The sequence below is a fragment of the Methanoregula sp. genome, assembly GCF_035543475.1.
GTDB lineage: Archaea > Halobacteriota > Methanomicrobia > Methanomicrobiales > Methanospirillaceae > Methanoregula.
Window position 1 is genome coordinate 1 of the sequence record NZ_DATKKA010000028.1, and the last position, 40,458, is coordinate 40,458.

Annotated in this window: 37 protein-coding genes and 1 riboswitch; of the genes, 17 read left to right on the forward strand and 20 right to left on the reverse strand. The window is 58.2% G+C overall.

Features of this window, described 5'->3' with window-relative positions:
• Window positions 1–698, forward strand: a 698-nt coding sequence (locus VMS83_RS09835; RefSeq protein ID WP_325412304.1) for a DUF4118 domain-containing protein, incomplete at its 5' end; no start/stop codon positions are given.
• A 70-nt stretch (window positions 699–768) separates the two neighbouring features.
• On the opposite strand, the gene VMS83_RS09840 is transcribed toward VMS83_RS09835, so the two are convergent.
• The 3 genes from VMS83_RS09840 to VMS83_RS09850 all read right to left on the reverse strand — a co-directional run bounded on the left by VMS83_RS09840 (window position 769) and on the right by VMS83_RS09850 (window position 2,868).
• On the reverse strand, window positions 769–987 hold the full coding sequence (locus tag VMS83_RS09840; protein ID WP_325412306.1) for a hypothetical protein: 219 nt from the start codon (window positions 985–987) through the stop codon (window positions 769–771).
• A 9-nt stretch (window positions 988–996) separates the two neighbouring features.
• On the reverse strand, window positions 997–2,085 hold the full coding sequence (locus VMS83_RS09845; RefSeq protein ID WP_325412307.1) for a glycosyltransferase: 1,089 nt from the start codon (window positions 2,083–2,085) through the stop codon (window positions 997–999).
• A gap of 93 nt (window positions 2,086–2,178) precedes the next feature.
• Window positions 2,179–2,868 carry a SprT family zinc-dependent metalloprotease gene (locus VMS83_RS09850; protein ID WP_325412310.1) on the reverse strand — a complete coding sequence of 230 codons (690 nt, stop codon included), beginning with the start codon at window positions 2,866–2,868 and terminating at the stop codon, window positions 2,179–2,181.
• A 494-nt stretch (window positions 2,869–3,362) separates the two neighbouring features.
• Here VMS83_RS09850 and pth2 point away from each other — a divergent pair, with 494 nt between their 5' ends.
• Together pth2 and truD are read left to right on the forward strand one after the other, a co-directional pair.
• Window positions 3,363–3,725: a peptidyl-tRNA hydrolase Pth2 gene (pth2, locus tag VMS83_RS09855; protein WP_325412312.1), complete on the forward strand. Its 363-nt coding sequence runs from the start codon at window positions 3,363–3,365 to the stop codon at window positions 3,723–3,725.
• Entirely contained in the window at window positions 3,722–4,993 is a 1,272-nt protein-coding gene (gene truD, locus VMS83_RS09860; protein ID WP_325412314.1) for a tRNA pseudouridine(13) synthase TruD, read from the forward strand. Before pth2 ends, truD begins: the two co-directional genes overlap by 4 nt.
• A gap of 138 nt (window positions 4,994–5,131) precedes the next feature.
• On the opposite strand, the gene sppA is transcribed toward truD, so the two are convergent.
• The gene (gene sppA / locus VMS83_RS09865) at window positions 5,132–5,932 is read right to left on the reverse strand and encodes a signal peptide peptidase SppA (protein WP_325412316.1); all 801 of its coding nucleotides are present in this window, start codon (window positions 5,930–5,932) and stop codon (window positions 5,132–5,134) included.
• A 15-nt stretch (window positions 5,933–5,947) separates the two neighbouring features.
• Window positions 5,948–6,628, reverse strand: a complete 681-nt coding sequence (locus VMS83_RS09870) for a dihydrofolate reductase family protein (protein WP_325412318.1) — start codon at window positions 6,626–6,628, stop codon at window positions 5,948–5,950.
• 147 nt (window positions 6,629–6,775) lie between these two features.
• Here VMS83_RS09870 and VMS83_RS09875 point away from each other — a divergent pair, with 147 nt between their 5' ends.
• On the forward strand, window positions 6,776–7,408 hold the full coding sequence (locus tag VMS83_RS09875; protein ID WP_325412320.1) for a CDP-alcohol phosphatidyltransferase family protein: 633 nt from the start codon (window positions 6,776–6,778) through the stop codon (window positions 7,406–7,408).
• 170 nt (window positions 7,409–7,578) lie between these two features.
• Here the strand turns inward: VMS83_RS09875 and artA are convergent, their stop codons facing one another.
• Complete coding sequence (gene artA, locus VMS83_RS09880) at window positions 7,579–8,478, reverse strand: archaeosortase A (protein WP_325412322.1); 900 nt, start codon at window positions 8,476–8,478, stop codon at window positions 7,579–7,581.
• Between the two features lie 172 nt (window positions 8,479–8,650).
• Between artA and VMS83_RS09885 the strand changes: the two genes are divergently transcribed.
• Complete coding sequence (locus VMS83_RS09885; protein ID WP_325412324.1) at window positions 8,651–8,965, forward strand: transcription factor S; 315 nt, start codon at window positions 8,651–8,653, stop codon at window positions 8,963–8,965.
• A 325-nt stretch (window positions 8,966–9,290) separates the two neighbouring features.
• Here VMS83_RS09885 and VMS83_RS09890 read toward each other — a convergent pair whose 3' ends face one another.
• Window positions 9,291–9,665: a response regulator gene (locus VMS83_RS09890; protein ID WP_325412326.1), complete on the reverse strand. Its 375-nt coding sequence runs from the start codon at window positions 9,663–9,665 to the stop codon at window positions 9,291–9,293.
• Between the two features lie 140 nt (window positions 9,666–9,805).
• Window positions 9,806–11,869, reverse strand: coding sequence for an acetate--CoA ligase family protein (locus VMS83_RS09895; RefSeq protein ID WP_325412374.1), 2,064 nt, complete (start codon window positions 11,867–11,869; stop codon window positions 9,806–9,808).
• 280 nt (window positions 11,870–12,149) lie between these two features.
• Here VMS83_RS09895 and acs point away from each other — a divergent pair, with 280 nt between their 5' ends.
• The 3 genes from acs to VMS83_RS09910 all read left to right on the forward strand — a co-directional run bounded on the left by acs (window position 12,150) and on the right by VMS83_RS09910 (window position 15,352).
• Window positions 12,150–14,048: an acetate--CoA ligase gene (gene acs / locus VMS83_RS09900; RefSeq protein WP_325412328.1), complete on the forward strand. Its 1,899-nt coding sequence runs from the start codon at window positions 12,150–12,152 to the stop codon at window positions 14,046–14,048.
• 167 nt (window positions 14,049–14,215) lie between these two features.
• Window positions 14,216–14,776 (forward strand): TATA-box-binding protein, encoded by a 561-nt coding sequence (locus VMS83_RS09905; RefSeq protein WP_325412330.1) that lies wholly within the window; start codon window positions 14,216–14,218, stop codon window positions 14,774–14,776.
• A 201-nt stretch (window positions 14,777–14,977) separates the two neighbouring features.
• Window positions 14,978–15,352, forward strand: a complete 375-nt coding sequence (locus VMS83_RS09910; RefSeq protein WP_325412332.1) for an ArsR family transcriptional regulator — start codon at window positions 14,978–14,980, stop codon at window positions 15,350–15,352.
• Here the strand turns inward: VMS83_RS09910 and rpiA are convergent.
• Entirely contained in the window at window positions 15,332–16,045 is a 714-nt protein-coding gene (gene rpiA / locus VMS83_RS09915; RefSeq protein ID WP_325412334.1) for a ribose-5-phosphate isomerase RpiA, read from the reverse strand. The genes VMS83_RS09910 and rpiA overlap by 21 nt on opposite strands.
• Before the next feature lie 396 nt (window positions 16,046–16,441).
• Complete coding sequence (gene surE / locus VMS83_RS09920; RefSeq protein ID WP_325412336.1) at window positions 16,442–17,224, reverse strand: 5'/3'-nucleotidase SurE; 783 nt, start codon at window positions 17,222–17,224, stop codon at window positions 16,442–16,444.
• A 116-nt stretch (window positions 17,225–17,340) separates the two neighbouring features.
• Between surE and VMS83_RS09925 the strand changes: the two genes are divergently transcribed.
• Both VMS83_RS09925 and VMS83_RS09930 read left to right on the forward strand, forming a co-directional pair.
• Window positions 17,341–18,228: an ATP-grasp domain-containing protein gene (locus VMS83_RS09925; protein WP_325412338.1), complete on the forward strand. Its 888-nt coding sequence runs from the start codon at window positions 17,341–17,343 to the stop codon at window positions 18,226–18,228.
• Window positions 18,225–19,160: a hydantoinase/oxoprolinase family protein gene (locus VMS83_RS09930; protein ID WP_325412340.1), complete on the forward strand. Its 936-nt coding sequence runs from the start codon at window positions 18,225–18,227 to the stop codon at window positions 19,158–19,160. Before VMS83_RS09925 ends, VMS83_RS09930 begins: the two co-directional genes overlap by 4 nt.
• Before the next feature lie 41 nt (window positions 19,161–19,201).
• Here the strand turns inward: VMS83_RS09930 and VMS83_RS09935 are convergent, their stop codons facing one another.
• Window positions 19,202–19,837, reverse strand: a complete 636-nt coding sequence (locus VMS83_RS09935; RefSeq protein WP_325412341.1) for a hypothetical protein — start codon at window positions 19,835–19,837, stop codon at window positions 19,202–19,204.
• Between the two features lie 155 nt (window positions 19,838–19,992).
• On the opposite strand from VMS83_RS09935, the gene VMS83_RS09940 reads away from it, so the two are divergent.
• Window positions 19,993–21,849, forward strand: coding sequence for a molybdopterin oxidoreductase family protein (locus tag VMS83_RS09940; RefSeq protein ID WP_325412343.1), 1,857 nt, complete (start codon window positions 19,993–19,995; stop codon window positions 21,847–21,849).
• A 2-nt stretch (window positions 21,850–21,851) separates the two neighbouring features.
• Window positions 21,852–23,105, forward strand: a complete 1,254-nt coding sequence (locus VMS83_RS09945; RefSeq protein WP_325412345.1) for a Coenzyme F420 hydrogenase/dehydrogenase, beta subunit C-terminal domain — start codon at window positions 21,852–21,854, stop codon at window positions 23,103–23,105.
• Between the two features lie 490 nt (window positions 23,106–23,595).
• Here the strand turns inward: VMS83_RS09945 and VMS83_RS09950 are convergent, their stop codons facing one another.
• Complete coding sequence (locus VMS83_RS09950; RefSeq protein WP_325412347.1) at window positions 23,596–24,612, reverse strand: histone deacetylase; 1,017 nt, start codon at window positions 24,610–24,612, stop codon at window positions 23,596–23,598.
• A 151-nt stretch (window positions 24,613–24,763) separates the two neighbouring features.
• Here VMS83_RS09950 and VMS83_RS09955 point away from each other — a divergent pair, with 151 nt between their 5' ends.
• Window positions 24,764–25,795 carry a HAMP domain-containing sensor histidine kinase gene (locus tag VMS83_RS09955; RefSeq protein ID WP_325412349.1) on the forward strand — a complete coding sequence of 344 codons (1,032 nt, stop codon included), beginning with the start codon at window positions 24,764–24,766 and terminating at the stop codon, window positions 25,793–25,795.
• A gap of 100 nt (window positions 25,796–25,895) precedes the next feature.
• Here the strand turns inward: VMS83_RS09955 and VMS83_RS09960 are convergent, their stop codons facing one another.
• The gene (locus VMS83_RS09960; protein ID WP_325412351.1) at window positions 25,896–26,252 is read right to left on the reverse strand and encodes a hypothetical protein; all 357 of its coding nucleotides are present in this window, start codon (window positions 26,250–26,252) and stop codon (window positions 25,896–25,898) included.
• A gap of 383 nt (window positions 26,253–26,635) precedes the next feature.
• Here VMS83_RS09960 and VMS83_RS09965 point away from each other — a divergent pair, with 383 nt between their 5' ends.
• The 4 genes from VMS83_RS09965 (at window position 26,636) to VMS83_RS09980 (ending at window position 32,492) form a co-directional block, all read left to right on the forward strand.
• Window positions 26,636–29,047: a plasma-membrane proton-efflux P-type ATPase gene (locus tag VMS83_RS09965; protein ID WP_325412353.1), complete on the forward strand. Its 2,412-nt coding sequence runs from the start codon at window positions 26,636–26,638 to the stop codon at window positions 29,045–29,047.
• A gap of 108 nt (window positions 29,048–29,155) precedes the next feature.
• Entirely contained in the window at window positions 29,156–29,479 is a 324-nt protein-coding gene (locus VMS83_RS09970) for a hypothetical protein (protein ID WP_325412355.1), read from the forward strand.
• 298 nt (window positions 29,480–29,777) lie between these two features.
• A complete protein-coding gene (locus tag VMS83_RS09975) occupies window positions 29,778–31,616 on the forward strand; it encodes a chloride channel protein (RefSeq protein ID WP_325412357.1) in 1,839 nt (612 codons plus the stop codon).
• Between the two features lie 150 nt (window positions 31,617–31,766).
• Complete coding sequence (locus VMS83_RS09980; RefSeq protein WP_325412360.1) at window positions 31,767–32,492, forward strand: tetratricopeptide repeat protein; 726 nt, start codon at window positions 31,767–31,769, stop codon at window positions 32,490–32,492.
• 35 nt (window positions 32,493–32,527) lie between these two features.
• Here the strand turns inward: VMS83_RS09980 and VMS83_RS09985 are convergent, their stop codons facing one another.
• From VMS83_RS09985 to VMS83_RS10015, 7 genes are all read right to left on the reverse strand, one after another.
• Entirely contained in the window at window positions 32,528–32,848 is a 321-nt protein-coding gene (locus VMS83_RS09985) for a DUF190 domain-containing protein (protein ID WP_325412362.1), read from the reverse strand.
• 26 nt (window positions 32,849–32,874) lie between these two features.
• Entirely contained in the window at window positions 32,875–33,237 is a 363-nt protein-coding gene (locus VMS83_RS09990; protein WP_325412363.1) for a CrcB family protein, read from the reverse strand.
• A 1-nt stretch (window position 33,238) separates the two neighbouring features.
• Window positions 33,239–33,613: a CrcB family protein gene (locus tag VMS83_RS09995; protein WP_325412364.1), complete on the reverse strand. Its 375-nt coding sequence runs from the start codon at window positions 33,611–33,613 to the stop codon at window positions 33,239–33,241.
• A gap of 135 nt (window positions 33,614–33,748) precedes the next feature.
• Window positions 33,749–33,813: riboswitch (Fluoride riboswitch) on the reverse strand.
• Between the two features lie 112 nt (window positions 33,814–33,925).
• Window positions 33,926–35,548 (reverse strand): ATP-binding protein, encoded by a 1,623-nt coding sequence (locus tag VMS83_RS10000; RefSeq protein WP_325412366.1) that lies wholly within the window; start codon window positions 35,546–35,548, stop codon window positions 33,926–33,928.
• Window positions 35,526–36,554, reverse strand: coding sequence for a DNA double-strand break repair nuclease NurA (locus VMS83_RS10005; RefSeq protein WP_325412368.1), 1,029 nt, complete (start codon window positions 36,552–36,554; stop codon window positions 35,526–35,528). Before VMS83_RS10005 ends, VMS83_RS10000 begins: the two co-directional genes overlap by 23 nt.
• The gene (locus VMS83_RS10010; protein ID WP_325412370.1) at window positions 36,555–38,990 is read right to left on the reverse strand and encodes an SMC family ATPase; all 2,436 of its coding nucleotides are present in this window, start codon (window positions 38,988–38,990) and stop codon (window positions 36,555–36,557) included.
• 238 nt (window positions 38,991–39,228) lie between these two features.
• Window positions 39,229–40,371 carry a DNA repair exonuclease gene (locus tag VMS83_RS10015; RefSeq protein WP_325412372.1) on the reverse strand — a complete coding sequence of 381 codons (1,143 nt, stop codon included), beginning with the start codon at window positions 40,369–40,371 and terminating at the stop codon, window positions 39,229–39,231.
• Window positions 40,372–40,458: the final 87 nt, after the last annotated feature.

The following is a 40,458-nucleotide window of genomic DNA, read 5'->3' on the forward strand; positions in this document are numbered from 1 at the left end:
CCCTCATTTCCCCGGTCAACCAGCTGATGTTTTATCTCCTTGCCGTCGTGGTGATCGCATTCAAGCGGGGCCTTAAGCCCGCAATTTTCACTTCAGTGGTCGGTGTCATCGCGTTTGACTTCTTTTTCGTGCCCCCGTACCTGACATTCCGGATCTCCGACACCCAGTACCTGGTCACGTTCCTCGGGATGATCATTGTAGGAACGGTCATCAGTATGCTCGTGACCCGTGCCCGCCGGCATGCCGATGCTGCACAGAGCCGGGAGAAGGAGACCAGCACGCTCTATGGACTCTCGCAGGACCTCGCGGTAGCCATGGACGCAGAAGCGATCATGAAGGCCGTGGGCCAGCACATCAGGGAGATCTTCCAGTGGGAGAGCGTCTTTTTCCTCCCGGAAAACGGCCACCTTGCGGCCCATGCCGGGAGCCCGGGCCTTGCAATAGACGGGGACGATATCGCAGTCGCGACCTGGGCGTTCCAGCACGGAACCATTGCCGGTTATGACACCGACACCCTGCACGGTTCAAAACTCCGGTACATCCCCCTCCAGAGCTCGCGGGGGGCCCTTGGGATCCTGGCAGTCCGGCCGACCGAGCCAAACGGCGTGATCGCCTATGAGCAGGCCCGTATCCTGGCTGCATTTGCCAACCAGACCGCACTCGCGCTCGAGCGGGTAAACCTGCAAAAAGCCGGATAAGGGCAGACAGGGAGTCCTTCCCTGAAATACGCTTTTTTCGTAGCGCTCCCGCAAATGCCAGGTACTTCAATCAGATGATCTCGATCCGGCGCAGCCACAGGCCCACTATGATGTAGGCAATGACCGCACATACGATGCCGGCCAGAATTACGGAAAAGAGCAGGTAGTTGCCGCTCAGGAACGCCGACGCGATCCAGAGCAGGACCCGGATGATCCCGTACGCGACGACCACGATGCCGGCGTAGAAGACGATCAGGGCAATGGTCCCGGGGACCAGCAGTTCATCCATGGATATACCTCATTCAAGATACCCCGCCAGCAGATCTTCGTACAGCCTTTTTGTGTTTTCCGCGGTCCGGGGCATGGCAGGGAACCCCGCATAGTGTTTTGTCTCTGCCACGTCCTCCACGAGGTCCAGCTTGTCCTGCTCTTCCGAGTAGAACCAGTCCTTTTCACGGTAATACCACGATAGATACTCCTGTTCGGTCTGGCCCGGTGTCGGTATGAGGAGGGCCCGGGTCTTTCCCAGTTCAGCAAGTTCCATCAGGGTGGTGTACCCCGAGCGGCAGATCACGCACTTTGCCCGGTTCATCAGCTCGGTTTTTACCTCGGTCGGAACATAGGGGACGCAGGTCCAGTTCCCGTGCCGGACCGGGGCAGGTTTTGCCTGCGGGCTGCCAAGCAGCACGACACCGGGACCTTCGAGTTCGCCGATCCTTGAAAGGACGATCTTCTCGAGGATGGTCCGCTGGGGTTCGGGCCCGGAGATGATGATGAGGTACTCGAGGTCCTGCCGGCAGGCGAGTTGTCGGGTACCGGAAAGGATCCCCGAGAAATAGGCGCGCTCGCGGGCCACGTCTGTCTGCGGCCGGGAGAGCTTGCCGGCAAGAGAGAGCGGCCCCGGGGGATTGTCAGGAACGATGATCCGGGCATACTGGTCGTGGAGGAACATGTTTGCCGGGATGGCGAGCAGTTCTGCCGGCCAGTACAGGAGCGGGAGGTGGTAGTGCAGCTGGTGGGAGATGAAGATCGAGGGTACGTGGGAGGAGAAGACACCCAGCCGGTTGTCGCTGATGACCAGGTCAAAGTGCTCTTTTGCGAGAATCGATTCAAGGGTTGCGTGCTCGCGGGCCACTGCCGCCAGCATAAACGGCATGGATGCGCAGAACTTCGGGACAAACAGGTGCCCGGCGCTGAAGGGGACCGGGTAATCCGGGTACTCGATAAAGGGTGCATCCGGGAACTCCTGCCGGAGCACCGCAAGGGCATTGCCACAGGCGGCAACGGTAACTTCATGGCCATGATCACGCAGGGTCCGGATCACGGGGATGTCGCGCGTGGCGTGACCCAGGCCCCAGTTCAGCGGAGATACCAGCACGTGCGCCATCAGAACCTTCCCTGAATTATCATTGCCCCCATAAAGTATATTGAGGTGACGTGCCAGGATGCAGGGAAAAACCCGGATCCACCATGCCTGCGGTCAGAGCGTGAGCATCCTCTCGTTTGTGCGGAGCCACTCCCGGTGCTCCCGGTAATCCGGCATCGCTTTTTCCACTTTTGCCCAGAACCGGTCCGAGTGGTCCGGCTGGCGCAGGTGGACCAGTTCGTGGACGACCACGTAGTCGATCACCTCGGGCGGGGCAAGAACCAGGCGCCACGAGAACGAGAGAGTACCGGTGCTGCTGCACGAGGCCCAGCGCCGCCGGGCATCCGTGATCCGGATCTTTTTTGGTACATAATCGAGGATAGCAGCGACCCCGGCAACCCGGACCGGGAGGATCTCCGCCGCTTTCCGGGTGTACCATGCCTGGAGCAGTTTTTTGCATTCCGGTAACTGCAACTCCCCGATATAGAGCCGGTCCGCGAGCGTGATCCCGGCATCGCTTCCCGCGAGCACGGCAAGAGCGAACGGTTTTCCCAGAAAGAGAAACTGTTCGCCGGCAGCAAAGGACCGAGTCCCGGGATCGGGCCGGCTTTTCATCTCGGCCACCTTTTTTTCAATCCAGGTCCGTTTCTCTTCAATGATCTCCTGGATCCAGGTCTCCGGTGCCCGGAGCGGGGCACGCACCACGAGCCCTGCATCGGGCGTGATCTCAAGGGAGACCGTCCGGCGATGGGAGCGGATAATCCGATCGGGGCGGAGAGGAGTCATGACAGTTTCATTCCTCATGTTTGCTCTCCCGCATGATGATATTTCGGGCGGGAGGGGAGAAAGTAAACACCCCCTGAAGACCACCTCCCAACCGGGCTCGATCTGGGCCCGGATAGGCCTGTTTTGGACCCCATCGGAGCCCGTAACGGGCTCCGATTTAAAACAAAGCCCAAATAAGCCTTATTTTGGCAAACGGACAAAAAATAACGCTCTCATAAAGGCATTTTGCAGGCCGATTTTGGGGCCGGACAGGTTTTCGCATTATCCGGGAAAAAGATGCCGCTAAAAACACGTCCATGAGCCGTTAAAGGGCATTATATGAGGCTCAATTCTGGCGTATTTTGGCAAATAATAAGATATATGAGCCCGGATTTTCGGGCAGGGTAATCGGACGGTTTTACGGGCGTATTTTATGGGGAGTCCTGGCATCAGAAAAGCGAAAACCCCTGACACGTTATGGAACGTTTACCTTTCCATACCTATATCGCCTGAACCTGCAAAGAATAGTGCAGATGGTACCGGAGCCCGAATTCAGGTACAAGCAGTGCCTTATTGTGCGAAACGACATCAAGATGAGCTGCGGCAAGAAATGCGCACAGGCAGCGCATGCCTCTATCGGGGCATTCGAGAGTGCCGATAAAACCATGCGCAAGGCCTGGCAGGCAGAAGGGCAGAAGAAGGTGGTGCTTCGGGCAGACTCCGAACGGGCGCTCTATGAGATCAAGGTGATCGCCGAACGCGCCGGTATCTCCACCTCGCTTATCCAGGACGCCGGCATGACCGAGATCCCGCCCGGCACGATCACCGCGCTCGGGCTTGGGCCGGCAAAGACCGAAGACCTCGACAAGATCACCGGGTCACTGTCATTGTTATGAGAGAGAGTCCGTATCCGCTCGAACGCGAGCTCGGGATGCAGTTCTATGCCACCGATACGGCCGGGATCGGCGGGACGCTGCGTACGGTGCCGGATGATTTTATTGTCGAAGAGATCCCGCTGGACAAAAAAGGCGGCTCCTCCGGCCCGTACCTGATCTGCCGGCTCACCAAGACCAACTGGGAGCTCCAGCACGCGGTAAAGGAGATCGCAAAACGGCTCAATATCAGCCACCGGCGGATCGGATGGGGCGGGACCAAGGACCGGAACGCCCGGACAACGCAACTGCTCTCTCTCTACAAGATCACCCCCGAGCAGGTCGCCGCGCTCCATATAAAAGATATCACCCTTGAGGTGATCGGCGAGGCAAACGAGCAGCTCTCTCTGGGCGATCTTGCCGGCAACCGGTTCGATATCCTCATCCGTGACGTGGACACGACCGATCCCGCGAGCCAGGTGTCAGCGGTCACCGATGCTGCGGCCGTTGCCCTTCCCAACTACTTCGGGCTCCAGCGCTTCGGGGTGATCCGCCCGCTGACACACCGGATCGGCGAACTGATCCTCCGCGGCGAGTACGAGCAGGCAGTGGCCTCCTACGTGGGCCAGGCCTTCCCGCTCGAAAGAGAGGAGGCACGGAGGGCGAGGACACTCTACTGGGAGACCCGGGACCCGGCACTTGCCCTCCGCGAACTCCCGGTTCCGATGTCCTTTGAGCGCTCCATGCTGTCGCACCTCCAGGCGCACCCCGGAGATTATTCCGGGGCACTCCGGCAGCTGCCCCCCAAGCTCCTCTCCATGTTTGTCTCCGCGTTCCAGTCGTACCTCTTCAACTGCGCTCTCTCGCACCGGCTTGCTACGGGCCACGCTCTCGCCGAGGCAGTACCGGGCGACCGGCTCATCTTTGCAAACGGGCGCACTGATACGGCAACCGCTGCCAGCCGTGCGGCGGTCTCGATCCACCTTTCCCGGGGCCGGTGCTCGATCGGGCTCTTTATGCCCGGCCGGGACGACACGGGCGCCCAGGCCGGTGACGAGTCCACGCGGGCGATGCTGGCCGATCTTGGGATCACGGCGGACCATTTCCGCCGGGCATCGGAGTTCGTGCAGACAAAGTTCGACGGGGCATGGCGCCCGATCGCGCTGCACACGGCGATCGAAGCCGCAGTACAGGACACCGGCGTGCGCCTGAAATTTACATTGCCCCCGGGCCATTATGCTACCACAGTCTGCCGGGAATACATGAAGGCCGACCCGGTCCGGATGGTCTGAATATCCCGGGAGGGATACCGTTCCCCCTATTACGCCGTCAGTCTCGGGGATTTTTTTTCACGGACCATTAAAAATACGGTTTGCCCCGGGCCGTTTATTCCGGAAGTAACAAAAAAGGAGACCGGGAGAGCCGGTTGTTTATTTTCGTGCATCCGCCAAGGCCTGCGCCCCGTCAATTGCATCGTTGAGGTTGCCGAGCCGGTCGACAAGGTTGATCTTCAATGCGTCGGCCCCCCGGATCACCCGGCCATCCGCAATATCCGAGCGGGAGATCATCCGCTGGGTGGTCACGTCGTCAATGAACCGCTCGAAGCTCTCGTTGACGATCTGCTGGGCATAGGCCTCTTCGGCAGGAGAGAGCGCCCGCGAGGTCGACCCCATATCCTTGAATGCCCCGGACTTGACAACTGTGACATTGTAGCCTTCCTGGTTCATCCAGCCGCTGATATCGGAGAAGGTCCAGATGACACCGACCGCACCGGTCAGCGTGTCGGGATCCGCATAGATCAGGTTGGCGTGAGCGCTCACGTAATAAGCGGCGGAGGTGGCCATATCACCCATGGAAACGACCACCGGTTTCTTGCTTTTTGCGTAATTGAGATCGCTGATGATCTCCTCGGCTGCTGCCGGCGATCCTCCCGGGCTGTCCACCCGGAGCACAATGGCATCGACCGTGGGATCGTCGGCCGCAGCGCGGAGCTGGTTACCCACGTACTCGCTGCCGACACTGTCATCGCTGGTAAAATCCCCTGTCGCAAGCGTGCCCTCCATCCGGATGACCTTTACTCCGGGGTGCTGGGTCTCCGAGATAACGAACACGACCGAAAAGATGCAGATCACCAGGAAGAGGACGCCGATGATGATCAACAGCCATTTCAGGGTGGACCGGGGACCTTGGCCCGGTGTAATCATTGCAGGGTAGATGGAAGGAATATCCATAGGGTAAACTCGTCCTTACGGGTACAGCACGTCAAACTCGGAGACAAGGTTGCTGCCGCACAGGTAGTATTTCTTGAGGTTTAACCGGATCATCTCGTCCTCGGTGTTGATATGCATGCCGCCCACGAGGGAGGGGGTGTCCGATCCCCCGACAATGAACGGGAGGTGGATGAGCCGGATCTCGTCCACGAGCTTCTCGTGGAGCATGTGCCAGTTGAGGGTAGGGCCGCCCTCGATCATCAGCTTCTTTACCCCGTACTTGTCATGCAGGATCTGCATGAGGAGGGGGAGCTCGACATGGTCTTTTCCGGCAACGGCCACGTTCACGCCCTTTGCCCGGATCGCCTCGACCCGGTCCTTCGGGGCCCGCTCCGAGACCGCGATAAGGCTGGGGGCATCGGGGCCGAGCACGTTTGCATCCAGGGGAATGTCGGCCATGCTGCAGGGGATTACCCGCAGCGGGCTCTTGCCGGGGACGAGCCGGACGGTCAAAAAGGAGTTATCGATCCGGATCGTGTTTGCACCGACCATGATCGCATCGTAGGCAGCCCGGGTCTCGTGGAGCAAAATTTCTGTCTCGTGAGCCATGTACTTCATGAGGATCTTGCTGGAGGCACCCTTTTTCAGGGTGAGCTTGCCGTCAGCGGTGATCTCGGACATCATCAACACATGAGGGCGGGCCGGTGCTGCTGCCATTCCAATCAACTCTCTTGTTCTGTTATACGCGTTATGTAAATAATATGGTGACGCCTGAGGCCAGTCATTACCGATAGGATGCTGAGGCACTTTGTTTATCCTGATCATCCCGTAACTTTTAATGGTTCGCAGACGTATGATGAAGATATGAATATTACCGCCCTCCGGCCCAGGTTCAAGCAGTACCTGGAGCCGGTTGCCGGTCTCTTTGTCCGGTGCGGCGTTACGCCCAACCAGTGTTCGTTTCTGGCCCTTGTTGCCGGGATCGCTGCGGCCGTGCTCTTCATGGAGCGCTGGTTTCTCGTAGGGAGCCTGCTCCTGCTCCTCTCTGCGCTCTTCGATCTCATTGACGGCAGCATTGCCCGGCAGACCAACTCCCACACGAACTTTGGTGCGGTCTTTGACTGGATCGTTGACAAGTACGTGGACGCACTGGTGATCCTCGGCGTCGGGCTCTCCGGCATTGCGATCGTGAGCGGGATCCTGCCGGTCTCGCAGACCGCAGACCTTGCCCTTGTCGGCCTTGCGATCACCGGTTCGCTGATGAACACATTCATCAAGCCGGTGGTATACGCGGAGATCGGGTACCGGGAGAAAGTGGAGGGCAAGATCGACGATCCCCTCGAAGGTGTAGGGTTCTTTGGCCGGCCCGAGACTTTCCTTGTGCTGATCCTCGGGGGCGTTACCGGCTTTATCTGGATCTCGATTATCCTGATCGCGGTCTGCACCAACCTCTCGGCCATCCAGCGGATCCTCTACCTGTACCGGACCCTGTCCTGATACAGGAAGTTCGGAATCTTCTTTTTTCGTGAGTGAACATTCCACAATTCCCGGGCAACCGGAGGTATCTTTTCACGGGACTGCGTGGGCAAGAAGAGAGGTTACGCGTGTCCCCATAACAGCCGGCGATTGGGCCATGTGCCGGAAAAAAAGAGATGAAATTCCGCCCGCTAGGTCTGCGGGGGTTCAGTATCCCCTGATGATTCTGCCACGGGTACCGGTTCCGGGGCAGGTGAAGCGGCCGGTTTCTGCGGGCCCTTCCCCCGGATCCGTTCCAGGTCATGGACAATCTCCCCGTAATAGAGCTGGTACAGTTCATCAGCAAAGTTTCCGAGCTGGGGGATGAGGACGAAGAGGCCGTACGCGATCAGGATCAGGGCCACGAGGGCAAGCATCTCCGCGATCACGTTATGGGCCCAGAAGAAACTCTCGTACCCGTACTCGCCGTTTCCCGCGATGTCGGACCAGTACGGGAACCACTGGCCGGTGTAGGCCATGATCACAAAGACGTTCCGGAAGAGGTTGAGGATATAGATAGTTGGGCCAACCAGGAGAAACGCCAGGATCTTCTGCCGGAGCGTGGTCGGGACTGCGGCGGCAACACCCAGCATGATCGCGATGCTCTGGATACCGGTGCAGGCGAGGATGATCTCCACCCGGAAGCTGTTCCGGGCAATGATGTTCCAGGCATCGAGGTTAACCGGGTAGTTGAAGACCTGGAGCAGCCAGACAACCTCGCCTACCACCGCCGAGATCAGCCAGTTGCCGGCCTCGGGAATGTAGGTGAACGGTGCATAGATCAGGAATGCTACCGCTGCCGCACGGGAGAGGTGGAGGACTGCGGTATTCTCCTCGAGCAGGTACCGTATGGTGATGAGCAGGAACGGGACCGAGAGGATTGCCATGACAGGGTAGAGAAAGTTATTCTCGGAGAAGTACTCGGGCAGGTCGGCAAAGAGGAAAGCAACGATAAAGACCCAGCCGATGATCGCGGCATATTTCCGGTGGCGACCGGGTATCAGGGATGCCAGAAATCCCAGGCAGGAGATCAGGACAAGATACTCGATCATCGTATTTCTCTTAGCCTTCTCATCAAAAAAAGGATTCTCCCTTGACATCCCGGTTTTCAGGAGGGCGGGGTCACATCATCCCCCTAAATCGCGGCGGGTTTTAAGTCACCGCCGTGCTGAACCGGCCGGGATACTCACCTTAATCTTGTAGCATGACCTATACTGTTATCCGATGTTTTGCCCGGAATGTAAAACGATGTTAATCTCATCTGCCGGCCAGCTTAAATGCCGCAAGTGTGGGTATATCAGGAAGATCGAGTCCACCGAACATATGACCCGCAAGAAGGAGCGCACGGAAAACGAGATCACCATCGTTGACGACGAGGACGACAAAGTAAAAACAATGCCTACGATCCAGATCAAGTGCCCCAAGTGCGAGAACAACCTCGCTTTCTGGTGGCTCCGTCAGCTCCGGGCCGCTGATGAGAGCGAGGTCAGGTTCTTCCGGTGCACCGAATGCGGCCATACCTGGCGCCAATACGATTAAATAAAAAATAATTACCAGATTTTTTTTGGATTTTTCACTCCGGGAATTTTTGGAGAATTGCATTTTTCCCTTTATTCTTCACCGGTTCAAGCTCCTGATAGAGAACTGTTCATCAGAATACATCGATCAACAGCTCATGAGAAAACAAGGGAACGGCAGGGCACATGCAGTTCTCATACCACTTGCTCCGTCCACATCGCGGTCTCATCTGCCAAACCTCAGCAGGATCAGGGACCCCTTTACTCAGTATAAAGCGGGAGTCCCTTATCGTACACAAACGGGGGACCCTGTTGTCTAACGGTCGCGGGCAAAAAAGTAAAGCAAATCAGCCCCGTCGCATGGCCATCTCGACCGCGACCCGGAGCTGACGGTCATCAAACGGCTTGAGGAGGTACCCGTCCGGCACGGTCCTGCGTGCCATCTCGAGGATCTTGGCCTCATCATGACCGGTCATGTACACGAACGGGATATCGGTATTGTTGAGCAGGTAGTCTCCGATGGCAAGCCCGTCGTTCTGTCCCTGGAGCTCTATATCGATCAGGGCGATGTCGGGCTTGCATTCCTGAATGGAGCTCACCGCGGCTTCAACATTGTTCGCTTTGCCGCAGACATGGTATCCCATCTGTTTCAGCCGTAAGTCCAGGAGCTCGGCCATCTGCTGGTCATCTTCGAGAAAAAATACCTTCAGCGGTGCAATCATACTCGTTTATACATAATGATATCAAGTATAAAATTCTTTTTTATGATGAAATCAGAGGACTCTGGAGAATCCGGTCATGCAAAGAACCCGGACACGTGTCATGAGACACAGGATGAAAGCGGCCGGTAAAAAGATGGTGATCAGAGGAGGCCCGGCGCCTTGACACGGAACATCTGCCAGAGCACGCGGCCCATGACACGGTAGGTGAAGTCCAGCTCGTCGAAACTGGGGATGCCGTGTTCCTTGAGCATCTCGCGGCCCACGTTCATCGAATCGCCGCCAAGGAGGGTGGCGATCAGCCGGTTCTCGGTCCGTTCCGAGAATTTGAGGATCTGTTTTGCCATCTGTTCCGAGGTGAGCACGAGGTTGGGGAAGCCGATCACAAAGGCCATGTCCCAGAGATCGCCGTGCTTTGCGAGCACCTCGAAGGTCTTCTCGAAACGCTTCTCGGTCGCATCGCCCAGCAGGTCAATCGGGTTGCCCTTGTTCCAGAACTCGGGAAGGAAATCGTTGAGCTCTTCAAGGACATCCGCCGGGAGGTCGATGAGCTCGATACCGTACCGCTCCGCGTAGTCCGAGGAGAGCACGGCAAAGCCGCCGGCGTTGGTGATGACCACCGCACGCTTCCCCTTGGGGTAGCGCTTGGGGTGGGCGAGCACTTGTGCGGCAAGGAATGCACCAGTCAGGGTGTGGACGGCGATGACGCCGGATTTCCTGAACGCTTCCATGTACACCTCGTACGAACCGGAGAGCGACCCGGTGTGGGAGGCAGAAGCGGCCTGGCCCTTCTTTGAGGAGCCTGACTTGATGGCAATGACCGGCTTGGACTTGGCCACCTCGGAGACGACCTCCATGAAGGCCTTACCGTCCGTGATCTGCTCGATGTACATGATGATGGCTTTTGTCTTGGGATCTTTTTCCACGTACCTGAGATAGTCGAGGAAATCGAGGTCGCACTGGTTACCGACCGAGATGACGTTGGAGAAACCAATGTTCTTTGCCAGGCTCCAGTCAACGACCGTGTTGATGATGGCACCGCTCTGGGAGATGAACGCGATGTTACCGGGCTTGGGCGACTGGTGGACATACGTGGTGTCGATGCCCCGCGGCGGTACGATAAGACCCAGGCAGTTTGGACCGATGATCCGCATGCCATGGCCTTTTGCTATGGCCACAACACGTTCTTCGAGTGCCTTGCCATCGGGCCCCATCTCCTTGAACCCGGCCGTAATGATGACCGCAAGGGATACACCCTTTGCCCCGCATTCCTCGATTACTGCGGGGACGTGGATGGCCGGGACGGTGATGACTGCCATATCGACCGGCGCCTGGATGGCCGTGATGGTGGGGTAGGCCTTGAGTCCCTGGATCTCTGCACGCTTGTTGTTGACCGGGTAGAGCTGACCGGGGAAGTGCAGGAGGTTATGCATGACCGCGTATCCCATCTTGGAGGAGTCCTGGGATGCGCCAATCACCGCGATCGACCGCGGGGTGAAGTACTCGATCGGGACCGGGACGCGTTCCGGTGCCTCCACCTTGTGGACGGAATCGCTCACGATCACGCGGGCATCTACCGCACAGGCACCCGACTCGTACAACCGGAGGGGGTTGACATCGAACTCCACGATATTCTCGTTCTCCAGGAAGAACCGGCAGACATTGCCGATGATCTTTACCAGGCCCTCCTCGTCACGGGGCTTTGCACCGCGGTAACCGGCAATGAGCGGGTACGCGTTGATCTCCCGGACCATCTGCCGGATCTCGTCATCGGTGACCGGCAGGATACGCAGGGTCACGTCCTTCATGAGCTCGACCATCGTCCCGCCCATACCAAACGTGATCACCTTGCCGAATGCAGGGTCCGTCCGCCCGCCGATGATCAGCTCGAGGCCGGGCTCTGCCTGCTGTTCGACCATGACCCCTTCGATCTGCGCCTCGGTATTGTAGGACTTGGCGTTGTCGATAATTTTTGTAAAGGCGCCAAGAGCGGCCTTCCTGCTCCCGATACCGACCATCACACCGCCTGCATCGCTCTTGTGGACGATCTGCGGCGAGATGATCTTCATCACCACCGGGCATCCCATCTTCTCGGCAGCAATAGCCGCGTCCTCGCCGTTCTTGACGATCTGGTACTCCGGAACGGGAATGTCGTATTTCCGCAAAATGTCGTATCCTTCTGCTTCAGAGAGCATCTTCTGGGTCACAATCTTCACCTCGAATCATGGTCTGGGAACCCTCGCGTCAGGAGGTCCGGGTCCCCGGTTTGTCGTCGGGCATGCAGGCAAAAGGTCCTGATAACGGACGCGGCGCATACCCTGCTGTATGATCTGATTAGAAATTTGGCGATGCCTCATTTAAATGTGCTGAATTGTAAGCAATGCGCGAGATAAGGTAAACGGACGGCTTTACGGGCGATTTTTTCCATTCGGACCAAAAGAATAACATTAATTCATCATTATTGATAATGTAATTTAGAGGAATACAATGGACAAGAGCGCAGAGACCACCGGCACCGCCATCAAATACTATACACCGGACCCCTCCTACCGCGTGCACAGCTGGATGGGTGATTATACCTGGGCATACAACGAGTTTGTTAAGGACCCGGACAAGTTCTGGGATCACATTGCCCAGAAACTCCACTGGTTTTCCCCCTATGATAAGGTCTGCGAGTGGAACTACCCGTACGCGAAGTGGTTTGTCAACGGCAAGACCAACATCACCTACAACTGCCTTGACCGGCACGTGCTGGGCGACCGGCGCAACAAGGTGGCACTGATCTGGAAAGGCGAACACACCGAGGAGGAACGGGTCTTTACCTACCGGCAGCTGTACCGCGAGGTCCAGAGATTTGCCAACGGCTTAAAGAAACTGGGCGTCACCAAAGGCGACCGGGTCTGTATCTACATGCCGGTCATCCCCGAGCAGGTGATCGCCATGCTCGCCTGCACCCGGATCGGGGCGATCCATTCCGTGGTCTTCGGGGGCTATGGGGCAGCGGCGCTCAACCAGCGGATCGTGGGTGCCGGCGCCAAGATCGTGATCACGGCCGATATGGCGATCCGACGGGGCAAGGCAATCCCGCTTAAGCACGTGATCGAGGAGGCAGTCATCAACGCCCCCGCCGTTGAGAAGATCATTATCCTGCGCCGGGAGCAGCGCACCCCGGTCGAACTCCACAGCGAGATGGAGGTTGACTTCTACGAACTCATGGCGGATGTCGGCTCCGATTGCCCGGCCGAGGTCATGGATGCGGAAGACCCGCTCTTTATCCTGTACACCAGCGGCACTACCGGCGCGCCCAAGGGCATTGTCCATACCTGCGGGGGCTACATGGTGGGCGCCTATTATACGACCAAGTACATCTTCGACATCAAGGAGCACGACGTGTACTGGTGTACCGCCGACCCCGGCTGGATCACCGGCCACTCCTACGTGGTGTACGGGCCGCTCTCAGTGGGCGCGACCGTCCTTATTGCCGAGAACACCCCGGACTACCCGGACCCGGGGACCTGGTGGAAGATCATCGAGGAGTACGGGGTCAACATTCTCTATACTGCACCGACCGCGATCAGGATGTTCATGAAACTTGGCGAGGAATGGCCGAACAAGTACAACCTCGGCTCGCTGCGTGTGCTCGGGTCGGTCGGGGAACCGCTCAACCCCGAGGCTTTCGAATGGTTCTATCATGTAATCGGGAAGGACCGGTGCCCCATCGTGGATACCTGGTGGCAGACCGAGACCGGCATGCACATGGTGACAACGGTGCTGGGCGAACCCATGCGGCCGGGCTACGTGGGCAAATCCGTTCCCGGCGTAGTGGCAGACGTGGTGGACAAGGACGGGAAACCGGTCGAGCCGGGCAAGAGCGGATTTTTGGTGATGCGCCAACCCTGGCCCTCCATGATGCGCACGATCTGGAACAATGATGAGCGGTACCGCAAGTACTGGGAGACGATCCCCGGCTGCTACCAGGTGGGCGACCTTGCGATCAAGGATCCCGACGGGTACATCATGGTGATCGGGAGGTCTGACGACCTCATCATCGTCTCGGGCCACAACATCGGCACGGCCGAAGTAGAGAGTGCACTCGTCTCCCACAAGGCAGTGGCGGAAGCGGCCGTGATCGGGAAACCCGATCCCTTAAAGGGGAACACCATCAAGGCCTTTGTCACCCTCCGCGTGGGCCATACCCCGAGCGATAAGCTGAAAAACGAGCTGATCTACCACGTGCGGATCACGCTTGGTCCCATTGCCATGCCCTCCGAGATCGAGTTTACTGATTCCCTGCCCAAGACCCGGAGCGGAAAGATCGTCCGCCGGGTGCTCAAGGCAAAGGAGATGGGCATGGACCCGGGCGACATCTCCACGCTCGACGAATAAGACCGGACCATCACCCCTTTTTTTTGTTTTTATCCTTCCCCGTTAACCCGATGCCTTTTTATACCGCGCTCCCCTTTCTTTATATGCTTTATATATACGGGGATGACCGTCACGCGATCTCCTCGTCCTCCAACCTATTCGGATCCCAAGACTCAGGTGATGATACCATGAAGGCAAATCCAGAGGACTCACTGAAGATAGAAAATATCGTTGCATCTGCAAAAGTGACCGACTACCTCGATTTACCGGCGCTCGCCTCCAAGATCAAGGATGCAGAATACAACAAGAAACGGTTCCCCGGCGTTGTCCTGCGGATGCAGAACCCCAAGATCGCTGCCCTTGTCTTTGGCTCGGGCAAGGTGGTCCTGACCGGGGCAAAGAGCGTGGACAGCCTCTCCAAGGGGCTGACGATCCTAGGCAACCAGCTCCGCAGCCTGGACATCGATATCCCGAAGAAGCTTACCTACAAGATCCAGAACATCGTGACCTCGGCCGATCTTGCGACCGCGATCAACCTCAACAAGATCGCGGTAGGCTTCAACCTGGACAGGATCGAGTACGAACCCGAGCAGTTCCCGGGCCTGGTGTACCGGCTCGAAAACCCCAAGGTCGTGGTCCTGCTCTTTGGCTCGGGTAAGCTAATCATCACCGGGGGCAAGGAACCCGAGGACGCAAAGAAGGCCGTCGTCAAGATCCTCTCCGACCTGCGCAGCCTCGGCCTGATGTAAGAGCCCGGTTCTGCCTTGCGCGGGACATAAATACTACGGGTTTGAATGAAAATCTTTTTTTAGACTATGTGTCAATATTTGACGCCGAAAAAAGTGTCCAATATATAATATTTATGTTAATTGTTCGCCAATCCGAGCTAATATATATCTTTGGCAAGATAAATTGGGGTACAGAATAAAGAAAACCATGGAGTTGTGTGCATGAGAACCGAAAATGTGATGTATTTTACCGAGAAGGAAGAAGAATTTGCCAACCTTCTCATAGAGATCGGTACCAAGAAGAATGTCGCGAAGGTGCTGGTGTTTCTCGCAAACATCCCCGAGGCTACCTCCCGTGCCATTGAGCGTGGCACCGATCTCCGCCAGCCCGAAGTGAGCATTGCCATGCGGTACCTGATGGACCAGGGCTGGATCAACAGCCGCGAGAGCAAGGCCGAGAGCAAGGGCCGCCCGGTCAAGATCTACGAGCTTGCAAAGCCCATCACCGATATCATGGACAGTATCGAGAAAGAGAAGAAGAAGGAAGCGACCAACCAGCTCGCAATGATACAGAAATTACGGGACTACATCCGGTGATGTAAGGACCGAACACTTTTTTTCATTCCCCACAATTATCGTTGTATTTCCCGTAAACCGGGTAAAGAGGCCGCTTTCGATCACACCGGGAATGACCGCCATCTCCGCTTCGAGGCCGGCCGCGTCGGCAATCTCCTCAAAGTGGCAGTCCACGATGAAGTTGCCATTGTCCGTGATGACCGGGCCGTCTTTTTTAACCCCTTCGCGGATAAACGGCCGGCACCCCAGGCCCCGCAGCTGAGCAATTGCGGTTTTCGTGGCAAACGGGAGAGTCTCGACCGGGACGATACCGCCAAGCTTTTTAACCATCTTTGCTTCGTCTACAACGACCACGAACCGGAATGCCGCGGATGCAACACACTTCTCCCGGGTGAGCGCCGCACCGCGTCCCTTGATCATCCGGAACCGGGGGTCCACCTGGTCTGCGCCATCAATGGCGAGATCAAGCACCGGGTTGTCGTCCAGCGTGGTTAAAGGGATGCCGTACTCCCGCGCCCTCATCGCGGTCTGGTAGGAGGTGGGGACGCCCGCAATCGAGAGGCCTTCCCGGATCCGGCCCGAGAGGCTCTCGATGGCGTAGAAGACCGTGGAGCCGGTGCCAAGGCCGATCACCATGCCGTCCTCCACAATCTCCGCTGCCTGGTATCCTGCCGCCCTTTTTGCGGCGGCGACTGCATCTGCTGTGCCAGCCATAGTGATGATAGGATTCGGTGCCGGTATAATTAAAACTGGTGAAGGGAGAGGCGTACTGTCTTCCTGATGATGTCCCTTGGTGCGAATTTTCGGAAAGGGTCGTTGCCTCAAAATATATTGCGATGTCTCCCCGCCTCAGGGCCCCTCACGGGGCACAGTTGGGCAGGGGCCGTTTTCCCCCTTAATCCGATTCTTCTGGTGTTCGTAATTTTTTTTTTTTGGAATGCAAATTTTTAGTCACTGGCCCGCCGCGGGGGCGCCCCTTCGGGGGCGGCGGGAGGTATCGCTATTCCACGGCAATAAAAAACAGGGATGAGAGAAGAGATGTCAGCACAGCCGCATACCGGATGTATTTGTAAAAAGATATGCGATTTTCCGTTGGGACCGTTCTACAGTTTATTTCAAAAAAATCTTCTTTGTCTCTTCTCTTGCCGCGTGCGCCGTGCAGTCAAGCGTGATGGGCGTGATCGAGACATTGCCTTTCCGGACCGCGTGCACGTCCGTGCCCTCCTCCGCGTCCTCGATGAGCGGGCCGTTGATCCAGAAGTACGGCCGCCCCCGGGGGTCAAGCCGTTTTTCCACGCCCGTGTGGAAGAGCTTGCGGGCAAGGTGCGTGACCTCGTAACCACCGCGGATCTCCGACGGGATATTGACGTTGATCACGTCGGCTGCCGGGGGAAATCCCGATGCCAGCACGCGTTCCACCACATCGCGCACGACTTTCTTTGCCGTCTCAAAACTCTGCGCTGACTGGCCGGGATCGTCAAACTTGTCCCCCTGGTCCTCTACCTGGAGCGAGAAGGCGATCCCTTTTGTGCCCTGGTTGGAGGCCTCAAGCGCCGCACCGACCGTGCCCGAGGTCATGATCGACTCGTACGAAAGATTCTCGCCGATGTTGATCCCGCTCACCACGAGCGCTGGTGCCAGCCTGAGGGAGTACAGCCCGATGATCGCTGCGTCGGTGGGCTTGCCGCCGACCGCCCATGCGGGAATGCCGTTGATCTTTATCCGGTTGGCCCGGATGGGCTCGAAGATCGAGATCGATCGGCCCACCGCGCTCTGCTGGGTTGCCGGCGCCACCACCGTCACGTCCGCGATCGGGGCGAGCGCATCGTAGGCCGCCCAGATACCCAGGGAGTTCACGCCGTCATCGTTGGTAAGCAGGATCGCGGGTTTCATAGGATGTACTACTCCTTAGCACCCACCGGTCAATTAACTTCACCGATCCGCATGCAGCCATGCCTGCCGGCACGGGACGGATAGGGTAATTGCCTGCAGGTGCAATAGTACCTGCGATGAAGGTCCTGCTTGCTGAGTATGCCACTGCCTGCGACCCCGCCCTTGCTCCTGAGGGAGCCGCAATGCTCGATGTCCTTGCCGGAAGTTTTGCCCGGTGCGGGTACGACGTTGTCCAGCCGGGTCCGGGGGATTTCTCTGCCGAGATCGTGCGCCTTGCCCCTGAATGCGACATAGGACTTGTGATCGCCCCCGACCACATGCTTGCAAAGCTCACCCTCCCGATCGAACAGTACTCGCACAACCTTGGCTGCGGGAGCATGAATGCCGCACTCTGCGCAAGCAAGGTGGCAACCGGCAGGGTCCTCCGGGGCCATGGGATCCCGGTCCCTGCCCCTGCCCCTTCCGGCCGGCGCGTGGTTAAACCGATCAATGGCTGTGATTCCCATGGCGTCAGGCTCACCACGGATGCACCTGGCCCGGGCGAGTTTGCCGAGGCATATATCGAAGGCGAACACTACTCGGTGAGCCTTCTCTTAAGCCGGGTGGTGGGCGAAGCCTGCCTGTATTTCTCCGGCAATGCACCGCTCGTCCTCTCGGTCAACAAACAGGACGTGACCCTCGACCCCGATGGCAGATTCACGTATGGCGGCGGCGAGACGCCGGTACACCCGCCACGCGAACAGGAGATCCGCGATACCGCGATCAAGGCTGCGACCGTGCTCGGCTGCCAGGGGTATTGCGGGGTGGATGTCGTGGTCGGCGACCAGGTCTGCGTAGTGGACGTAAACCCGCGGATCACGACAAGCATTGTCGGGATTGCTGCCTGCATGGAAGAGGAGATCGCCAACCTGCTGGTTGCCGCATCGCGGGGTTCGGTGCCAAAAGAAGTCCACCTGTCCGGCCATGTGCGGTTCGACCGGGCGGGAAAGGTAACAAGACTATGATCGGTATCGATGTGGGCGGGGCAAACCTGAAAGTCGCTGACGGGCGCGGTGTCCACATCCACTACTGCCCCCTCTGGACCGGCGCCCCGATTGCCGACCTCCTGCGACCGTACGCGGGCACAGGAAACGAGCCTGCCGCGGTGGTGATGAGCGGCGAGCTCGCTGACTGTTTTGACAATAAACTGCAAGGGATTACGTTCATTGTCCATGCGGTCCGGGAGGTTTTTCCCTGCGCACGGTTCTATGGGACCGATGCTGCCTTCCATGACGGTGCGCTCCCGGTCCTTGCTGCGGCAAACTGGCTTGCGGCCGCGGACTACCTGCGGGAGAAGTACCCGGACGCGGTGCTCCTCGACATCGGGAGCACCACCGCCGACATCATCCCGCTCGCGTGTTTCCCCGCGCTGCGGGGTCTCACGGACCTTGCACGGCTCCGGAAGGGATACCTCGTATACACCGGCATGCTCCGGACCCCGGTTGCAACCCTTCTTTCCTCCGTAATACTTGACGGGATCAGGACCCCGGTCAGCACGGAATACTTTGCTGCGAGCGCCGATGCCCACCTGGTGCTCGGCCATATCACCCCGGCAGAGTATACCTGCGACACGCCGGACAAAAAAGAGAAGACACGGGCCGCGTCCTTACGCCGGCTCGCCCGGGTGGTCTGCGCCGACCTCGCGGAGATCGGGGAGGACGGCGCCCTGCAGATTGCGCAGGCATTCTGGGACCGGCAAAAGGAGATTGTCTGCAACACCGTGCGCCGGGTTAAGGAGGAGAGCGGCGCATCCCCGGTGATCGTGGCAGGCCTGGGTGCTGCTCTCTTTGCCCGGGAACTGGTCGGGACCGACCTCAATGGCGTGCTTGGGCCGGTGGCGGATGCGCTCCCGGCGTACGCGGTCCGCGAGGTGGCGTCACGGAACCCTGGAAGCTAAGCCTTGTCCTGCTCGCGGGCTCGCTTGGCCTGACCGGGCTCTTATGGATCCTGCACCTGCCGTTCTTCTTTTTCTTCCTCTGGGTCCCGCTCGTCCCGTTCTTTTCGCAGGGGCCTAAAAAGCGCTGCCCGGTGTGCGGATGGGAAACCGCAGGCAGCGAGAATTTCTGCCCCGCTGACGGCACCCCGCTCGCCCCCTGCCCCGGCGGCGAGAGTGGAGAGCGAGATCACTGAGAGCGGAATGCGTGTCCCGAAAAGCGGGGTTGCAGGGACGGGACCGGGAAATACTTTCGTGAACTTCCGGCAGCTGGTCCGGTCCACGATGATATCCAGTGCGTCCAGCCATGCGGCCGTCCGGTTGACCGTCATCATGGTCGCGAGGGTGAGGCAGAGGTCAACAACCGGCGACCCGATCCGGGTGCCCGGGTAGAACGGCTCGTCCGCGTTTACGATACTTCCGCAGTGTTTGCAGGAGAACCGCTTCACGTTCACGTGCAGCGTGCGTTCCCGTTCGTTCTCCCGGATGATACAAAAGATCTTTTTCCTGGTATCATATCCCGAGACCGGCCCCCCGCAGTCCGGGCAGGCGGCACAATCGCCAAAGGAGACGCCGTCCACGGCCAAAAGGCCGGCCTGGACAATCGTGGAGAGCATGGGTGGGACCCGGGGGGCCATCATGGAGCTGCACCCCCCGGGCCGGTCCCGGCATTCCGGGCACTGCAGTTCCGGGCCGGATTTCCTGCCGACAACCCACTAATAATCATCACTTTTTCCTCAGATTTGATCACGCTTAAATATATTGGACACAGACCCTGTGTGTTCGAGGTTAGAACATGGATTTCAAGTACGTACCAAGCACCTGCCCCTACTGTGGCAACGGGTGCGGTGTCAACCTTGTCGTTGCTGACGGCAAGTTCGTGGGGATCTCCCCGTGGCACCGGAACCCGGTCAACGAGGGTAAGGTCTGTATCCGCGGGAACAAGTCCTACGAGTTCGTCAACAGCCCCGCACGGCTTGTCACTCCTCTCATTAAGAAGGGAGACAAGTTCGAAGAGGCCAGCTGGGAAGACGCGTACAAGGAGATCGCTAACGCGTTCAAGTCCGCCAAAGGCGACGCGATTGGCGTGGTTGCATCCGCACGGAACAGCAACGAGGACTCCTTTGTCTTAAAGAACTTCGCAGCAAACGTGCTCAAGACCGCAAACATCGACTACTGCGGCCGCCGCTGCAATGCCGATGCGGTCAAGGGCCTCGCCGATGCCTTCGGTAACGGCGCGACCACAAACTCGCTTGCCGACCTTTCTGATGCAAAGGCGATCCTTGTCGTGGGCAGCAACCCGCTCGAGGAGAACCCGCTCGCCGGCCGCCGGATCATCATGGCCCAGCAGAACGGTGCCAAGATCATTGTCGCCGATGCCCGTAAAACGGCAACCGCGAAGATCGCCGACCTCCACATTGCCTGCAACCCGGGCAGCGGCGTTGCGCTCGTCAACGGTATCATCACCGCGATCGTCAAGGCCGGAAAGGAGAACAAGGACTACATTGCAAAGCACACGAAAGACTTCGAGAAGGCCAAGGCAGCCGCCGCCTCCTGCACCCCCGATGTGGTCGCAAAGGCAGCCGGCATTGATGCCGCAACAGTCGCGAAGGCTGCCGAGATCTTTGCCGCAGCCCAGCCCGCAGCGGTCGTTACCTCTGCAGGTGCAGGCGCCGGCGACCTGATCCGGGCCCTTGCAAACCTCCAGCTGGTTACCGGCAATGTCGGCAAGGCCGGCGCAGGTGTCAACCTCCTCCGCGGCAAGTCCAATGCACAGGGCGCAGCCGATGTCGGCGCAGTCCCCGGCGAGGGCGGCCTTACCGTCCCGGCCATGATCGATGCGGCAGCAGCCGGCAAGATCAAGGCCCTCTACGTGGTCGGCGAGAACATTGCTTCCGCAGGCCCGCATGTTGCCGATGCACTCGGCAAGCTCGACTTCCTCGTGGTCCAGGACCTCTTCCTGACCGAGACCGCCGCCAAGGCAAACGTTGTCCTGCCCTCTGCCTCCTTTGCAGAGCGCGACGGCACCGTCACCAACGCCGAGCGCCGCGTCCAGCGGATCCGCAAGGCCATCGAGCCGGTCGGTAGCGCAAAGGCAGACTGGCAGATCGTCTGCGAGCTCGCCAAGGCCATGGGACACGAGAAGGAGTTTGCGTTCAAGGACGCAGAAGCGATCTTTAACGAGGTCGCAAAGGCAGTCCCCGCCTATGCAGGCATCACCTACGCGGCACTCGAAAAGCCCGAGGCAGTCCAGTGGCCGGCAGCCGGCGGAAAGTTCGGCACCGCAGTCCTCTACGCGGACAAGTTCGCCACCAAGGACGGCAAGGCAGCCTTTGCTGCAGTCGAGTACAAGGCCGTCGAGGCCGCCGGCGGGGAATATCCGCTCGCGGTTGCCGCAGTCTGGCCCATGGGAACTCTCTCCACCAACTCCGCATCCATTGTGCGCGAGTGGCCCTTCCCCAAAGTCCAGATCAATGCCGACGATGCAAAGGAACTGGGCATCCCGAACGGCTCTGCCGTCAAGGTCACCTGCAAGGTTGGCACGATTGAACTCGTTGCCGATGTCACCAAAGACATCAAGAAAGGTGTGGTCGCCATGGCCGTCCCGGCGGGCATCACGGCTGTGAAGATCGAGATCGCAGGAGGGAACTAACCATGACAAAGAAAGGCGATATGCTCTACGCGTGGACCAACGACGCAGAGATCCAGAAGAAGGCCGAGCTCGGTGGCGCGGTCACCTCCTTGTGGAAACACGCGCTCGAGACCAAGACCATTGATGCAGTGCTGGTCATCTCCAAGGGTAAGGACCTCTACGATGCAAAGCCGACACTCGTGACCGACCCGGCACAGCTCGCAAACACGGCTGGTTCGCTCCACTGCGGTACGCTCCTCCTGCCCAAGCTCATCAAGAAGTACTTAGGCGGCGCTGAGACCATGAAGATCGGTGTCACCGTCAAGGGCTGCGACGCAATGGCGTTCTATGAACTGGCCAAGCGCAAGCAGATCAACCTGGACAACATCTTCATGATCGGTGTCAACTGCGGTGGGTCGGTCAGCCCGGTCCTTGCCCGCAGGATGATTGCCGACAAGTACCAGGTCGACCCGGACACCGTCCACAAGGAAGAGATCGACAAGGGTCAGTTCATCATCGAGTACGAAGGTGGCCACAAGGGTATCACCGTCGATGAACTCGAAGAGCACGGCTACGGACGCCGGTCCAACTGCCGCCGCTGCAAGATGAAGGTCCCCCGCCAGGCAGACCTCGCCTGCGGTAACTGGGGTGTCATCGGACCCCGCGCCGGAAAGGCAACCTTTGTCGAGGTGTGCAGCGATAAAGGCGCACACCTTGTTGACAGCGCCGTAAAGAAGGGCATCCTCGCAACCGAGGGCGCCAACCCCAAGGGTCTTGAGATCCGCGGCAAAGTCGAGGGCGCAATGCTCAAGCTCGGCGAGAAGTGGCGCAAGCACGACTTCGAAGGCCTGGGCAGCGGCAAGGACCGCTTAAAGAAGATCATGGCCGAGACCTCGCGCTGCATCAAGTGCTACTCGTGCATCTCCGCCTGCCCGATCTGCTACTGCGTTGACTGCACCACCAAGAACCCGGTCTATATCAAGCCCGGCGAGGTACCGCCAAGCTTCATGTTCCACCTCATCCGGTTCGCCCACATTGCAGACTCCTGCGTGAACTGCGGCCAGTGCCAGGAACTCTGTCCTGCCGAGATCCCCAACGCTCTCTTCATGCACGCCCAGCAGGTCGAGCTCGAGAAGATGTTCGGCCACGTGCCCGGCGTCTCCATGGAACTCCCGCTCATGGCGTTTGTCGAGGAGCGCGAAGAGCGTGCCCGTCTGTCCAACACCGGCAGCGACATGATCTACGAGAACGTGTTCAACCCTGTCGCGAAGAAATAATCTCCCCTTTTTGGGGAACGTCTTTTTTTAGCATCCATTCCTGGAAAATTCTTCAGATCAAAGGAAGATCCGCTCTTATTTTATCGGTGCAATTCCTCCCGTCGCCCCCGATGGGACGCCCCCGCGGCGGGTATCTGGAGAGGAAGAGGGGAATTACGTCTCGCAAATATTTTCCGGGCCACTAAAACGAAATAATACCCGACACGGGAAAACGCCTCGTTGGATTTTGCACTACGCACGTACCGGGATCCTCACACTACATCGAAATCAGTGAGCGGTTCTGAACAGTGAGAAGACGCCCGGACACGCATTCGCGAGCGAGGGCCCGATGAGGCGCCCGAGCGATCCCCGAAAGGGGTGGGAAAATCATATTGGAAGCCTCTCTCACGCATCCGGTAATTTGTCCTGTTATGTTCCCGAATAGTTACTCAAGGCATGGGCTATCGCTCTTCAACGGTGCAGAAAAACCTCCGACAATCTAAAGAAACTCTCACCCGATCCCGTGGATCTTCCGGAACAGCCGTACCCGGGCCCGGGTTGCATCCCGTGGCGGCGGAACCGTATGGGTCATTCGTTCCCCTTCTGCGGCCCGGAGGATCGCGTTCACGGCAGCCGGGTGCGACCGGCCGTAACCGCCTTCAAGGACAAATGCCGGCGGAAGGCCGGTTGCATCGATCAACAGGCCGGTAAGGAGTCCGTAATCGTCGGGGTGGAGGTCCATCACGCTCAGCGGGTCATCCGCGAGCGAGTCCTGCCCGGCAGAGACAATGAGGAGGTCCGGGTTAAAACATTCAATCGCCGGGATGAAGAGATCCGTAAAGACATGGGCATAATCGCCGATCGTACACCCGTGGAGGAGCGGCGCGTTCACCGTGCAGCCCGCACCGGGACCGGACCCGGTCTCGGTGGCCGCACCGGAACGGGGGAAGAGGCCCTCCGCGTGGACCGAGCAGTACAGCACCCGCTCGCTTTTCTTGAAGGTTTCCTGTGTCCCGTTGCCGTGGTGGATATCCCAGTCAACAATCGCGATCCGGTCCGTAGTGCCAAGCATGTGCGCCGCAGCGACCGCCGCGTTGTTGATGAGGCAAAAGCCCATCGCCCAGGCCGGCAGGGCGTGGTGGCCGGGCGGGCGGACAAGCGCAAAGGCACTCTTTCCCTCATGGGCCATCCCGGCAGCCTGGCATGCAGCACCGGCCGCGTACAGGGCAGCACCGTACGACCACGGGGTAAAATAGGTATCAGTATCGATAAATCCCGCCATGTTCCGGGCAACCGTCACGCTGGGCAGCAGCCCTTCCACCGGCATGGGGGAGAGCCGGTGCAGCCACGCGAGATAGCCGGGCTCGTGGACCCGGGCGAGGTCAGCCTCTGCTGCCGGAACCGGTTTTACCAGGGGCGTCCCGGCCGGCAGGGCTGCTAGGAGAGCATGGAGGCGCCCAGCGGATTCGGGATGACCCGGGCAGTCGTGGAGATCGAAGACCGGCCCGGTGATGACAGCACACGGCATACGGTCCGACCGGATCGGATGATGAGGGAATCTGCGGTCCGGGTGATGAAGCTTGCGGCGGGCACTGGGACAGGAAAACAACATTCGTTAAAACGGAGGGAAAAATAAAATCACACGAAATATAAACGAGAAAAACCAGCTGATCCTTTCAGTGAAGATACCGGAATCATTTAAAAGAACCGTTGACGCATTCTGGGACTGGTTCCTTGAACCACGGCCCTGCATATTTGTGGCGATCTTTTGTATCGGGTGCCTGCTTGAGATCGTCTTTCACCTGGTACTGAATACTTCTGTTGCCTACACGCACTTTTTCTACCTGATCATTGTTCTTGCCGGGCTCTGGTACCCGGACCGGGCTGTCCTGTTAGCGGTTTTCTTCGGAGGCATTTACGGCATCGTGGAATTTATCCATACCGGGACCATCTCCGGGGAATCACTGTTCCGCATCCTGATCTTATGCCTGGTGGCCATCGTTGTCAGCAGTATTGCTCGTCGCATGATGGTACAGAAAAACCAGCTGCAGGACTCCCAAGATGCACTGGCCCTTGCAAACAAAAAACTTAACCTTCTCTCCGGTATCACGCGTCACGACATCAACAACCAGCTTACGGGTCTTTTAGGCTACCTCGAACTTTCAAAAGATACAGGGACAGATCCAAAAATGCTGGAATATATTACACGGGAGGAAGTCCTCGCCCGCACCATCCAGCGCGAGATAGCATTCACCAAGGATTACGAGGAGATCGGGCTCCACGTCCCGCAATGGCAGAACGTGGCAAAGATTCTCCGGGCGGACTGGTCCTCACGGCAGCCGGGGATCGTTATCCTGAATACTGAACTTGACGGTCTTGAAGTCTATGCCGATCCCCTCCTGGAAAAGATCTTCGGGAACCTGATCGACAATTCGCTCCGGCATGGAAAGAAGGTCAGCCAGATCCGCATATCGTATGCAATCCATGACCCGGATCTCGTCCTGATCTACGAAGACAATGGCGTGGGTATCCCGGAATCGGACAAGGATCATATCTTTGAAAAGGGATTCGGCCGGCATACCGGTATGGGGCTTTTCCTGTCACGGGAAATTCTGAATATTACCGGGCTGTCCATACGGGAGACCGGCACGCGAGGGGAGGGCGCCCGGTTCGAGATAGCGCTTCCCTCAGGACGGTTCCGATTCAGGTAACCCGGCCCGGTTTTCCGAGGACCGCGATCCTTTTACACCGGGTTTTTTGAAAAATTCTCCGGGCAAAAGGGAGACTGGTCACCGGCCTGTCTCCAATGGATTACAACCCGCGTTTTATCCACAGGACAAGCGACACGCTGATGAAAACAACAAAAAACGTAAACCGGTAAGCTACCGCCAGGTTCACCGCAATCCCCGAGGGCGAGAAGAGAAAACCACAGATCAGAAAAAGCAGGGTGACAATACAGACTGCGGGAATGGCATAGTACCTGGTTGACCAGTAAGCGAGGATGAGGGGAATGAAATAGAGGAGCCAGACCGGATTGCCCAGCGGGGTTACTATATCTACCAGATAAACTGCCAGGAAGACCAGTAAAACGATAATTACCAGGCCAAAATCCGATGAAAGATGTCTGAGAATCAGCGACAGCCGGGATTTATTATGGTGTTGGATCATGATCAGATATTCCCCCTAAACGAGAACTGGCATTTTCTCCTGCACCTTAACCTATTCGGGCCGGTTTTTAAAAATCATTGCTGTTTTCTCCTCGTTCCCGGTGAAATCCCGGACCTGTACCTGAAAACGAACAGCTGTTACAGGACCGATAAATGCACGTTAACACCGGCGTCAAAGTGTTTTTAATCGATGAAAAGTTACGGTATGAACCGGTACCATTCCTTGGGGACTTATCATTTGAAGCCTTTCCGGCATTTCCTTTATACTCGCTGGAAAACAAAATAGGGGGCTGTATATTACAGGGATAATGGTACTACCAACAGGAATTAATGCATTAAAAAAAAGGGATCAATAGCGAGTCCATAATAACAAGGCTCCTCATCATGACGGATCGACCTACCTCTGATTCAGGGACAGAACCGCCCGCTTCTCTTCCCGCCACCGGCCTTTCTACTGCCGAAGTCGCCGGCCTGAGGGAACGCTATGGGTTCAACGATATTCCCGAAGAAAAGAAAAATCCGCTCCTTAAATTCCTCTCTTATTTCTGGGGTCCGATCCCGTGGATGATCGAGACAGCCGCCCTCCTGTCGGCAGCAATATCGCACTGGGATGATTTTGCCATCATCATCCTTCTGCTGGTAACCAATGCAGTTGTCGGATTTTTCCAGGAGAGAAAAGCGGAAAATGCTATCGAACTCCTAAAAAAACAGCTCGCACCCAATGCCCGCGTACTCCGGGACGGGACATGGCAGGAGATCCCGGCCCGCGAACTCGTGCCCGGCGACCTTGTCCATGTCCGGCTCGGGGATATTGTCCCGGCAGACGCGGTCCTTGGAAAGGGAAACTTTCTCCTTCTCGATGAATCCGCTTTGACCGGCGAATCCCTCCCGGTCGAAAAGAAAACTGGCGATACCGTCTATTCCGGTTCCATTGCCCGTCAGGGCGAAATGGATGCAGGGGTCACAACAACAGGGGGAAACACTTTTTTTGGCAAGACTGCCCGGCTTGTCCAGGCAAAACCCCCGCGAAGCCATTTCCAGGCTGCCGTCGAACGGATCGGGAACTATCTTATCATCCTCGCTATCGTGCTCGTCAGCATAATTATCATTGTTTCAGTCATTCGTTCTGAATCATTCCTTGAAACACTTCAGTTTGCCCTTATTCTCGTAGTAGCCGCAATTCCCGTGGCACTTCCCGCAGTTTTGACGGTAACTCTTGCGGTCGGGGCCGTGGCCCTTGCAAAAAAAGAGGCGATTGTCAGCCGCCTGAGTGCCATAGAAGAGATGGCAGGGATGGATATCCTCTGTTCCGATAAGACCGGGACAATTACACAGAATTCCATCAGTATCGGTGAAATCTGGACATTTTCCGGGATTTCCGGGCAGGACGTTATTATTGCGGCGGCGCTCGCCTCAAAAAAAGAGAGTAATGATCCGATCGACATGGCAATTTTTTCACGGTACGATCATCTTGCGCCACAATCCGGGACTCCCGCCACCGAAGTTCTGGATTTTGTTCCTTTTGACCCGGTCTCCAAATTCTCAAAGGCGACAGTCCATGACCGATCGGGCAAATCGTTCGAAGTGGCTAAAGGAGCACCGCAGGCAATAGCTTCCCTTGTCGGAACAGACGATAATGTAACCCCCATACTGGATACCTGGGTTCTGGATTTTGCGCGGAAAGGGTTCCGTGCACTCGGGGTAGCCCGGACGGACAGCGCCGGGACATGGCGGTACCTCGGTCTGATTGGCCTGTTTGATCCCCCCCGGGAAGATTCCGGGGCAACTATTGTCGAAGCCAAAAAGCTCGGCGTAAATGTGAAAATGGTGACGGGCGACCACGTTGCCATTGCACAGGAGATTTCCGCACAGGTGGGCCTGGACCAGAACATCCTTCCCCGGACCGCACTCGTAGAGGGTGATGGGGATGAATCCCGCAAACAACTCGAGTCGGCCGGCGGATTTGCCCAGGTCCTTCCCGAAGACAAGTTCCGAATCGTTAAGATCCTGCAAGAGGGCGACCATATTGTAGGTATGACCGGAGACGGTGTGAACGATGCACCGGCTCTCCGTGAAGCAGATGCCGGTATTGCGGTTGCCGGTGCGACCGATGCGGCAAAATCTGCTGCAGACATCGTACTGACAAAACCCGGACTCTCGGTTATCATCGATGCGATCGAGCGAAGCCGGGAGATTTTCCGAAGGATGGAAAATTACGCAGTCTACCGGATTGCTGAAACGGTACGGGTCCTGATATTCCTGACTTTGTGTATTGTGGTGCTGAATTTTTATCCGGTTACCGCGATCATGCTGGTCGTTCTCGCTATCTTAAACGACCTTCCGATTATGATGATCGCCTTTGACAACGCCCCTGTTGCAGGAAAACCCGTGCGCTGGCAGATGAACCGCATTCTGACACTCGCCACTATTCTCGGAGTCCTGGGGGTTGTCTCAAGTTTCATCCTTCTCTGGGTGGCAAAAGAATATTATCATCTTGATGCGGGTGTTATCCAGACGCTCATTTTCCTCAAGCTTGCCGTTGCCGGTCATATGACTATTTACCTTGCCCGAACCGGCCAGCAGCACTTCTGGGAACGGCCTTTGCCGGCACTTGCCCTGTTTGGTACAGCAGAAATTACCCAGATTGTCGCGACCCTCATCGCGATCTATGGTGTTTTCATGACACCGCTCGGGTGGTTCCTCGCCCTTATTGTCTGGGGGTATGCTCTGGCCTGGTTCCTGATCAACGACCAGATCAAGGTACTGTTATTCAGGAAGATCCACCCGTACTCGTGATCCTTTTTCAGACGATGCGGCACATCAATCGGAAATTCACCGGTTGGCCCGCCCCCCAATAAATAAATACCACGACCTGCTCAGTACCCTCTTTGAGGTGCAGGAAAAATGCCACCGGTTGTCTGGGATTTGGGGATCTTTGTGTATGAATATCTCAAAATCATTGTAGCCTGTGCTGCGGTTCTCCTCGCAATAAAGTGGAGGAAGAATGAATTCCTCGCAGGCCTGTTCTTTCTCCTGTTGTACACCATCTTTGATGCGATAGATATTTTCTTTGCCGACATTCTCCAGAAGCCGTTTATCGAAACCTCACAATTCGGATTCATCATGCTTGCGCTCATCTTCTTTATCATCGGGATGTGGAAGACCCGGCAGTGCACCGGGGGCTTAACTTCGCCTGAGCCAACCGGGGTTGAAGAACACCCACGATAAGAGCACCATCAGGACAGCAACGATAGTGACCACCTGGATAGGAGACACCTGGTGAGCACTAAAAAAGGAGCAGGCTCACCTAAAATTCAGGAGCGGCAGGAGAAATTTTTGTGATGCAGAAACGGTCGGCTGAAAAATAATAACCTTTTTCCGGTTTTTATGGATAGATCATAACACATATCTTGACCCGGCAACGATATTTTCCTCAACTGTTCGTCCGGAATACCTGTCCTGCACGGGCAGATCCCGGACAACGGAAACCTGGAACACACCGGGACTTGACGATAACAGGATATCCATGACATTTTCGTTCCCCTCCGGTTTTACCCCGACAAAACGGATCGCGGTTATCTCCATTATCGTTGGTGTCATCGCCGGGTTCGGGGCCCTGCTCTTTTACGAGGGCCTCAAGTGGGCAACGGCATTTTTCATGGGATACCTCCTGCAGTATGCATACCCGCAGGAAGGCCAGAGCATGGCGGTGATCAGCCAGTGGTCACAGCCCCATTCGCTCGTCCTCCTTCTCCCGGTCATGATAGTCGGCAGCCTCATCTCCGGGATTCTTGTGACCCGGTTAGCTCCCGAGGCTGAAGGTGACGGTACCGATGCCGCGTTCCGGGCCTTCCACACCACCGGGAGGATCCGGAAACGGATCCCGATCCTGAAAGCCGTAACCTCTATTCTCACCATCTCCACCGGGGGAAGTGCGGGGAGGGAAGGGCCCGCAGCGCAGATCGCGGGAGGGTTTGGGTCCATGGTGGCGGATATGATGGGGCTCTCCCCCAAGGAGAGAAGGATCGCGCTCACCACCGGGATCGGGGCCGGGATCGGTACCATCTTCAAGGCACCGCTGGGCGGGGCCGTGCTTGCCGCAGAGGTCCTCTATACCCGGGACTTCGAGTCAGAGGCGATCGTCCCGGCATTCATTGCATCCGTGATCGGGTATGCCATCTTCGGGTTCTTTGAAGGATATGCTCCCGTCTTTGCACTGATACCCCTTACATGGACCGTGGAGCAGATCCCCCTCTTCCTCCTGCTCGGTGTCCTGTGCGCCGCGTTCGGGATCCTTTTTATCACGGTTTACCACTGGAGCTCCGACCGGTTCTCCAGTCTCTTTAAGGCTTACAACATCCCCCGTTACCTGATGCCCGTTGCGGGTGCACTCCTCCTTGGGGCATTTGTCATCTGCCTTGCGCTGGTCTCCCCGGATGCGGAAACACTCGGGCTTGCCGGCATGGGTACCGGGTACGGCTTTGACCAGCTCATGCTGTACTCCCTCCTCCCCCTTGCAGTCGTCCTGCTGCTGCCTTTTGTGAAGATCATCGCGACTTCTCTTACGCTCGGGTCCGGCGGTAGTGGCGGTGTTTTTGCCCCGGGGCTGACCATCGGGGCTGCTGTCGGGGCGGCACTCGGTATTTTCCTGCATGTGGCATTCCCCGCCTATGTCCCCGTTGAAACGATCCCGGTCTTTGTGGTTGTGGGCATGATCTCCCTTTTTGGTGCAGTGGCAAAGGCACCCATCTCCGTGCTGATCATGGTCGTGGAGATGGTAGGGAGTATCACGATCCTGATACCGGCAATGGCAGCGGTTGCCGTCTCCCACATCCTGACAGGAGAGAAAGGCATCTTCAGGGACCAGGTCCCGACAAGGGCGCAGTCCGGCGCACACCGCGGGGAATACGACCGGGAGACCCTCGAGGGGATCTTTGTCCGGGACGCGATGACCCCAAAAGACATGGTTATCTCTGTCTCCCCGACGGACGATCCGGAAAAAGTGGTCCACCTTATGACCACAACCGGCCATACCGGTTTTCCGGTCATTGAGAACGGCCGGCTGGTAGGGATGATCACCAACCGGGACGTGAGCGCCATGCGGGTGATGGACAAGACCTGCCCCGGCATCCACGAGGGAATGACATCCCCGCCATTTGTTATTCACCCGGACGATACCCTGGAGGCTGCACTTGAAATCATGGTCGGCCATGGTTTTGATCACCTGCCGGTCGTGCGAAAGGAACTCCCGGAAACCCTGGTCGGTTTCCTGACGCGGACCGATATCCTGAGAACCTATGTCCAGGCCAGCCACCTGCTGGCGTGCAAGAAGGAGCACCCGGAAGAATCCGGGGGATCTTTATGAGGGGTCATCAGGATACTTTCTCCCATCGTACCGGTGTTCCGGGTGTTTTGGCCTTTCCTGGATCTTTTACTCTCCCTGATATCCGCCGCAGGCCCCGGCAATAAAATTACATATGCCATGAGCGTCCAATGCACACGCTGAGGCGAGAGGGTGGACCCTGACGGTATGCTGTACTCCTGCATCGGGAGGTATGACGAAGCACTCGCGCTCCATGATGGAGTGCTCAAAGAGCGGCCGGGCGATACCGGTACGCTCCTTGCAAAGGCGGCGACCCTGGACCGCATGGGCCGGTTTGCGGATGCACTCGCGGTGATCGAAGAGGTCCATGCCGCCGATAAGCTCCAGCCGGATGCCTGGTTCTTAAAGGGATTTTTCCTGTACCACCGCGGGGACTTAACCGCGGCGGCCGCATGCCTCGACGAATCCGTGAAGATCTCCCCGCGCCACACCGAGGCCTGGTGCATCCGGGGGAACTGCCACTACCACACGGGGGAGCTTGACGAGGCGCTGGAATGCTACGGGAAGGCGATCGGTACCGACGCGGCGTACCCGAAAGCGTGGTACAACAAGGGCGTGGTCCTTTCCGATACCCGCCGGTATGAGGAGGCCCTGCGCTGCTACGACGAGGTGCTCCGCTTAAACCCCGGGGTGGCTACGGTCTGGACAAACAAGGGATTCTGCCTTGCCATGACCGGGAAATACGAAGAGGCAGTGGACGCGTTTACCACGGCTCTTGAGATCAACCCGGCCGACATCACCGCATGGAATGACAAGGCGGCAGCCCTGCGCAGGCTCGGGCGTGAGGCGGAAGCAGAAGCGTGTGCAGAAAAAGCAATTGAGCTGGGCCGGAACCGCGGGCCATCACTCGTGCTCTAAAAAAAAGGACGGGAGATCTCCCGGCCTCCCGCAATTCAGCCGGGAGTCTTCCGGATCATCCTGACATTCTGGACGATCACCTGGCCATGCTCCACCACGCTTTCTATCTCGGGGAGGACCTCCATGATCTTCTCTTCCGTGTCCACGACCTCGATGGTCACGGGCAGGTCAAGCGAGAGCCGGAGCACGTCCACGGTGTGTATCACGTTCTCGTGGCCAAAGCCGGCCATGCCCCGCAGGACCGTGCAGCCGTGAAAGCCCTTTTCCTTGAAATAGTCCACCAGGTACTTGTACGCCGGCCGTCCTTTGATCGTGGCCGATTCCGCAATATAGATCTTGAGTAACATTCCGTCCATACGCATACTCCCGTTCACCCCGGCTCTTACCAGGGCATGGCCCCCCCGGAGCAGAGCAGGTACCCTGCAGCAACGGCCAGAAGGCCGCCCCCGATACTGATCGCAGTATATGTCGCGAAGGTGCGATAATCATGATCCTCCAGCATCCTGAAGGTCTCGTACGAGAAGGTTGAAAACGTGGTAAAGCCCCCCAGTCCCCCGGTGCCGACCAGGTTGTAGAGGTCGCCCCCCACCCGGCCAAAGACCAGGAGCGAGAGGGCAAAGCTCCCGGTGATGTTGACGAGCAGCGTGCCGGCCGGGATGCCCCGGAGCGGCTGGATCCGGGAGAGGATAAAGCGGAGCACCGAGCCGACGGCGCCGCCGATCCCGACAAGGATGACCGGATCCATTTCAGTCAAACCTCCCGTGGAGGATTGCAAGACGCCCGCACAGGACCGCGGCACAGCCGAGGAGAAGGGTCACCGCAAGGTTGGCCGCCCCAACGAGCGGGCCTGCCGCAAAGGACTGGACCGTGAGGGCCGAGAACGTGGTAAACGACCCGATGATCCCCACGGCGCAGAACTGCCGCGTGGTCCGGGAGAACCGGCCCAGGTACATCGACTCGTACATGAAGATGCCCAGAAAGAAACAGCCGATCGTGTTCACGGCGAGCGTTCCGGCAAGCGGGAGGACAAGGGCATTATCCACGAGGTACCGGAGCGCGGCGCCGATAAACCCGCCTGCAGCTACCGCGGCAAACGGGATCCAGTCAGAGACCCCGCTCATGCCATCCCCTCCCGCAGGAAATCATCATGCTTTTTTCCCCGGCCGGGGCAGCGCCGGGCGTCCGTACGGAGTAAGTCCTTTGATAAGAGTGCCTTGTGCAGGCTGTACAGCGACAACGATTCCTTCCTCCATTGGTCTATGGTAGAAGTCATCAGTCACGGTCGTGACGGTTGGAGGCGGACTTCATCGCCGTTACAAGAGCTGGGATTTCATGGTAATTGAAGATAGCGAAAAGGATCAAGTACAGCCCTTTGGTGCCCGGTTCCGGATCACCGTGCCGAACGGCGAGTACCGGTTCCAGTAAAAGAGTGTTCAGGTAAAGCCAGTGGAGAGGCCGTCCCGGATATCCTTTTTCTGTTCAGTGTTGAGCCGGGCCACATAGTCCTCGAACCGGTGGATCCGGGTACTGACCGGGAACGGGATGCCGATGGTAGAGATGATCGCGTCGCCCTGGTCAAGGGTCTGGATCTCGATCTCCATTTTCGATAAATCCTGCTTGGCACTCCCGATGATCATCTCGCGGTCGCCCCGGTCCCCGAGGCCCATGACGACAAACGTGTTTACCTGGGCAAGCACTTTTGCGTCCACGTTCTTGGGCTGCTGGGTGATCACGCAGAGGCCCACGCCGAACTTGCGGCCCTCCATGGCGCACTCGCGGAAGATCTGGGTGGAGGAGCCGCCGGCCCCGAGCACCCTCTGTGCCTCTTCGATGGTGATGAGCACCTTCTTCTGCTCTGCCGGTTCGGTCCCGGTCCCGAAATCCTCGGCAGATTTCCGGTGCGCCTGCATGATCTTCCTTGTGATCATGGAGAGGACAAAGAGTTCGCTGCGTTCTCCCATCCGGGGGATGTCGATGAGGACTACCTTATTCTCGTGGAGGTACGTGAGGATCTCCGGGACACAGGAACCGGACTCGCGGAAGAACTTCCGGTTGCCCTGCACGATATTTTTGATCCGGCGCTGGATCACCTGCAGGGTGCCCGGGTGGAAGGCGCCCAGTTTCCCGGCAATCTCCGGATACGGCCCGGCATACGTGCCTGCTTTTACCGCGTCCGGGAGAGTGTCGACGTTGACGGCAAGGAAGAACCGGATGATCTCGCTTCCGGTATATTCCTCGAGCGCCTCGATGGCATCCCGCTGGGCCTGCGAAAGGTCGTAGAGCAGGGACAGGTCGGTCATCCTGAAATCATCGTAGTCAAGCCAGAGGCTGTTGAGGGAGTACCGGGCCCGGTCGCTCTCGCTGATCGTAAAGACCGCAAGGCCGTCCCTGCCGGCCGTGTAGTGGATGAGCCCGAGCGTGCGTTCTCCCGTGCTCGACTGGCCCCCCCGCACGTACTCGCCATGGGGATCGACCATCAAAAGGCCGAACTGCTGCTTTTGCATGCAGGAAGCGCAGAACGTCTTCATGAAATTGGACTTGCCCATGCCGGTGGTGGCAAAGACGCCCATGTGCTGGGGGAGCACTTTGCTGTGGATCCGGACCGGCACGTCTTTTAGCACGCCCTGGCCGGTCCTCATGACCCCGACCTCGATATCGCCCATGACGTTTGTCAGGAACGAAAAGTCCGCGGATTCGGGGATCGTGACCGGGGAGAATTTGGTCGGCACCGTGCGGGGTTTCCGGAAGATCCCTTTTTCGTCCACAAACCCGAGCGGTACCGCTTCGACCTCGATAAACACGTCCTCGCCCAAGCCGTAGAACTGTTCGGAAAACGGGCGCGTGTCCCAGTTTTCGTCAGCAAAGTTGCTCCCGTGGATAAGGTCGCTCACCTTTGCAAAGAACGAATATCCCTTTGTCCTGTCGGTGATCTTCAAGATATCCCCGACAAAGAGGGTCTCGATGTGGGGGATGATGAACCGGTACGAGAGAACGCTTGTACCGATCAGCCGGAATTTTGTCGTATCCTTATCTTCAGTATCGTTCAAAGTCACCATGGAGATCACCAAAGAGGTCTTCAAAGAGCCTGTTCTGTATTCCCTGCCGGGCAAGCCCGCCTTTTATGTCCTGCAGCACCTGGGTGATAATTGCCTCATCGATCACCACCGCGCGGTGGGCATCGAAAAGGGGGTAGGGGTACCCGGGGATCCGGCCGTCATCGGCACACGCGGCAAGGGCCTGCATGGTCTTTGCCGCAGTATCTTCACTGATCCCCCGGGGGAGTTCTATCTTCATCAGCCTTGTCATCCGCGGGTGGAGCGAGGCCACGTAGATCTCCCCGTGCCGTCCCTGCCGGTATTCGGTGTTGTCGAGGAGGTGGGGATCAATCTTCGTCCACCACGTGCCACGAACGCCGGACTTTTCTGCAAGTCCCATGAGCGCGGGGAGGAGCGGGTGCCCGTTCCCCCACGTGGCCTTTGTCCGTTTTGCCACGGCCGCAAGGAGAAGACCGCGTTCACCGGCTTTTTTTACGATATCGGAAAGGACCGGCTCGTGGTTCTGGCTGGAGACCCGGAGCGCCCCGTCCAGGAGCAGGAGCGATCCTGCGGGCATGGTCTCGGCGGCCTTTGTGGCCACCCAGTACTCCAGCGTGTCGCGGAGAATATCCGAGGCGCGGACAGGGTCGCTGTTGTCCAGTCCCTTGTGCGGCGGTACGCCGAAACACTCCAGGAACAGGTCCTCGAAGTCCTGGTTGTGGCGCCGGGGGCCGATCGTGACGAGCACGAGGGGCGTGGTGGCACGCCCGGCCCGGGCTGCGCCGTGAAAGGTGGTGCGGGCCGCCCGTATTGCGGCAATGGCAAGAGAGCCCCCTTCAAGGACCATCGCGTTACTCCCGTCCACGGCGCTGACCAAGCCCGGGGTGCCGGGTGAGATCGGGTGGAGATCGTCCTTGGTGATCCCGCTCTTTTCTGCAAACTGCGCCACGATGTCTTCCGGGACATGCGCCGCTATGCGTGCCAGTGCCGACCGCACGGATGCCTCGTACGAATCCCGGCTGCCCATCTACTCCACCGCCCTGACGCGGCTGGCCATGTCTGCGCCCATCTCCACCACGAGCGTGTTTTCGAACTCGGCCTGCATCTCCGCGATATGGGAGATTAACAGGATCTGCGGGAACCGTGATTCCTGGGTCCGCAGCGCCGTGAGCAGGTTGTTCCTCCGCTCCTCGTCCTGGCTCCCGAAGATCTCGTCGAAGATGAGGACCGTGCTCTCGTGGACATGGTGGAGCTCGGCAAGGTACCGGGAGAGCGCGATCCTGAGCGCGACCGCGATGTCGTCCTGCTCGCCGCCGCTGAAACGGTCGATGGCATAGTCATCGTCAACGTCCCGCACGAGCAGGTTAAAGTCCTCGTCGAGGAGTACCTGCTCGTACCGCCCGCCCGTGATCTCGCTGATAATCCGGCTGACCTCTCCTTCGAGCCGGCTCCGCACCACCTGCATGATGTATACCACGTACTCTGCGATCAGGGTCCGGGTCAGCTTCAGGAGCTCGATCTCGTCTTTGAGTTCCCCGGCCTGCTTTTCCAGGAGGGCGATCTGCTCTGCCGTTTTTTTGTACTCTGCGATCTTCTCTTCCGTGAAACGGAGGTCCTTTGTCGTACCGGCAATAAGAACCTCCTCGTTTCGCAGGGCGGCATCGGCCCCGGCAACTGCGGCTTCGAGGTGCGTTGCTTCGGCAGGGTCAAACGCTGCGCCTTTGATCTCTTCGGCCAGTTTTGAGAGTTCGCGCCCGCGTTCCGCGATCTTCGCTGTGATCCCGGCGAGCTGTTCTTTTGCCTGCAGCCCCTGCCCGATCTTCTTCCCGAGCTCGATGAAGCGGAGCTGCACTTTCTGGACCCCGGCACTCTCCCGCTCGCAGGCAAGAAACGCGTTCTCATCGTACCCGAGCTTTTTGAGGGATTCGCCAAGAGATTTCTGTCCTTCTTCCTTTGCCTTGCGCTTTTCCTCAAGGCCCAAGAGCTCCTCTTCATACACCGGCTTCTGCCGGAGTTTATCCGCGATGGTACGGAGCGCATCGAGCGCCGGTTTTAAGGCTTCAATGCGGGTCTTTTCGTGTGCAAGTTTCTCCTGGCGTTCGAGATCGGCGACGGCTTTTTCTTCGAGAGCCTGCAGCTGTGCAGCAAACTCTGCTTCTATACTTCCGAAATGGTCCCCGAGTTTCTGGTGGCACAGGGGACAGACCCCGTCAGCGCCGGCCCCGCGGATTGTCGTCAGGTCGGCCGCGATCTTCTCCCGCTCTTCCCGGTAGTGTTCCAGCCGCGTGGCAAGGGTGCCGGACTGCTTGTTGATCTCCGCGAGCCGGTAACTGACGGCTGATTCGAGCCGGTCCCCGGCAATCTCCCCGGCCCCGATGCCGGCCCGGACCTGTTTTACAAGCCCGTCCTTTTTCTGCAGGTCAGCATCGATGGCCGAGATAAGGGCACGCTGTTTTTCTGCCCGTGCGACAAGGTCGGCGATTTCTTTTGTGGCAAACCCGAGCTCCGCAGTGAGCCGGAGGTGTTCGCCTTTCTTCTCCCGCAGCGCATCCAGCCGCTGTTTTACTTCAGGAAACGAGGCTGCGGTCTTTTCTATGCGGTGGTACTCGGCATCCTCACCGGCTAGGAGAGCGATCTGCGCTTCGAGTTTCTGTGCAGCCCGGGTATCTTCGTCCTTTTCCCGGGCAAGGTTCTGCTGCTGCTGGAGGAGGCGGTTGTACGCGAGTTTCTTCTCGGCAAGGACTTTCTGTTTTGCATCAAGTTCCGCCCGCTGTTTTTTGATGAGGTCCCGTGCCTTCCCGTGCTCCGCGATCGTCTCATGGAACTTTTTTACAGAGGCCTTGAGGCGTGCGAGCTCTTCTTCGCTCTGCTGCCCGGTAAGTGCCTCAAGACGGCCGGCCAGGTTCTGGAGTTCGCCGGTCTTCTCCTCGGCCTGTTTCTTTAAGACCGCGTCGCTCTCGGTTTTCAGGTAATCGATCCCGAGGGCCTTCTGGAACCACTCTTTCCTTTTCGTCGGCGTGTTGTCGAGCAGGGTGAGGAGATCCTTCTGGGCCGCGTAGATCGTGTTCCTGAAATCCACCGGGCCCATCCCGAGCGTACGCTTCACCTCGGCTTCAACCGGGCTCACTTCTTTTGCCACCAGCTGTTTGTTCTTGTAGAACTCTGCATCGTGGGTGACGGTCTTTCCCTTTCTGAACGTCCGTATGACCTTGTAGCTGTCTCCCCCGATCCGGAAATCCAGAACAACCTCGCACTTGTCCTTCGGGGACGCAAAACTGGAGACGATATAATCCGCAGAAATCCCGGTTGCCTTCACGCCATAGAGTGCAAAGAAGATGGCCGTCACAAGGCTTGACTTCCCCGTGCCGTTGTTCCCGAGGATGCCGGTGATGCCGTCCTTGAAGCAGATCTCCGCGTGCCGGAACCGCTTGAAGTTCTTTACTATGAGCCGGTCGAGGATCATGGGAGAGCTCCGTAATATAGTCCCGGAAAGTTCCCGGTCCCTGGTGAAAAGATGCCCCCCTCTTGCGCCACCAGTCCCCCGTCGGGGGACGGGGCGCAGTATGATGCATCAGCATTACCGGTCCGGGAAAAATCCGCCACATCAGAATACAGGTAATACGGCACTATCCCAACCGGGGCGCCCCAGCGGCGGGGCGAAGCCCCTGGAGCGTCAGGGATCGAACAACCAGCCGGGTGGATCATTCCGCGGTCCCCCGGTGCTCGTCCATCACGGACTGGAGCACGTCCCGCCCCCGGGCGAGGACAAACGCCTTCTGCTTCGCGGAGAGCTGCTGCTTGCCGATGAACTCCCCGAACTCCTGCAGGTAGTCGATCATCCGGATGTCCTGCTGGAGCGGCACGGGCGAGCCCTCCTCCTCCGACTTCACCCGGATCTTCAGGTCGAGGAGCTGCTCGCGGATGCCGGCGAGGTCTCTCGTATCGATCCCCTTCCCGTGCTCCCGCGAGAGCCCGTCGAGCGTCACCTGCGCCATCGCGTACTGCGGGAGGCACTTCTGCGTGACCCGTGCGCAGATCTCCTCCGTGATATCCCCGGGGTGCACGCCCTGGCACTTGATCGTCCCGAGATCAACCATCGGCGTCTTCGGGAGCGCAAGGTGCCGGACCGCGTGCCGGCCCGGATCCACGAGGAGGCCGCCCTTCTCGTCCGCGATCTCGCCGTACGTGAGGAACTCCGTGGAGCCCGAGTACCACGCATTGTCCGCCACCTGGCACTGGCGGTGGTAGTGGCCGAGCGCGATGTAATCGAAGTTCTCCGAGAGGATCGTGGAGTCCAGCTCGTGCTCCGCGACCGTGGCGAGCCGCCGGTCCTTGATAGACGTCGCGAGCCCGTGGGTCACGAGCACGTTGTTGTGCTTTCCCGAGAGCTCGATCTCATCGTAGGCCGTCCGGTAGTCCTCCACGCGGAGCATGTTCGGGATCAGGTGGAAGACCGTGTCGCCGATTTCTGCCTTTTCGTACCGGAACTTGTAGGCCGCCGTGATCTGCGACTTGTAGAACGTCAGCACTTCGTACGGCGAGGTCGTGTACCGCGTCTTCACCATGCTGTGGTTGCCGGCGATTATTACCAGCGGTATGCCGGCTTCGTGGAGCCTCTCTAATGCTTCTAAAACTGTCGTGTAGGCTTTCGTCTTCGGTTTTACATTGTCGAATAAATCGCCGGCGTGGACGAGGACGTCGGGTTTCTGGTTGATGATATCGTTGATTCCGCGAAGGAAGTTGTCGTAGATTTGTTTTTCGCGGAGGTTCATGCCGGACTCCGGGTCTAAGCGGCTGAATTGGGTGAGGCCCAGGTGGGTGTCGGCGTTGTGGATGAGTTTCATTGGATATTTGATAATGGATTTTTATGAGATATAAGGAGAAGGGGGTGGGGGTGAAAGTTACTGCTTCCCGCACATTCTCACCACTGG

What these genes read in the sequence shown, in the direction of transcription:
- VMS83_RS09910 (WP_325412332.1), top strand. Translation starts at nt 14,978, where the DNA reads ATGAGAACCGAAAATGTGATGTATTTTACCGAGAAGGAAGAAGAATTT.
- VMS83_RS09850 (WP_325412310.1), bottom strand. Translation starts at nt 2,868, where the DNA reads ATGAGGAATGAAACTGTCATGACTCCTCTCCGCCCCGATCGGATTATC.
- artA (WP_325412322.1), bottom strand. Translation starts at nt 8,478, where the DNA reads ATGATCGAGTATCTTGTCCTGATCTCCTGCCTGGGATTTCTGGCATCC.
- surE (WP_325412336.1), bottom strand. Translation starts at nt 17,224, where the DNA reads ATGAAACCCGCGATCCTGCTTACCAACGATGACGGCGTGAACTCCCTG.
- VMS83_RS09985 (WP_325412362.1), bottom strand. Translation starts at nt 32,848, where the DNA reads ATGGACGGAATGTTACTCAAGATCTATATTGCGGAATCGGCCACGATC.
- VMS83_RS09940 (WP_325412343.1), top strand. Translation starts at nt 19,993, where the DNA reads ATGGATTTCAAGTACGTACCAAGCACCTGCCCCTACTGTGGCAACGGG.
- VMS83_RS09975 (WP_325412357.1), top strand. Translation starts at nt 29,778, where the DNA reads ATGACATTTTCGTTCCCCTCCGGTTTTACCCCGACAAAACGGATCGCG.
- VMS83_RS09925 (WP_325412338.1), top strand. Translation starts at nt 17,341, where the DNA reads ATGAAGGTCCTGCTTGCTGAGTATGCCACTGCCTGCGACCCCGCCCTT.
- VMS83_RS09840 (WP_325412306.1), bottom strand. Translation starts at nt 987, where the DNA reads ATGGATGAACTGCTGGTCCCCGGGACCATTGCCCTGATCGTCTTCTAC.
- sppA (WP_325412316.1), bottom strand. Translation starts at nt 5,932, where the DNA reads ATGGATATTCCTTCCATCTACCCTGCAATGATTACACCGGGCCAAGGT.
- VMS83_RS10015 (WP_325412372.1), bottom strand. Translation starts at nt 40,371, where the DNA reads ATGAAACTCATCCACAACGCCGACACCCACCTGGGCCTCACCCAATTC.
- VMS83_RS09965 (WP_325412353.1), top strand. Translation starts at nt 26,636, where the DNA reads ATGACGGATCGACCTACCTCTGATTCAGGGACAGAACCGCCCGCTTCT.
- VMS83_RS09845 (WP_325412307.1), bottom strand. Translation starts at nt 2,085, where the DNA reads ATGGCGCACGTGCTGGTATCTCCGCTGAACTGGGGCCTGGGTCACGCC.
- VMS83_RS10005 (WP_325412368.1), bottom strand. Translation starts at nt 36,554, where the DNA reads ATGGGCAGCCGGGATTCGTACGAGGCATCCGTGCGGTCGGCACTGGCA.
- rpiA (WP_325412334.1), bottom strand. Translation starts at nt 16,045, where the DNA reads ATGGCTGGCACAGCAGATGCAGTCGCCGCCGCAAAAAGGGCGGCAGGA.
- VMS83_RS09935 (WP_325412341.1), bottom strand. Translation starts at nt 19,837, where the DNA reads ATGATGGCCCCCCGGGTCCCACCCATGCTCTCCACGATTGTCCAGGCC.
- VMS83_RS09875 (WP_325412320.1), top strand. Translation starts at nt 6,776, where the DNA reads ATGAATATTACCGCCCTCCGGCCCAGGTTCAAGCAGTACCTGGAGCCG.
- VMS83_RS09990 (WP_325412363.1), bottom strand. Translation starts at nt 33,237, where the DNA reads ATGGATCCGGTCATCCTTGTCGGGATCGGCGGCGCCGTCGGCTCGGTG.
- VMS83_RS09905 (WP_325412330.1), top strand. Translation starts at nt 14,216, where the DNA reads ATGAAGGCAAATCCAGAGGACTCACTGAAGATAGAAAATATCGTTGCA.
- VMS83_RS09945 (WP_325412345.1), top strand. Translation starts at nt 21,852, where the DNA reads ATGACAAAGAAAGGCGATATGCTCTACGCGTGGACCAACGACGCAGAG.
- VMS83_RS10010 (WP_325412370.1), bottom strand. Translation starts at nt 38,990, where the DNA reads ATGATCCTCGACCGGCTCATAGTAAAGAACTTCAAGCGGTTCCGGCAC.
- pth2 (WP_325412312.1), top strand. Translation starts at nt 3,363, where the DNA reads ATGGTACCGGAGCCCGAATTCAGGTACAAGCAGTGCCTTATTGTGCGA.
- VMS83_RS09930 (WP_325412340.1), top strand. Translation starts at nt 18,225, where the DNA reads ATGATCGGTATCGATGTGGGCGGGGCAAACCTGAAAGTCGCTGACGGG.
- VMS83_RS09995 (WP_325412364.1), bottom strand. Translation starts at nt 33,613, where the DNA reads ATGAGCGGGGTCTCTGACTGGATCCCGTTTGCCGCGGTAGCTGCAGGC.
- truD (WP_325412314.1), top strand. Translation starts at nt 3,722, where the DNA reads ATGAGAGAGAGTCCGTATCCGCTCGAACGCGAGCTCGGGATGCAGTTC.
- VMS83_RS09970 (WP_325412355.1), top strand. Translation starts at nt 29,156, where the DNA reads ATGCCACCGGTTGTCTGGGATTTGGGGATCTTTGTGTATGAATATCTC.
- VMS83_RS10000 (WP_325412366.1), bottom strand. Translation starts at nt 35,548, where the DNA reads ATGGTGACTTTGAACGATACTGAAGATAAGGATACGACAAAATTCCGG.
- acs (WP_325412328.1), top strand. Translation starts at nt 12,150, where the DNA reads ATGGACAAGAGCGCAGAGACCACCGGCACCGCCATCAAATACTATACA.
- VMS83_RS09960 (WP_325412351.1), bottom strand. Translation starts at nt 26,252, where the DNA reads ATGATCCAACACCATAATAAATCCCGGCTGTCGCTGATTCTCAGACAT.
- VMS83_RS09870 (WP_325412318.1), bottom strand. Translation starts at nt 6,628, where the DNA reads ATGGCAGCAGCACCGGCCCGCCCTCATGTGTTGATGATGTCCGAGATC.
- VMS83_RS09950 (WP_325412347.1), bottom strand. Translation starts at nt 24,612, where the DNA reads ATGCCGTGTGCTGTCATCACCGGGCCGGTCTTCGATCTCCACGACTGC.
- VMS83_RS09885 (WP_325412324.1), top strand. Translation starts at nt 8,651, where the DNA reads ATGTTTTGCCCGGAATGTAAAACGATGTTAATCTCATCTGCCGGCCAG.
- VMS83_RS09890 (WP_325412326.1), bottom strand. Translation starts at nt 9,665, where the DNA reads ATGATTGCACCGCTGAAGGTATTTTTTCTCGAAGATGACCAGCAGATG.